Annotated in this window: 49 protein-coding genes and 7 pseudogenes (1 of these 56 cut by a window edge); 21 read left to right on the top strand and 35 right to left on the bottom strand. The window is 62.1% G+C overall.

Annotation, left to right across the window (positions count from 1 at the left end; genetic code table 11):
* Positions 1 to 25 precede the first annotated feature (25 nt).
* The 8 genes and pseudogenes from NKH36_RS23915 to NKH36_RS23880 all read right to left on the bottom strand — a co-directional run bounded on the left by NKH36_RS23915 (position 26) and on the right by NKH36_RS23880 (position 6,505).
* A complete protein-coding gene (locus tag NKH36_RS23915) occupies positions 26 to 754 on the bottom strand; it encodes an amino acid ABC transporter ATP-binding protein (RefSeq protein WP_352964769.1) in 729 nt (242 codons plus the stop codon).
* 29 nt (positions 755 to 783) lie between these two features.
* Entirely contained in the window at positions 784 to 1,458 is a 675-nt protein-coding gene (locus tag NKH36_RS23910; protein ID WP_352964767.1) for an amino acid ABC transporter permease, read from the bottom strand.
* On the bottom strand, positions 1,455 to 2,126 hold the full coding sequence (locus tag NKH36_RS23905; protein ID WP_352964765.1) for an amino acid ABC transporter permease: 672 nt from the start codon (positions 2,124 to 2,126) through the stop codon (positions 1,455 to 1,457). Before NKH36_RS23905 ends, NKH36_RS23910 begins: the two co-directional genes overlap by 4 nt.
* Positions 2,127 to 2,211: 85 nt before the next feature.
* Positions 2,212 to 3,000, bottom strand: a complete 789-nt coding sequence (locus tag NKH36_RS23900) for an ABC transporter substrate-binding protein (protein ID WP_352964763.1) — start codon at positions 2,998 to 3,000, stop codon at positions 2,212 to 2,214.
* A 111-nt stretch (positions 3,001 to 3,111) separates the two neighbouring features.
* Positions 3,112 to 4,275, bottom strand: coding sequence for a saccharopine dehydrogenase family protein (locus NKH36_RS23895; protein WP_352964760.1), 1,164 nt, complete (start codon positions 4,273 to 4,275; stop codon positions 3,112 to 3,114).
* Positions 4,272 to 4,808: an Lrp/AsnC family transcriptional regulator gene (locus tag NKH36_RS23890; RefSeq protein WP_352964758.1), complete on the bottom strand. Its 537-nt coding sequence runs from the start codon at positions 4,806 to 4,808 to the stop codon at positions 4,272 to 4,274. Before NKH36_RS23890 ends, NKH36_RS23895 begins: the two co-directional genes overlap by 4 nt.
* Positions 4,809 to 4,985: 177 nt before the next feature.
* Positions 4,986 to 5,545: pseudogene (locus NKH36_RS23885) on the bottom strand (substrate binding domain-containing protein); the annotation flags it as partial.
* Between the two features lie 234 nt (positions 5,546 to 5,779).
* Positions 5,780 to 6,505 (bottom strand): 3-keto-5-aminohexanoate cleavage protein, encoded by a 726-nt coding sequence (locus NKH36_RS23880; RefSeq protein ID WP_352964755.1) that lies wholly within the window; start codon positions 6,503 to 6,505, stop codon positions 5,780 to 5,782.
* A 307-nt stretch (positions 6,506 to 6,812) separates the two neighbouring features.
* On the opposite strand from NKH36_RS23880, the gene NKH36_RS23875 reads away from it, so the two are divergent.
* Both NKH36_RS23875 and NKH36_RS23870 read left to right on the top strand, forming a co-directional pair.
* On the top strand, positions 6,813 to 7,238 hold the full coding sequence (locus NKH36_RS23875; RefSeq protein ID WP_352964752.1) for an OsmC family protein: 426 nt from the start codon (positions 6,813 to 6,815) through the stop codon (positions 7,236 to 7,238).
* Between the two features lie 43 nt (positions 7,239 to 7,281).
* Positions 7,282 to 7,796, top strand: a pseudogene (locus NKH36_RS23870) (carboxymuconolactone decarboxylase family protein).
* A 44-nt stretch (positions 7,797 to 7,840) separates the two neighbouring features.
* On the opposite strand, the gene NKH36_RS23865 reads toward NKH36_RS23870, so the two are convergent.
* Both NKH36_RS23865 and NKH36_RS23860 read right to left on the bottom strand, forming a co-directional pair.
* Complete coding sequence (locus tag NKH36_RS23865) at positions 7,841 to 9,196, bottom strand: sigma-54-dependent transcriptional regulator (RefSeq protein ID WP_352964750.1); 1,356 nt, start codon at positions 9,194 to 9,196, stop codon at positions 7,841 to 7,843.
* A gap of 13 nt (positions 9,197 to 9,209) precedes the next feature.
* A complete protein-coding gene (locus tag NKH36_RS23860) occupies positions 9,210 to 11,084 on the bottom strand; it encodes a sensor histidine kinase (protein WP_352964748.1) in 1,875 nt (624 codons plus the stop codon).
* A 221-nt stretch (positions 11,085 to 11,305) separates the two neighbouring features.
* On the opposite strand from NKH36_RS23860, the gene NKH36_RS23855 reads away from it, so the two are divergent.
* The 3 genes from NKH36_RS23855 to NKH36_RS23845 all read left to right on the top strand — a co-directional run bounded on the left by NKH36_RS23855 (position 11,306) and on the right by NKH36_RS23845 (position 14,617).
* Positions 11,306 to 12,637 carry a dicarboxylate/amino acid:cation symporter gene (locus tag NKH36_RS23855; RefSeq protein WP_502912102.1) on the top strand — a complete coding sequence of 444 codons (1,332 nt, stop codon included), beginning with the start codon at positions 11,306 to 11,308 and terminating at the stop codon, positions 12,635 to 12,637.
* Positions 12,638 to 13,131: 494 nt separating this feature from the next.
* Positions 13,132 to 14,196: a glycosyltransferase family 2 protein gene (locus NKH36_RS23850; RefSeq protein ID WP_352964744.1), complete on the top strand. Its 1,065-nt coding sequence runs from the start codon at positions 13,132 to 13,134 to the stop codon at positions 14,194 to 14,196.
* A 112-nt stretch (positions 14,197 to 14,308) separates the two neighbouring features.
* Entirely contained in the window at positions 14,309 to 14,617 is a 309-nt protein-coding gene (locus tag NKH36_RS23845) for a HigA family addiction module antitoxin (RefSeq protein ID WP_352964742.1), read from the top strand.
* Between the two features lie 45 nt (positions 14,618 to 14,662).
* On the opposite strand, the gene NKH36_RS23840 is transcribed toward NKH36_RS23845, so the two are convergent.
* The 5 genes from NKH36_RS23840 to NKH36_RS23820 all read right to left on the bottom strand — a co-directional run bounded on the left by NKH36_RS23840 (position 14,663) and on the right by NKH36_RS23820 (position 19,735).
* Positions 14,663 to 15,469 (bottom strand): ABC transporter permease, encoded by an 807-nt coding sequence (locus NKH36_RS23840; RefSeq protein WP_352964740.1) that lies wholly within the window; start codon positions 15,467 to 15,469, stop codon positions 14,663 to 14,665.
* Complete coding sequence (locus tag NKH36_RS23835) at positions 15,469 to 16,302, bottom strand: ABC transporter permease (protein ID WP_352964738.1); 834 nt, start codon at positions 16,300 to 16,302, stop codon at positions 15,469 to 15,471. Before NKH36_RS23835 ends, NKH36_RS23840 begins: the two co-directional genes overlap by 1 nt.
* Positions 16,303 to 16,325: 23 nt before the next feature.
* Positions 16,326 to 17,441 (bottom strand): ABC transporter substrate-binding protein, encoded by a 1,116-nt coding sequence (locus NKH36_RS23830; RefSeq protein ID WP_352964736.1) that lies wholly within the window; start codon positions 17,439 to 17,441, stop codon positions 16,326 to 16,328.
* A gap of 57 nt (positions 17,442 to 17,498) precedes the next feature.
* Positions 17,499 to 18,593: an ABC transporter ATP-binding protein gene (locus NKH36_RS23825; protein ID WP_352964734.1), complete on the bottom strand. Its 1,095-nt coding sequence runs from the start codon at positions 18,591 to 18,593 to the stop codon at positions 17,499 to 17,501.
* A 257-nt stretch (positions 18,594 to 18,850) separates the two neighbouring features.
* Entirely contained in the window at positions 18,851 to 19,735 is an 885-nt protein-coding gene (locus NKH36_RS23820) for a LysR substrate-binding domain-containing protein (protein ID WP_352964732.1), read from the bottom strand.
* A 76-nt stretch (positions 19,736 to 19,811) separates the two neighbouring features.
* Between NKH36_RS23820 and NKH36_RS23815 the strand changes: the two genes are divergently transcribed.
* On the top strand, positions 19,812 to 21,407 hold the full coding sequence (locus NKH36_RS23815; protein ID WP_352964797.1) for a zinc-binding metallopeptidase family protein: 1,596 nt from the start codon (positions 19,812 to 19,814) through the stop codon (positions 21,405 to 21,407).
* Positions 21,408 to 21,429: 22 nt separating this feature from the next.
* Positions 21,430 to 22,362, top strand: a complete 933-nt coding sequence (locus tag NKH36_RS23810) for a dimethylarginine dimethylaminohydrolase family protein (RefSeq protein ID WP_352964730.1) — start codon at positions 21,430 to 21,432, stop codon at positions 22,360 to 22,362.
* A gap of 80 nt (positions 22,363 to 22,442) precedes the next feature.
* Here the strand turns inward: NKH36_RS23810 and NKH36_RS23805 are convergent, their stop codons facing one another.
* A complete protein-coding gene (locus NKH36_RS23805; protein ID WP_352964727.1) occupies positions 22,443 to 23,192 on the bottom strand; it encodes an SDR family NAD(P)-dependent oxidoreductase in 750 nt (249 codons plus the stop codon).
* A gap of 96 nt (positions 23,193 to 23,288) precedes the next feature.
* On the opposite strand from NKH36_RS23805, the gene NKH36_RS23800 reads away from it, so the two are divergent.
* Positions 23,289 to 24,182: a LysR family transcriptional regulator gene (locus NKH36_RS23800; protein WP_352964726.1), complete on the top strand. Its 894-nt coding sequence runs from the start codon at positions 23,289 to 23,291 to the stop codon at positions 24,180 to 24,182.
* Positions 24,183 to 24,338: 156 nt separating this feature from the next.
* Here NKH36_RS23800 and NKH36_RS23795 read toward each other — a convergent pair whose 3' ends face one another.
* On the bottom strand, positions 24,339 to 24,761 hold the full coding sequence (locus NKH36_RS23795; protein WP_352964723.1) for a VOC family protein: 423 nt from the start codon (positions 24,759 to 24,761) through the stop codon (positions 24,339 to 24,341).
* 202 nt (positions 24,762 to 24,963) lie between these two features.
* Here NKH36_RS23795 and NKH36_RS23790 point away from each other — a divergent pair, with 202 nt between their 5' ends.
* Positions 24,964 to 26,163: an MFS transporter gene (locus tag NKH36_RS23790; protein ID WP_352964721.1), complete on the top strand. Its 1,200-nt coding sequence runs from the start codon at positions 24,964 to 24,966 to the stop codon at positions 26,161 to 26,163.
* 187 nt (positions 26,164 to 26,350) lie between these two features.
* Positions 26,351 to 26,897: pseudogene (locus NKH36_RS23785) on the top strand (GNAT family N-acetyltransferase).
* Here NKH36_RS23785 and NKH36_RS23780 read toward each other — a convergent pair.
* From NKH36_RS23780 to NKH36_RS23770, 3 genes are read right to left on the bottom strand one after another with little or no spacing between them, the layout of a single operon-like run.
* Entirely contained in the window at positions 26,894 to 28,738 is a 1,845-nt protein-coding gene (locus NKH36_RS23780) for a CHASE2 domain-containing protein (RefSeq protein WP_352964719.1), read from the bottom strand. The pseudogene NKH36_RS23785 and the gene NKH36_RS23780 overlap by 4 nt on opposite strands.
* Positions 28,738 to 32,388 (bottom strand): tetratricopeptide repeat protein, encoded by a 3,651-nt coding sequence (locus NKH36_RS23775; RefSeq protein ID WP_352964717.1) that lies wholly within the window; start codon positions 32,386 to 32,388, stop codon positions 28,738 to 28,740. The genes NKH36_RS23780 and NKH36_RS23775 overlap by 1 nt, the downstream gene beginning before the upstream one ends.
* Before the next feature lie 47 nt (positions 32,389 to 32,435).
* Positions 32,436 to 32,738, bottom strand: a complete 303-nt coding sequence (locus NKH36_RS23770) for a hypothetical protein (RefSeq protein ID WP_352960765.1) — start codon at positions 32,736 to 32,738, stop codon at positions 32,436 to 32,438.
* A gap of 391 nt (positions 32,739 to 33,129) precedes the next feature.
* Here NKH36_RS23770 and NKH36_RS23765 point away from each other — a divergent pair, with 391 nt between their 5' ends.
* Both NKH36_RS23765 and galE read left to right on the top strand, forming a co-directional pair.
* Positions 33,130 to 34,104, top strand: a complete 975-nt coding sequence (locus NKH36_RS23765) for a UDP-glucuronic acid decarboxylase family protein (protein WP_352960674.1) — start codon at positions 33,130 to 33,132, stop codon at positions 34,102 to 34,104.
* Positions 34,101 to 35,075 carry a UDP-glucose 4-epimerase GalE gene (gene galE, locus NKH36_RS23760; RefSeq protein ID WP_352960675.1) on the top strand — a complete coding sequence of 325 codons (975 nt, stop codon included), beginning with the start codon at positions 34,101 to 34,103 and terminating at the stop codon, positions 35,073 to 35,075. The genes NKH36_RS23765 and galE overlap by 4 nt, the downstream gene beginning before the upstream one ends.
* 238 nt (positions 35,076 to 35,313) lie before the next feature.
* On the opposite strand, the gene NKH36_RS23755 is transcribed toward galE, so the two are convergent.
* The 5 genes from NKH36_RS23755 to NKH36_RS23735 all read right to left on the bottom strand — a co-directional run bounded on the left by NKH36_RS23755 (position 35,314) and on the right by NKH36_RS23735 (position 41,278).
* On the bottom strand, positions 35,314 to 36,549 hold the full coding sequence (locus NKH36_RS23755; protein ID WP_352960677.1) for an ABC transporter ATP-binding protein: 1,236 nt from the start codon (positions 36,547 to 36,549) through the stop codon (positions 35,314 to 35,316).
* Between the two features lie 5 nt (positions 36,550 to 36,554).
* Entirely contained in the window at positions 36,555 to 38,183 is a 1,629-nt protein-coding gene (locus tag NKH36_RS23750; RefSeq protein ID WP_352960678.1) for a glycosyltransferase family 2 protein, read from the bottom strand.
* Positions 38,184 to 38,425: 242 nt separating this feature from the next.
* The gene (locus tag NKH36_RS23745) at positions 38,426 to 39,376 is read right to left on the bottom strand and encodes a glycosyltransferase family 2 protein (RefSeq protein WP_352960679.1); all 951 of its coding nucleotides are present in this window, start codon (positions 39,374 to 39,376) and stop codon (positions 38,426 to 38,428) included.
* Positions 39,377 to 39,464: 88 nt separating this feature from the next.
* Complete coding sequence (locus tag NKH36_RS23740; RefSeq protein WP_352960681.1) at positions 39,465 to 40,310, bottom strand: ABC transporter permease; 846 nt, start codon at positions 40,308 to 40,310, stop codon at positions 39,465 to 39,467.
* Entirely contained in the window at positions 40,310 to 41,278 is a 969-nt protein-coding gene (locus NKH36_RS23735) for a polysaccharide deacetylase family protein (protein WP_352960682.1), read from the bottom strand. Before NKH36_RS23735 ends, NKH36_RS23740 begins: the two co-directional genes overlap by 1 nt.
* 367 nt (positions 41,279 to 41,645) lie before the next feature.
* Here NKH36_RS23735 and NKH36_RS23730 point away from each other — a divergent pair, with 367 nt between their 5' ends.
* The gene (locus tag NKH36_RS23730) at positions 41,646 to 42,782 is read left to right on the top strand and encodes a glycosyltransferase family 2 protein (RefSeq protein WP_352960683.1); all 1,137 of its coding nucleotides are present in this window, start codon (positions 41,646 to 41,648) and stop codon (positions 42,780 to 42,782) included.
* A 49-nt stretch (positions 42,783 to 42,831) separates the two neighbouring features.
* Here NKH36_RS23730 and NKH36_RS23725 read toward each other — a convergent pair whose 3' ends face one another.
* From NKH36_RS23725 to NKH36_RS23715, 3 genes are all read right to left on the bottom strand, one after another.
* Positions 42,832 to 43,827, bottom strand: a complete 996-nt coding sequence (locus NKH36_RS23725; RefSeq protein ID WP_352960684.1) for a glycosyltransferase family 2 protein — start codon at positions 43,825 to 43,827, stop codon at positions 42,832 to 42,834.
* Between the two features lie 345 nt (positions 43,828 to 44,172).
* Positions 44,173 to 44,454, bottom strand: a complete 282-nt coding sequence (locus NKH36_RS23720) for a diguanylate cyclase domain-containing protein (RefSeq protein WP_352960685.1) — start codon at positions 44,452 to 44,454, stop codon at positions 44,173 to 44,175.
* A gap of 360 nt (positions 44,455 to 44,814) precedes the next feature.
* Positions 44,815 to 45,219: a hypothetical protein gene (locus tag NKH36_RS23715; RefSeq protein ID WP_352960686.1), complete on the bottom strand. Its 405-nt coding sequence runs from the start codon at positions 45,217 to 45,219 to the stop codon at positions 44,815 to 44,817.
* 187 nt (positions 45,220 to 45,406) lie between these two features.
* Here NKH36_RS23715 and NKH36_RS23710 point away from each other — a divergent pair, with 187 nt between their 5' ends.
* A complete protein-coding gene (locus NKH36_RS23710; RefSeq protein ID WP_352960687.1) occupies positions 45,407 to 45,700 on the top strand; it encodes a hypothetical protein in 294 nt (97 codons plus the stop codon).
* Positions 45,701 to 46,063: 363 nt separating this feature from the next.
* Positions 46,064 to 46,249: a hypothetical protein gene (locus NKH36_RS23705; RefSeq protein WP_352960688.1), complete on the top strand. Its 186-nt coding sequence runs from the start codon at positions 46,064 to 46,066 to the stop codon at positions 46,247 to 46,249.
* A 59-nt stretch (positions 46,250 to 46,308) separates the two neighbouring features.
* On the opposite strand, the gene NKH36_RS23700 is transcribed toward NKH36_RS23705, so the two are convergent.
* A complete protein-coding gene (locus tag NKH36_RS23700; RefSeq protein WP_352960757.1) occupies positions 46,309 to 47,115 on the bottom strand; it encodes a VOC family protein in 807 nt (268 codons plus the stop codon).
* 310 nt (positions 47,116 to 47,425) lie between these two features.
* Between NKH36_RS23700 and NKH36_RS23695 the strand changes: the two genes are divergently transcribed.
* Together NKH36_RS23695 and NKH36_RS23690 are read left to right on the top strand one after the other, a co-directional pair.
* Positions 47,426 to 48,232, top strand: a complete 807-nt coding sequence (locus NKH36_RS23695; protein ID WP_352960689.1) for a class I SAM-dependent methyltransferase — start codon at positions 47,426 to 47,428, stop codon at positions 48,230 to 48,232.
* A gap of 136 nt (positions 48,233 to 48,368) precedes the next feature.
* Complete coding sequence (locus tag NKH36_RS23690) at positions 48,369 to 48,674, top strand: hypothetical protein (protein WP_023799134.1); 306 nt, start codon at positions 48,369 to 48,371, stop codon at positions 48,672 to 48,674.
* 137 nt (positions 48,675 to 48,811) lie between these two features.
* Here the strand turns inward: NKH36_RS23690 and NKH36_RS23685 are convergent, their stop codons facing one another.
* Both NKH36_RS23685 and NKH36_RS34890 read right to left on the bottom strand, forming a co-directional pair.
* Positions 48,812 to 49,666 (bottom strand): aldo/keto reductase, encoded by an 855-nt coding sequence (locus NKH36_RS23685; protein ID WP_352960690.1) that lies wholly within the window; start codon positions 49,664 to 49,666, stop codon positions 48,812 to 48,814.
* Between the two features lie 158 nt (positions 49,667 to 49,824).
* Positions 49,825 to 50,399 (bottom strand): annotated as a pseudogene (locus tag NKH36_RS34890) (Lnb N-terminal periplasmic domain-containing protein).
* A 589-nt stretch (positions 50,400 to 50,988) separates the two neighbouring features.
* Here NKH36_RS34890 and NKH36_RS23675 point away from each other — a divergent pair.
* Together NKH36_RS23675 and NKH36_RS23670 are read left to right on the top strand one after the other, a co-directional pair.
* Entirely contained in the window at positions 50,989 to 51,162 is a 174-nt protein-coding gene (locus NKH36_RS23675; protein ID WP_352964712.1) for a winged helix-turn-helix transcriptional regulator, read from the top strand.
* Between the two features lie 114 nt (positions 51,163 to 51,276).
* A pseudogene (locus tag NKH36_RS23670) lies at positions 51,277 to 52,420 on the top strand (MFS transporter).
* A gap of 431 nt (positions 52,421 to 52,851) precedes the next feature.
* Here NKH36_RS23670 and NKH36_RS23665 read toward each other — a convergent pair.
* The 4 genes and pseudogenes from NKH36_RS23665 to NKH36_RS23655 form a co-directional block, all read right to left on the bottom strand.
* Positions 52,852 to 53,564: pseudogene (locus tag NKH36_RS23665) on the bottom strand (ABC transporter permease).
* Between the two features lie 96 nt (positions 53,565 to 53,660).
* A pseudogene (locus tag NKH36_RS34885) lies at positions 53,661 to 53,844 on the bottom strand (MFS transporter); the annotation flags it as partial.
* Positions 53,845 to 53,974: 130 nt separating this feature from the next.
* Positions 53,975 to 54,475: a VOC family protein gene (locus tag NKH36_RS23660; RefSeq protein WP_352960692.1), complete on the bottom strand. Its 501-nt coding sequence runs from the start codon at positions 54,473 to 54,475 to the stop codon at positions 53,975 to 53,977.
* Complete coding sequence (locus NKH36_RS23655) at positions 54,456 to 55,025, bottom strand: histidine phosphatase family protein (RefSeq protein ID WP_352960693.1); 570 nt, start codon at positions 55,023 to 55,025, stop codon at positions 54,456 to 54,458. Before NKH36_RS23655 ends, NKH36_RS23660 begins: the two co-directional genes overlap by 20 nt.
* 277 nt (positions 55,026 to 55,302) lie before the next feature.
* Here NKH36_RS23655 and NKH36_RS23650 point away from each other — a divergent pair, with 277 nt between their 5' ends.
* Together NKH36_RS23650 and NKH36_RS23645 are read left to right on the top strand one after the other, a co-directional pair.
* Positions 55,303 to 55,932, top strand: coding sequence for an ankyrin repeat domain-containing protein (locus tag NKH36_RS23650; RefSeq protein WP_352960694.1), 630 nt, complete (start codon positions 55,303 to 55,305; stop codon positions 55,930 to 55,932).
* 145 nt (positions 55,933 to 56,077) lie between these two features.
* Positions 56,078 to 56,221 carry the start of an ArsR/SmtB family transcription factor gene (locus NKH36_RS23645; protein WP_352960758.1) on the top strand. It continues 246 nt past the right edge of the window, so the window shows 144 of its 390 coding nt (coding positions 1-144); the start codon lies at positions 56,078 to 56,080; the stop codon falls past the right edge of the window.

The raw sequence follows: 56,221 nt of genomic DNA, 5'->3' as shown, positions 1-56,221 counted from the left end.
CAGCCAACTGAGTTGAGCCTGAACTCTAGTGCCGCAGGATCTTGCTCAGGAAGGCGCGGCTGCGGTCGGTCTTGGGGTGCGAGAAGAACTCGTCCGGCGTGCCGCTCTCGACGATGGCGCCGGCATCCATGAACACCACGCGCTGCGCGACCTTACGGGCAAAGCCCATCTCGTGGGTCACCACCATCATGGTCATGCCTTCCTCGGCGACCGCGACCATGACGTCGAGGACTTCCGAGATCATCTCGGGATCGAGCGCCGAGGTCGGCTCGTCGAACAGCATGATCTTGGGGCGCATGCCGAGGCAGCGCGCGATCGCCACGCGCTGCTGCTGGCCGCCTGAGAGTTGCGCCGGATAGGCGTTGACCTTGTCGGCAAGGCCGACTTTGGCGAGCAGCTCGCGCCCGGCCTTCTCGGCTTCAGCTCGGGGGATCTTGCGCACATGGATAGGCGCCAGCGTCACGTTCTCGAGCGCCGTCTTGTGGGGATAGAGGTTGAACGACTGGAAGACGAAGCCGATCTCGGTGCGCAGCCGCGTCATGTTGGTGGCGGGGTCGCCGAGGCGCTGGCCGTCGACCACCAGGTCGCCGTCGCGGATCGTCTCCAAGCCGTTGATGCAGCGGATCAAGGTGCTCTTGCCAGAGCCGCTCGGGCCGCAGACGACGACCACCTCGCGTGGTTCGACGCTGAGCGTGATATCCTTGAGCACATTAAGCGGGCCGAACCATTTGTTGACGCCGCGAAACTCGATCATGCCGGTACCATTTTTGCTGCGGTTCGACCTCATAACTGCACCTCGCCATGGGCCGCACACATGCGCTGCTCCAGCCGGCGGGCCAGCATGATCAGCGGGTAGCAAACGATGAAATAGCCGAGGCCGACGAGGAAGAAGACCAAGAGGCCGTTCGGCACACGCTGCACCACCAGCCAGCCGACGCGGGTGAGGTCGGTGAGCCCGATGGCCGAAACAACAGAGGAATCCTTGATCAGCAGCACATATTGCCCGACCAGCGGCGGCAGCACGATGCGCATCGCCTGCGGCAGCACCACCTGGCGCATGCGCTGCCAGCGCGACAGGCCGGACGCCAGCGCCGCCTCGACCTGGCCGGTCGGCACCGAGCGGATGCCGGCGACAACGATCTCGCAGATGAAGCAGGCGGCCAGATTGGTCAGCGCGATGATGCCGGCGGTGAAGGCGTCGAGCTCGATGCCGAGTTCCGGCAGGATGAAGAAGATCAGGAAGATCTGCACCAGGAATGGCGTGCCGCGGATCAGGTCGACCCAGGCGCCGATCACGCCGCTGATCAGCCGGTTGCCGCCGGTCCGCAGGATGCCGAGGCCAAAGCCGATCAGCGTGCCCAGCACCAGGCTGATCAGCGACAGCATCACGGTCATGCCGAGGCCGCGCAGGGCGAGAGGATAGCTGCCGGCGAGGCTTTGCAGCTGCTGCCAGATCATGTCCGTGCCCCCGCTAGGCCGAGCCAGCGCCCGGACAGTGCCGCCAGCCCCTTGAGCCCGTAATAGAGCAGGAGGTAGAAGGCGGCGATGGTGATAAAACCTTCCGCCGGCATGAAACGGTCGGAGGCGAGCAATTGTCCGGCGCGCGTCAGTTCGGCCACCGCGATCAGCGACAGCAGAGCGGAATCCTTGACCAGCACGATCGCCTGGCCGAGCAGCGGCGGGATCGTCACCTTGAACGCCTGCGGCAGGATGACCAGTCGCATGCGCTGGACATAGGTCATCCCCGAAGCGACGCCGGCCTCGACCTGACCGCGCGGGATCGACAGGATGCCGGCGCGGATGATCTCGGCGACATAGGCGCCGCTGTTCAGCGACAGAGCGAGGATGCCGACGACGAGCTCAGGCAGGATGATGCCGAGCCGCGGCAGGCCGAAATAGAGGAAATAGAGCTGCGCCAGCAAGGGGGTGGCGCGCACCGCGTCGATATAGGCTTTGGCCGGGATGCGAAACAGCCGTCCGCGCTGCAGGTTCATGGCGGCGAGCACGATGCCGACGGCGAGCGCGCCGGCAAAGGCGAGGACAGACAGCCACACGGTCGTGACGAGGCCCTGCCCAAACAAGGGCAGATATTCGACGATGGTGCGGAAGCTGAAATTTTCGAGCATTGTTGGGCGGATTTCCCCCGGGCGAAACGCATTCCGAACGGCTTTGCGGCGCGAGGCGCGCGAAGCCGTTCGGGTCTATTGCTGCTTAGTGGTCTTTCTTCCAGTCGTCGGAATTGACCCAGTAGTCGAGGTTCTTCTGCAGGCGGCCGTCGAGGCTGACCTGGTCGAGGAACAGATTCATCCAGGTCAGCAGATCCTGCTCGTCATAGCGCGTGGCGAAGGCCAGCGGCTCCTTCGACAGCATGTCCGGCATGATGGTGAAGCTGCCGGCCGGATAGGCGGTCGACTGGCCCTTGACCGCCGAGACGTCGTTGACGCCGCAATCGGCCTGGCCATTGTTGACGGCGTCGAGCAGCAGCGGGCCGCCGCCCTTGTAGCTCTTGATGTCGGCGTCGGGGAAGGCCTTCTTGGCCTCCTTCTCGCCGGTGGCGCCGAGCAGCACGGCGATCTTGGTGCCTTTCGCCTTGCAATCCTCGGTGGATTTGAACTTGCCGTCGGCCTTGGTGAAGACGGTGCTGCCCGTGTACATGTAAGGCTTGGTGAAGGCGACCTTCATCGCCCGCGCCAGCGTCGGCGTCATGTCGGCGACCAGAAGATCGGCCTTGCCCGACAGCAGCGCCGGGATCAGCCCGTCCCAATCGAAATCCAGGAAGGTGATCTTGACGCCCATTTCCTTGGCCATCAGTTCGGCAAGCTCGACCGAGCTGCCAGTGCGTTCGCCGGCCGCGCCGACCAGCGAGAAGGGCGGTCCTTGTGTCTGCACGGCGACGCGCAATTCGCCGCGCTTGGTGATCTCGTCGAGCGTCCCGGCACTGGCCGCGGCAGTGAGGCCGGCGAGCGCAAGGCCTGCGATGAAAAGCTTGGCAATATTCATTAGGCATTCCTCCTTGTTGTCGTTTGTTATTTTCACTTTGTTGTTCAACCCCTTGGGGTGCTTTTTGAGCGGCAGCGCCGTTGCCGGTGGCGACCACCGTTCGAAAATCCTTCAGTCCCAGTCGATTGTTTCGGATACCCGTATACCGCGCCGGGCCAGCTCATCGAGAAAGCGGCCGTCGGGCACATGCAGCAGCGGGTTGAGCAGGCCGGATTCAGTGATTTCGCCCCGCGCCAGCATCTGCGCCACGATACTGGCGGGATAGCCAACACCCAGGCTCATGCCGAACAGGCCGGAGGCGAGGTCGCGTTCGATGACCAGGTCCGACGTCACCGTCTTGCGGCGGCCGCCTTGGGTGCCGGTAAAGACATTGCGCATCACGCACAGGTCCTTCTCGTCGGCGCCATATTGCAGTTGCGGGCCGAGCAGCCGGCCGAGAAATTCACGTGGGCTGGTGCCAACGCCAGGCACCTTGTCTTCGGAAAGAAAGCCAAGCTCCTTCAGCGGTGCCCAGAACGCCGACCAGCCCGGCCAGCGCAGCGAGTAGCGGCCGGAGCGCTGCAGGCCCTGGGCGGCGGCAAGCATGCCGGCATAATGCGATGCATCGCCGTTCGGGAAGGCTTCCAGCCTGCCCAGCCCCGCGACCTCGATCTCGTGGATAAAGCGATTGTCATGTTGCTGGCCGGCCGGCACAGCGACCCGCTTGCCGTCCTCGACCACCACGCTGTCGCGGTTCTGGCTCATCAGAACCATATCGAAGTTCCAGCTCACCTTGTAGCACAGCGGCTTGGCCATCGCCTTCGGCTCGGGGATGCCGCCGCAATAGGAATCGATTGTCGTGATGGCGTCGAACTGACGGGCGGCGCGTGCGTAGAGCACGAGGTCGATGCCGGGGTCGAGCCCGCATTCGGTCATGATCGAAACGCCGGCCTTTTCCGCTGCCGGGGCGAGATCGGCGATCGTCTTGCCGTAATTGGTGGTGACCAGCGGCGTGCGCGTCGCGATCGCGGCCTGCACCGCCTCACGCATCAGCGGCTGCGGCAACAGATCGATGGCGGCGTCCACACCCGCCAGCACGTTCGCCAACGCAGGGGCGATCGCGCCCTCGGGCACGACGAAACGCACGCGGTCAAGGTCGGTCAGGCCGCCAAGTCGGGCTGCGCCATCGGGCGCGGTATCGACGCAGACGACTTCTTCGACACCAGCGCTGGCGACGAGATCGGCGATCGCCGCCCGGCCTTGCAGGCCGAGGCCGCCGAGAACCGCGATCTTCATGACATTTCCTTTCGGCCAGTTTCGTGCCGCCCAGTTTCGTCGCGCTTGGTCTCATCCGACCAGCAGCCTTCCGGCAGGCTGACCCATTTGTTGCAGGAGGCCATGACGACAAAGGTCTCGCTGCGCACGACTTCGCCGGGCTCGCCCGCGCCGGGGATCAGCTCGCTGGTGACGCGGTAGAGATCGGCGACATCGCCGGCCACCGTCACGTCGACGATGATGTCGAAGCGTCCGGTGACGACGGAGGCCGAGTTCACGAACGGCAGTTCGGCGATGCGCTGCGCCAGTTCCCGAGCCCGGCCTCGCCCCTGCGCATTGATGCCGACGATCGCCGAGATCAATTCTGGGCGCTCGGTCAGGTTGAGCAGCCCGACGATTTTGAGCAGGTTGCGGTCGAGCAGGTTGCGCAACCGCATGCGCACCGTCGGCACCGAGACGGCCATCTTCTCGGCGAGTCGATTGACGCCAAGCTGCGCATCCTGCGACAGCAGCTTGACCAGTCGCCGGTCGGTCTGATCGAGATGTTCCCGCAAACGCTTAGGCTTTCATAAATGAAAAGAAATGATGGGGTTTTCTTTCTGATATGAAAACAGCTTAGGGTGTATCTTTTGAAATCGCAAGAGCGTTCGGCCGCCTGTCAACAAGGCGGAAGGTGTATCCCGGGAGGCGGGAGGGCTTTGCCGGTGTCGTGGCCGGCTGAGGCAAGTCGGCTAACGCGGCTTCTCGATCCCTGGAATGCCGCCGATCCGCTCGGCGAGAAAGTCGACCAGCAGCCGGACCCGAGCAATGCCCGCGCGTTCCGGGACGATCAGCATGCTCAGGGGTACGGGAGGCGAGGCGTAGTCTGGCAGGATCACTTCCAGCCGGCCGGCCACCAGGAGATCGTCGACAAGCCAGTGATGGGCAGGTGCGATGCCGCGCCCGCGACGAGCGCTTCGCGCGCGGCAAGCCCGTGGTCGACCCGAAATCGGCCGCCGAAAGACACCGGGTGGCGCTCACCGCCTAGCCCCTGCAGGGCAAGCGTGTCGCTTCCTGCGAGTCGACATCCGGATGCCTCCATGGCCAGGCAGATCCTGCGGGACAGCCGGTCTGCCCCGCGCCGCCAGATAGGCCGGCGCCGCAACCAGCAGATGCCGGGACTGGCCGAGCGCCGCAGTTTCATCGAGCTGTCGGTGAGCGGACCGAGGCGAAGTACGATGTCGACGCCCTCCCGCACAAGGTCGATGCGCTCGTCGGTGAGGCTGAGATCGATCCCGATGTCGGGATAGATCGAGACAGTCCGGCGGGTTTCCTATCGGCAGCAAAATGGCGGGAACTACCACATCACGAGCATGCAGCTCCGCCCGAACTGGGCGATCCGGGTGCGACAGGTTTCGCGCTTCACGAGGACCGCGCTGGCGCAACCGCCAAGCCGGCGACGCCGCGTTCGACTTTGCGGGACGTGGCCTGATGCGGGGCCCCGAAACGATCATGGTCAGGCAAGCGCCCGAACCCATGGGATGAATCAGCGACCGCCCCGGAAAATCTCGACGGCAGCCGCCGTCAGTACGGGATTGCCTGATGCCGTAGTGCCGTCCGGCAGCTCCTTGCCATCTTCCAACCCGACCCGCGTCGACCAGTTGCGCTCCGCCGCCCTGTGCACGAACGGCCACACCGTGGCGTCGGCGCCGTGCAGCAGGATGGTGCGACGCATCCCGGCGCGGTCGAGCACAGCGGCGATACCGTCGCTGACCTCCAGCGCCACGTCCAGTTCCTGCTCGGAGATCTCGATCAGGATGCGCAGCACCTGGCTGCCACGGTCGAGGCGGACCAGGCGCTCGGCGTCAGCGACGGAGGCAAGCCCGGCCTCGATGCCGATGCCGCGCTGCCGCAGCCTTTGCATAACCTCGGGCGCGGCTTTCTCGCTCAGATTGACCGAGGCGTAGTCAGGCAGCTCGCTCCAGCCGGCGATCGCGGCAAGCGTCCGCTCGTCGTCGTTCTCGATCCAGGCGCCGGTGGAGACGCCGATCAGCGTTCCCGGGCAGGCACGGCGCAGCGCCAGCACGGTCGGGTCAATCGCCTCAGGCGCGAGGCTTTCGCGGCCTTCGAGCCCGCGCGCATGGACATGCAGCTCGGCCGCACCAGCGGCCACGCAGGCGGCGCCGTCTCCCGCCATGGCTTCCGCGTCAAGCGGCAGTCGCGGGTGGAAATCGGCGCCGCGCGCGCCATTGATGCAGGTCTGGACGATCATGGAGGTCGCGCCCGGTTGAAGTGAACCAAATGTAGCGCAGGATGGCAGATACCGAAATTGGGTTCGGTGCGCATTCCTGACAAACGGATGCGGCCTGACTCGATGCAGTCTGGCAGGATGCGCCTCTATCACCTTGTTCAGTCACGATCTTGTTGGCAGGCCAGATATGGGTAGTTGACGCCTAGTAGGGAGCTCAGGCAGCACTGCTGGACCGCTACCTTGACGATCGTCGACGGATGCTGCGGTATCCGGCCCCGAGCACGCCAGGAGCAACGCCATGCCCGGCCGGCCGAAAGGATATTTGAGAATGAGCGAGCTCAAGGTAAGGACCCGAACCACCGGCGCAATTGCCGTGCTGTCGCCGGGCAGCTTCCCCGTCGTCACCACGCCGACCGGCGGCATGGTCGACGTCGTGACCGGTGTCAGCGCGCCGGGCTTCAATCCGCTCGACCTTCTCTATGCCTCCGTGGCCGCCTGCATGGTGCTGAGCGCGCGCATCGCTGCCACGCGCATGGGTGTCGCCGCCAGCCTCGGCGAGGTCCGTGCCGATGTGAGCGGCGAAAAGGCGGCGGGCGACGTTTCCCGCATCGGCCAGTTCACGATCACGCTCGACATATCGGGCGATCTCGACAAGGCCACGAAAAGGCGGATCGTCGAGGACGCCGAAACGATCTGCACGGTCAGCAACACGCTGCGTGAGACGCCCGAGCTTGTCACCACGCTCGCCGGCTGATCGCATCTTCATCGGCCAATTTCATGCATCTCCGAGGGCGCCCATGGCACGCATTTCCGCTATCGACTATGACACTGCCTCACCTGAGATCCGTGCGGCACATGACGAGGAACTGCGCTTGCGCGGCAGGATGACGAACATGAAGCGCATCCTGCTGCATTCACCGGTTGCCCATCGCATCTATGCCGAGTGGTTCACCTTGCGCGACCTGCTGCGCCCTGATCTCGACGATCGCGCCATCTGGCTGTTTTCCCGGCATGCCGGGCTGAGATACCGGTGACCTTCTTTCGCCGCGCGCTGATCGATAAGGGGCTCGATCCCGAGAACATGGGGCCGACAGCCAATGAAGCGCTGCTGATTGCCTTCGGCAAGGCCATCGCGACTGACGCCAATGCCATTCCCGATGAGATCTGGGCCGAACTGAAAGCCCGCTACCATGAGCCGCTGCTCGTCAACCTAGTCGCCTTCGCCGGCATCATGGTGGCGACGGCCGTGTTCACCAGCACGGTAGACGTCGACCTCGATCCGGAACTCGAGGCTTACCGCAAGAAGGCCTGAGGCAACCGAAGCCGTCCGGTCCAAGGCACCGAGGCGCCGGCCCCTTATCTCGAAAACTCGCTGCGCACGATGCCGTGGCGCTGGAGCTTGTCGTAGAAGGTCTTGCGCGGAATCCCCAGTGCTTCGATCGTGCGCCTGACGTCGCCCTCGTTGCGGGCAAGCGTTTCGCGGATGATGTCGGCCTCGTAGCGCTCCAGCCGCTCCGGCAGCATCATGGCGGCATCCGGCTGGGCTGGGGCAGGGGATGACGTCGCAGCGTCTTCCTCCAATCCAAGCACAAACCGCTCGGCGAAATGCGCGAGTTCGCGCACATTGCCCGGCCAGTCATGCTCCCTGAGATGGCAGTGCACCGAGGCCGGCACCGCCGGCACCGGACACATGAAGCGGGCGGCGGCGCGCTCGGCGAAATAGAAGAACAGCAGGGCGACGTCGTCGCGGCGCTCGCGCAGCGGCGGAATGGAGATCGTCACCACGTTGAGCCGGTAGTAGAGGTCCTCGCGGAAGGTGCCGCGCTGGTGCGGATCGCCGAGATCGACCTTGGCGGCCGCAACCACGCGCAAATCGACGGGCCGCAACTCGTTGGTGCCGAGCGGGGTGACCTCGCGCATCTCCAGCACGCGCAGCATCTGCACCTGTGTCGAGACCGGCATGCTTTCAATCTCGTCGAGAAACAGCGTGCCGCCGCTGGCGTGCTCGATCCGGCCGATCCGTTTCTTCTGCGCGCCGGTGAAAGCGCCGGCCTCATGGCCGAACAACTCGCTCTCAATGACCGTCTCCGGCAACGTGCCGCAATTCAGCGCAACGAAATTGCCCCTGGCGCGGCGGCTCCAGCGATGCAGAAGGCTGGCCACCACCTCCTTGCCGGAACCGGTCTCGCCGGTCACCAGCACATCGACGTCGGTATCGGCGATCTGGCGCAGCGTGCGGCGCAGCCTTTCCATTGCCGGCGTCTGGCCAATCAGCGGCAGGCCGTCCTGCGCCTCTCCGGCCGCCTCGCGCAAGGCGCGGTTCTCCATGACCAGGCGGCGCTTTTCCGCCGCGCGGCCCACGCTCTGCACCAGCCGGTCGGCGGCGAAGGGTTTGGTGATGAAGTCGTAGGCCCCGTCCTTGATCGCCTTGACGGCCATGGCGATGTCGCCATGCCCGGTGACGAGGATGACCGGAATGTCCGCATCCAGCCGCAGGACGCTGTCGAAAAGCTGCAGGCCGTCGATCTCAGGCATGCGGATATCCGACACCACCACGCCGGCGAAACCGGCGTCGAGCCTGGCCAGCGCCTCGGCCGCCACCGAAAAAGCCGATACCGAAAAGCCGGCAAGCTCAAGCGTCTGCGCGGTGGCCGTGAGGAGATCGCTGTCGTCATCGATCAGGATGACCGGCGCTGCGTCGTCGTTCGTCATGCTGCCTTGGCCATTATGCTGCTTTCAAGAGATGGATGGTGAAGCGGGTGCCGCTGTCGTTGCTCGACACCTCGATGCGTCCGTCATAATCGGCGACGATATCCTTCGAGATGACGAGGCCAAGGCCGAGGCCTTTTTCCTTGGAGGTGTTGAACGGCGTGAACAGCGATCTGAGAATCCCTGGCGGAATGCCCGAGCCGTTGTCGGACACGCTGACAGTCACGCCGTCCGCCGTGTCCTCGACTGAGACCTGCACATGAGCGTCGTCGCGGCCTTCCAGCGCTTCAAGCGCGTTCTGGAAGAGGTTGATCAGCACCTGTTCGAGCCGGACCCGGTTGCCCATGACCTTGAGGCTCGGCGGCGGCAGGTTGATGGCCAGGGCATCGAGCCGGCCGGCGAAGCGGCTTCTCAAGAGCACCACGGCGCCCTCGATGATGCCACGCAATTCGACTGGCTCGGCGGCGGTGCGGCCCTTGCGGGCAAAGGCCTTCAATTCCTCGGTGATGGTGCCGATGCGTTCGGTAAGTGCTGCGATGGCGCCGAGGTTTTCCTCGACCGGCGAAGTCTGCTTCCTGTCGAGGAAGACGCGGGCGTTGTCGGCATAGGCGCGTATGGTGGCGACCGGCTGGTTGATCTCATGGGCGACGCCGGCGGCGACCTGGCCGAGGATGGCGAGGCGGTTGGCCTGGACCAGATCCTGCTGCACCACCTGCAGCTTGGCCTCGGTACTGCGGTGGCCTGATATCTCGGCCTGCAGTCGGTCGCGGGCGCGGCTCAGATCCTCGGTCCGTTCGACGACGCGGCGTTCGAGCTCGGTGCGCGCCGCCTGTTCGGCGGCGATCCGCATCTGCGCCGACTGCCGACGCCACAACAGATACGCAGCGAGGCCGAGCAACGGAACAATGACGCCGAGCACAAGGAGCCGCATTTCACGGACCGCGGCGGCGATCGGCGCCTCGGCCGGGACGAGATAGTCGAGCCGCCAGGGGGTCGAAGGAACCGGCGTGGAAAGCCTGAGATACTCCGCGTCGCTGCCGCCGGGCGTCACCGCGTGGACGATCGACACGTCCGGGCTGAGCGCCTGCGGGCGTGTGATCGGCAACGGCATCAGCGGTGCGTCGCCGAACTGCTGGCTGTCCTGGATGGCGGCAAGATCAGGCCCGGTCAGCCGCGCCGTCGTCATGAAGCGCCAGGACGGCACGCTGGTGATCAGGACGACGCCATGCTCGTCGCTGACATAGGCCGGGCGGTTCACCTCGTGCCAGTCGGCCTCGAGCTGATCGAACTCAGCCTTGACGATGACGACGCCGAGCGGTGCGGCAGCATCGCCGACGCGTCGCGAGATATAGAGGCCAGGGCGTTTGCTGACATTGCCGAGCGCGAAATATTCGGCGGTTCCCGATTGCATCGCCGCGGAGAAATAATCGCGGAAGCGGTAGTCGTTGCCGACGAAGCTGATCGGGTCGCGCCAGTTGCTGGAGGCGATCGCCAGCCCGTCGGTGTCGATGACATAGAGCACAGAAGCCTTGGTGCCGGAGACCAGCCCGTCGAGCTTGCGGTTCAGCACATCGATTGCAGTGGCACTTTTCTGCGCCAGCGCATCGCGCACCTGCTGGTCTTCCGACAGCAGCAGGGGCAGGGCGCGTGGGCTTTCCAACACAGCGCGCAGCAATGCGACCTTCAGATTGGCGTCAGTGCGACCCTGCGCCGCCAGTGTCCCAAGCTCCGTGGTGCGGCCATAGAGGCCGGCGCCGTAAAGTGCGACCGTGGCGATCGCAAGGGCGATGGCCGCAAACAGCAGCCAGGCACGGCGCGCCCGCCTGCCGAGTTGCTCGGGCGTCGACGGCAAGGCAGCGGCAGGGCGTTGCAGCATCACCCATTTGTGCATGATTTCGCACAAAGCACAATTCGGCTATGCGAATATCCGCACTTTCTATGCGCGAAACGAAACCACGAGTTCGAAAATACTCAGTAAAATCAAAGGGGAATTCTCTTCCACGCAGTCTGGCACGGCAGTTGCAAACACGAATTCAGCGGTCGCGAGGCTGCTGGGTCAATGCAATTGCTCCGGGAGGTCGAGCTTTCGATCGGAGCACGATGGAGGACGTCATGCAGACAGCATTCGCTGCCGCCGAGCCGCGCGGCAAACTTCCCTTCTACCGGCATCTCTATGTGCAGGTGCTGGCGGCGATCGCCGCCGGCGTGCTTCTCGGCCACTTCTATCCCGAAACCGGTGAGGCGATGAAGCCGTTCGGCGACGCCTTCATCAAGCTGGTGAAGATGGTGATCGCGCCGGTGATCTTTCTGACGGTGGCGACCGGCATCGCCGGCGTTTCCGACCTGCAGAAGGTGGGCCGCGTCGCCGGGAAGGCGATGATCTACTTCCTGACATTCTCGACGCTGGCGCTTGTCGTCGGTCTCGTCGTCTCCAATGTTGTCCAGCCCGGCGCCGGCATGCACATCAATCCGGCCACGCTCGACGCCACAAAGGTGGCGACCTACGCCGAAAAGGCGCACGACACCAGCATCGTCGGCTTCTTGATGAACATCATCCCCGACACGATCACCGGCGCTTTTGCGAAGGGTGACATCCTGCAGGTGCTGTTCTTTTCGGTGCTGTTCGGGCTCGCTCTTGCGCTGGTCGGCGACCGCGGCCGCCCGGTCGTCGATTTCCTGCAGGCACTGACCACGCCGATCTTCCGCCTCGTCGCCATCCTGATGAAGGCCGCGCCCATCGGCGCCTTCGGCGCCATGGCCTTCACCATCGGCAAATACGGCATCGGCTCGATCGCCAACCTCGCCATGCTGATCGGCACATTCTACCTGACCGCGCTGCTGTTCGTGCTGGTGGTGCTCGGCGCGGTCGCCCGCTACAACGGCTTCTCGATCCTGGCGCTGATCCGCTACATCAAGGAAGAGCTGCTGCTGGTGCTCGGCACCTCGTCCTCGGAAGCGGCACTGCCGGGCCTGATGGCCAAGATGGAGCGCGCCGGCTGCAACCGCTCGGTGGTCGGCCTGGTCGTCCCGACCGGCTATTCCTTCAACCTCGACGGCACCAACATCTACATGACGCTGGCCGCGCTGTTCATCGCGCAGGCGACCGACACGCCGCTCACTTTCGGCGACCAGATCCTGCTGCTCGCCGTCGCCATGCTGAGCTCCAAGGGTGCCGCCGGCATCACCGGCGCCGGCTTCATCACGCTGGCTGCGACGCTCTCGGTCGTACCCACCGTGCCGGTCGCCGGCATGGCGCTGATCCTCGGCGTCGACCGCTTCATGTCGGAATGCCGGGCGCTGACCAACTTCGTCGGCAACGCGGTGGCGACCGTGGTCGTGGCGCGCTGGGAAGGCGAACTCGACCAGACCAAGTTTGCCGCCGCAATGGCCGGCGACTTGCCGGAGGAAGTCGACCTGTCGCTGCCCGGGCTGCAGCCCGCCTGACCGTTCAGGCTGCTTGGTCATAGCCCGAAGCCGGCTAGCCGCCGGCTTCGGGCTAGCCGCCGCCAACCTCCAACATCTGCGATTATCCACAGGCCACGCCGCTGCGCGCCTGCCTCAGATGTAACAGGCTTGTGAGCCTTGTTCTTGGCGCGGGGCTTGTTCCAGCCGTATTTGAAGGCCAGTATCCGCCATGCCTTCAAGGCGCTCGTCCCCTTTGATCCCGACCTGATCGCGACCGAAGGCGAGACATTTCCGTCGGGCTCGGTTGCGACCGGCCGAAACCGTCGGAGTTTTTGCTGCCGCCAACCACAACCTTGACCAAGGCGGCAGCCCTCGAAGGCAATCGCGGCCTCGGTACGAAGTCGCAAGAGACGTGACCCGTCTCCTGACGGAAGGCGCAGGCTTTCCTCTCAGGAACTCGTCGCGCTTGAAGAGGGGGGCGGCCCGTGAGTGGGTTTTTGCCGAAACCAAAGCAAGATGCGAGGTCAAACGCGATGCAGTCTGTACCGAGGATTCCGGTATCCATCATCATCTCGAACTACAATTACGCGCGTTTCCTCAAACGCAGCATCGACAGCGCCCTCGAGCAGGATTACGCGGACGTCGAAGTCGTCGTCGTCGACGACGCATCGCAGGACAATTCCACGACAGTCATGAAATCATATGGGGACACGATCCTCTCATGCCCGCGAGCGCAAAATGGCGGGCATGCCGCCGCGTTCAACACCGGCTTTGCGGCAAGCTCGGGCAAGATCGTCCTGTTCCTCGATGCCGACGACTATCTCTATCCGACCGCCGTTTCCACGATCGTCGAAACCTGGGATGCGGCAACCGCCCAGGTGCAGTCCAGATTGCATATCGTGGATGAACGGCAACGCATCAAGGATGTCTTTCCGCCACCCGAACTACCTTTCGACAGCGGCGACGTCATGCCGAAACTCCTGCACAAGGGCCGCTACCAGACAACCGTGACCAGCGGGCTGGCCTTTGACCGCACAACCCTGGAATCGATCATGCCTATACCGGAGGCGGAGTTCCGCCAGGGCGCCGATGGCTATCTTGCAACGCTGGCGCCCATGTACGGGCACGTCCAGTCCATCGACGAATGCGTCGGCGCCTACCGAATCCACGGCGCGAACCATTCGGTCTTCGGTGAAAAGCTCGCCGAGCGGGCGCGCTGGAGGGTAACGCACGATTTCCGCCGCATGCAGGCGCTGTCGGATCAAGCCTCCGGCATCGGCCTAACAATTGTGCCGTCGGAGGCTGTCCGCCACGATCCGGTCCACCTGGAAGAGCGGCTGGCGTCGCTGTGCGCGGATAGGCGCCAGCACCCCGTGGCCAATGATTCCCGGCTGGCGCTCGGGGCGGCGGGCGCCGTAGCCAGCCTCGAAATGACGGCGTCCCTGCGCCGGCGCGCCGTCCTTGCCGCCTGGTTCCTGTCGGTCGGGATGTTGCCGCGGAAAATGGCGACGGCGGTCCTGTCGTGGAAGCTTGACGCATCGTCGAGACCGGCATTCCTTAGCCGTCTATCCAAGAAAATCCGCCACGCCATGGGATAGTGGGTGGCCCTGACATAGTTCCGTCGGGTATTGTCCCGGTCTGGCAATTTGGGTGGATTTCGAGCAATATCATTGTGGGATATGCGGGGCCCAAACCGAGAGATAATCAACCATGACCTCTTGCGAGCCGATGCGTCCGATGGAGTGCTGCCCATCCCATCCTGGAGCGCTGCTTGACGACATTATCCCGGCGACCGGAAAGACCAAGGTGGAAATCGCCAACCTGCTGGGAATCTCGCGCCAGCAGCTTTACGACATCCTCCGCGAGAAGAAGCCGGTGTCGCCGGCTGTCGCCGCCCGTCTTGGAAAGATGTTCGGCGACGGCGCCGCGATCTGGCTCAGGATGCAGGCCGCTTATGATGCGTGGCATGCCGAGCGCGAGGTCGACGTCAGCGCCATCCCGAGGCTGCATGCCGCCTGAGGTAACAAGCCTGCCGCTTCTGAAGGGATGTCTTCGACTGCCTGCCTAACGCACCCCCCTCAGCCTGACCACAGCACTGCGCACCACAAGCACCAGCACCGTGATGATGATCAGGATCACCGAGAGCGCGGCGATCGCCGGATCGATATTGTCGCGCAGGCCCATCCACATCAGGCGCGGCAGCGTGATGGCGTTGACCGAGGTGATGAACAGGGTGACGCCGATCTCTTCCCAGGACAGCACGAAGGACAGCAGGGCGGCGGTGACGATGCCGAATTTGATGTTGGGCATGATGATGCGTGTGGCGCGCTCCCACACGGTGGCGCCGAGGCCGCGCGCGGCAAGGTCGATGCGCCGGTCGAGCTGGCTGAGCGACACCAGGATCAGCACCGTGGCGAAGGGCACCGTCATCACCGCATGCGCCATGGCGACACCGAGCCAGGTGTCATAGCCGAAGAACGAGCTGGCGCCGGAAATCGAGGTCAACAGGAAATAGAGCGTGATCGCCGAGACCACCGGCGGCACCACCATCGGCAGCAGCACGAAGCCGACGAGTGCGGCGGTAAAGCGCGGCTGGAACATCCATACCCCAAGGCTGAAGCACAGCGCCAGCGCGGTGGAGAAGGCGCTGCTGACGACGCCGATCCTGATCGAGAGCAGGATCGAGTTGATCCAGCGCGGATCCTCGATCAGCGCCCGGTAGTGGCGCAGCGACAATTCGCCGGACGGCATTGCCAGCATGCGGGTCGGCGTCAGCGATACCGGAATGACGGCAAGCAGCGGCAACAGCAAGAACAGCGCAACCAGGGCGGCGAGGATCAGCGAGACGGGGCCGGGGCGATAGGTCGGCATCAGATCAGCTGCTTCGGTCTGACATAGCGGAACACCAGCGCCATCAGCGCGCCGACGAACAGCACCAGCACGACGCTGATCGCCGCCCCCAGGCCCCAGTCCGGGCTCTGGAAGATGCGGAGATAGATCAGCTCGGCGACCATCACGCTGCGGCCGCCGCCGAGGATCGCCGGCGTCACGAAGAAGCCCAGCGAAAAGACGAAGACGATGAGCGCCGAGCCGATGATGCCCGAGCGCGTCATCGGCACGAACACTGACCAGAAGGTGCGCATGCGACTGGAGCCGAGCCCGCGCGCCGCCAGCAGCACGCGGTCGTCGAGGCTGCGCATCGAAGACGCCAGTGGAAACACGGCGAAGGGGATGAGGAAATGCGTCATGCCGACGATGACGCCGAATTCGTTGCGTACCAGCGTCAGCGGTTCTGAGATGAAGCCGATCGCCTGCAGCCAGGTGTTGAACAGGCCGCGATTGGAAAGCAGCGCCACCCAGCCGAAGGCGCGCGTCAGCACCGAGATCCAGAACGGCACCAGGATGCAGAACTCGGCGATCACGCGCTGCGCCGGCGTGCCGCGCACCCACACCACGGTGATGGCGTAGGCGGCAGCAACCGAAACGATGGTGACGATCGCGGCGATGCGCAGCGTGCGGACGAACACCGACTGCACCAGCGGTTCGCTAAGCAGCGTGCCATATTGCTCGAGCCCCGGCTCGGGCAGCGTGAAGCTCCAATTGACGACGCCGAAGAATGGCCAGGCGTAGGCGGCGCCAAGGAACAGGAGCAGCGGCGCCATCAACAGCGCTGCGCCCCTCCTGTCGGAGAGATATGCTTTCATCTCGGCCAGGTTATCCCGGTCGATCAGGCGGAGATGATCTTCGTGTATTCGTCGAGTGCCGCCCCGTAGTTCTTGGCGTACCACTCCATGTCGAGCGCGATCTGCTTCTTCATGTTTTCGGGGTCGACCGGGTTGATGCGCTTCTTGTCGGCGGGGATCAGCGCGTCGGTGGCCGGATTGGCCGGACCCTGGCCGAGCTTGTCAAACATGATCAGCTGCTTTTCCGGATCCTGGGCGCTGGCGATGAACTTCATCGCCGCTTCCCTGCCGCCGGGATTGCCCTTGAGCACGGCGAGCGCGCCGGGCGAGATCAGGCCCTGGTCCCAGATGAACTTGATCTTGCCGCCGGAATCCTGCTCGATCAGCGAGGCCCGGGTCGACCAGACGATCGCCATCGAGGCTTCGCCGTCGAGCAGCACGCTCTGGCTTTCGGCGCCGCCGCCCCAATAGGCCACGACATTCTCCTTGAAGGCGGCGATCTTGTCATGCGCGCGCTTGAGGTCGAGCGGATATAGCGAGGTAGGCGCGATGCCGTCGGCGAGCAGTGCGGCTTCCCAGCTCGACACGCCCCATTTGTAGAGCGAGCGCTTGCCGGGGAATTTCGTCACGTCGAAGAAATCGGCCATGCCGGTCGGTGCCTGGCTGCCGAATTTTTCGGAATCATAGGCGATGACATAGGAGAAGAAATAGGTCGAGGCCGCGTGCTCCCAGCCAAAGCCCTCGCGCATCTTCTTCTTGTCGACGATCGAATAGTCGATCGGCTCTAGCATGCCTTGTGCGCCGAGCGTGATCGCCGAGAATGGGTCGACGTCGACCAAGTCCCAGGTTGGGGCGCCGCTCTTGAACTGCGCCGCGATTGCGCCTTCGGTCGGGCCGGAGCCGTCCATCTTGACGGTGATGCCGGTCTCCTTGGTGAAGGCCTGGCCATAGGCCGCGTCATAGGCGGTGATGGCGTCGCCACCCCAGTTGACCAGCACCAGTTCCTTGGCTTGTGCGAAGGCACCAGTCGAACGCAGCAGCATCGGCGTGCCGGCCAGCACGAGTGCAGCCAGTTGCGTGAACTGCCGGCGCGAGATCTCGCCGCGCAAGGCCCTTGCGGACAGCGTCTCGATGGAGTGTTTCTTGGTTTCGTTTGTCATGTCAGTTCCCCTTATTGTTGTTGATATTCCCGAAAGTCAGCTTCGGCATGCCGATCGTCATTGTCCTCCGTCCGGAAGGAGGAAACCCTTTTCCGCCGGCCAGGTCAGCCACACGGAATTGCCCCTGCTGAGTGCCGAAGCGGCGACCTCGTTCGGCACCGAGACCGTCACCTTGGCGCCTTGGCGCGTGGTGAGATCGAGCCGCGTCGCGGCACCGAGATAGGTCGAAGCGACCGCAGTCGCTGCGATGCCGTTCTCGCCGGCCGCCGCTTCGGTAGCGATCGACATGTATTCGGGCCGGATCGCCAGGATGGCGTTGCTGCCGACGGCGCTTGCATTGCCGCGCAGCGTGATGGTGCGGTCTTCGCACAGGCCGGTGGCGCCATAATCGGCATTGCGCACGCCCTTCAACGGGAGCATGTTGATCTCGCCGAGGAACTCGGCGACGAAACGGTTGGCCGGTCGGTCGTAAACCTCGTCAGGCGCGCCGACCTGCAGCAATTTGCCGTGGTTGAAGATGGCGACGCGCGACGATAGCGCCAGCGCCTCGCTCTGGTCGTGGGTGACGAAGACGAAGGTGGTGCCGGTCTCCTGGTGCAGCCGCTTCATCTCGGCCTGCATCTGGCCGCGCAGGCCCTTGTCGAGGGCCGAGAACGGCTCGTCGAGGAGGAGCACGCCCGGCTCGAACACCAGCGCGCGCGCCAGCGCGACGCGCTGCTGCTGGCCGCCGGACAATTGCGACGGCAGTTTCTTCTCGTGGCCCGTCAGCCCGACGCGCTCGATCATCTCACTGATGCGTCGCGTGATCTCGGCCGCCGATTTCTTGCGCACCTTGAGCGGGAAGGCGATGTTGGCCTCGACCGACATATGCGGGAACAGGGCGTAGCCTTGGAAAACCATGCCGGCGGCACGCTGTTCGGCCGGCCGCTCGGTGATGTCGACGCCGTCGCTGTAAAGGCGACCGTCGGTCGGCTGCACGAAACCGGCAAGGATCATCAGGAAGGTGGTCTTGCCCGAACCAGAGGGCCCGAGCAGGGTCAGGAACTCACCGCGGCCGATATCGAGCGTCAGATCGTCCAGCGCACGGAACGAGCCGAAGCTCTTGCCGATCCCGATTGCCTTGATCTCTGCGGCACGGCCGGGTTGCTGCATCCTGCCCTTGTCCTCAATGCTGATTGAAATCGTAGGCAGGGCGGCGGCTCACCGCAACCGAATAGTTTTCGCCTGACCGGCAAATTTGATTCATCTATGGCGCCAATCTCCCCCCTTGAGGGGGAGATGGCCGCAAAGCGGCCAGAGGGGGTCGGTCCGACTGGGCTCGGCCTGCTGCTGCAAGATGGAGGCTGGGGCTTCACGCGCGGCGACCCGCTCTGTCGCCTTCGGCGACATCTCCCCCTCGCGGGGGGAGATTAGCTAATCTCCGACAGCTTCGACCTCAGCCACCTCCCGAACGCCTCCAGCACCGGGTGGCTCGCCTTCGCATGCTCGGAAACAAGGAAATAGGAGCGCGGCGATTTGATCGCGATGTCGAACGGGCGTACCAGCCGGCCTTCGCTCAGCGCCCGGCGGCTGGTCAGTTCGTCGCCCATGGCGATGCCCTGGCCGGCGATCGCCGCTGAAAAAACAAGGTTCATGTCGGAAAAGAAAATGCCGCCCTCAGTGTCGGGGTTCTCGACCTTGGACAGCGCCAGCCACCGCGCCCAGTCCTCGGTGTCGCCGAGATGCAGGAGATTGGCGCGCAGCACGTCGGCCGGCTTGGAAAAGCCGCCGATCTTGTTGAGCAGCGTCGGGCTGCACAGCGGCGTGAACGAGATTTCGCACAGAAGCTCGACGGCGCGGTTCGGCCAGTTGCCGACGCCGAATGCGATGAAGGCGTCGGCTTCGGCATTGCTGACATCGTCCAGCCGTCGCGGCGTCAGGATACGCAGCGCAACATCGGGGTACATCTGCCGGAATTCGCCAATGTGAGTACAAAGGAACAGCGAGGCGAAACCCGGGGTGCAGCTGACGCTGAACGAGCCGCCGACGCCAGTGCCGGCATGGCGCGTCACCGCGTCGCCCAGCACCGTCAGCGCCTTGCGCACGTCGCTGGCATAGCGCTGGCCGCGCGGGGTGAGCGCCACGCCCTTGCCGATGCGTTCGAGCAGATCGAAGCCGAGATCGCGTTCGAGCAGGCGAAGCTGATGGCTGACGGCGCTGCGGGTCAGATGCAGTTCGTCGGCGGCTCGCCAGACGCTGCCGTGGCGGGCAAAACTGTCGAGGGCGCGCAGCGCCTGCGTCGATGGAATTCTCAAGAGGTGAACCGAATTTGCATGAGCCGGGAAAACATATCACTTTTTGGCGAGGCGCTTCACTGCTTTCTTCTCGTCCATGGAGGAACCGGTGACGAACTCGGCTCAAGCAACCGCGCTTGCCTGTCTGGAAGACATCCAGCCGTCGCTATCGGCGTGGACGCGGACGATCTTCGATTTCGGCGAGACCGCCTGGCGCGAATACCAGTCGGCCGCCTGGTATGTCGAGCGGCTGAAATACGAAGGTTTTTCCGTCGAGGAAGGCTCCGGCGGGATGCCTACCGCCTTCTGCGCCCACTGGACCAATGGTGCTGGGCCGACCGTCGGCATGTATGCCGAGTATGACGCGGTGCCCGGCAATTGCCAGGACGCGGCCACCGTCAAGCGACCGCGTCCGGGTCTAGGCGCTGAGGCCGGCGGCCACACCGATCCGCATTCTGGCCTTGGCATTGCCAGCCTTGGCGGGCTGCTCGCCACCAAGGCGGCGATGCAGCGACACGGCATATCAGGCACGTTGCGCTTCACCGGCGAGCCGGCGGAGAAGGTGCGGGGATCGAAGCCCATCCATGCGGCGAAGGGCTACTACGACGGGCTGGCAGGCATGATCTCCTTCCATCCGTTCTACATGCTGCCGCTCTGCAACACGGCGCGCTGGGACACGCATTGCGGCGCGGCCTATGCGATGATCTACCGCTTTGTGTGCGACGAACCCGAAAATTGGGTTCGCGCAAGCAATGGCGCGCCGATCCCGCAGGCCCATTCGGCAGTCAGGGCGCCGGGCGCCAACGACGCGCTCATGATGATGTACATGGCCTCCAAGGCGCTGCGCGATTCCATGCTGCCGCATCAGGGCGGCTGGTCGATCAGCGAGGCGATCCTGACGGCAGGACAGGCGACCGCCGACAATCTGCCAGCGGGTCTGGCCGAGATCCAATACATGATCCGCGTGCCGACGCTTGCGATGGCCGAGCAGGTGACCGCCGTGCTCGACCGCAATGCGGAAGCCGCCGCGAAAATAAGCGGCTGCCGATACGAGCGGCACTGGGTGTCGAAGTCGCGACCGGGGCTCGCCAATCACGCAATGTCAGCCATCGCCTATGAGGCGCTGTCGACCGTCGGGCCGCCGCGCTGGGACGAGACTGCCAAGGCAGTCGCCCGCGAAATCCAGGTCAATGCCGGCGGAACGGCGACCGACGAGCCGTTTATCGCCGAATTGGAGCAACTGATCGCGCCTGAGGAGGCGGAAGCGTTGCTGCGCCGCGACCTGCCGCCATCACAGCTCAATTCGACCTCCGACGATTACACCGAGATGTCGTGGCACGCGCCGACGGCGCGGTTCTATGTCGCCCGGCCGGCGCTGCGGTCCGAGAACGGCCAGGCGTATCCGTCCTGGGCGATGAACGCGCTGGGCGGCATTTCCCCCACCATCGATCCGATGGTTACCTGCGCATCGAAGACGATCGCGCTGGCAGCACTTCGCCTGCTGGAAGACAAGGCCGCCCGCGACGCGGCGATGGACGAATTCGTCGCCCGCACCGGCGGCGGCATTGGCGGCAGCAATTGGCTGGCGCCGCTTTGCGACTACGACCCGCCGATCCATTTCCGCTGGCCGGAATATGTCACCACCCCGCGCGGACGGGACTGGTGGATACCAAGCAAACCGCAAGCTGCGTGATCACCCAAGCCAGGAGAATCCCATGACCGTTCATGACCGCATCGTCGCAGAACCGTTTTCGCTGCAGCGCCGCAATCCGGCCGGCGGCACCAAGCCGCTGACCGCCTGGGGCTTTGCCAACGAGACCGACGTCCTGACCGACGTGCTGCTCGGCTCGCCGAATTTCTTGCGCCATCTCTCGACCAGTTCGCTGTCGCGCAAGCATCTGCGCGAGGCGCCGTGCAACGTCCAGATCGCGCAGGCGCAGCACAAGGACCTGGTCGCTGCCTACGAGCATTTCGGCGTCAACATCCACTGGCACGAGCCGAAGCCGGAACTGCCGATGCAGGTCTACTCGCGCGATTCCAGCGTCATGACCCCGTATGGCGCCATCATCACCGCGATGTCCCAGTGGTGGCGGCGCGGCGAGAATTATGCGGCGATCCGCACTTATGAGAAGCTCGGCATTCCGATCTACGACATGGTCACCGCAGGCACTTTCGAAGGCGGGGACTTCAACGTCATCGAGGACGGCGTGGTGTTGATCGGCTGCGGCGGCGCCCGCACGCAGGAGGAGGGCGCCCGCCAGGTTCAGGCCTGGTTCGACAAGGAGGGATGGGAAACCCGCATTGCCTTCATCGACGAATATTATGTCCATATCGACCTGATGGTGGTGCCGATCGCGGAAAAACTGACCGCCGTCTGCCTCGCCTGTACGGAGCCGGGCATCGTCGACTGGCTGAAGGGCAAGGGACACGAGATCATCGACGTGCCGTTCCAGGACACGATGGCGCTCGGCTGCAACTTCATGTCGCTTGGCAAGGACAGGGTGATCGCGCCAACCTCGAGTCAGACGCTGATCGGCCAGCTCAAAGCGCGCGGCTTCGAGGTCGCGGCGGTCGACATGAGCGAGATCTCGAAGACCGGCGGCGGCATCCACTGCATGGCGCAGGCGCTGAAGCGCGAGCCGGCCTGAGGGCGGCGATAGCCCCCTCTTCCGAGTGGGGCGTGGAGCGGCCGGATGAGGGAATCTCAGCGGCCGCCGTCGCTCTATGCCTACCGCCAACCGCCCGAGGCGGTGATACGTTCGCCGGTGAGCCAGGACGCGTCGTCGGAGGCGAGGAATACCGCGATGCGGGCGATATCGTCGGGCTGGCCGAAACGCCCGAGCGGGGTCATGGCGATGATCTGTTTTTCGAACTCGCTGCCGACGATGCCAATCCGCTGCAGGCCTTCGGTGTCGACGCCACCTGGGGCAATGGCGTTGACGCGGATGTTGCGGGCGCCGAGCTCCCGCGACATGGACAGCGTGATAGAATCCACCGCCCCCTTGGTGGCGGCGTAGACCAGCGAATTCGGCTGCGGGTTAAGGCTGGCGACAGAGCTGATGTTGATGACGCTGCCGCCTGCGGCGCCGAAATGGTTCACCGCTTCCCGAATGGTCAAGATGGTGCCCAGCACGTTGGTGTCGAATTCACGGTGAAACTCGGCCTCGGTCACTGCTTCCAGCGGCTCGAATGCAAACACGCCAGCATTGTTGACCAGGATGTCCAGCGTGCCGAACGAGGATTTGGCGGCCTCGAACAGGCCGCGCACGTCGGCCGCTTGCGACACGTCACCCTGCACGGCAACGGCCCGGCCGCCTCTGTCCTTGATCTCGAAAACGACGCGGTCCGCACCTTCCTGCGATGAGACGTAATTGACGACCACGGCGGCACCGGCCGCCGCAAAACCCTTGGCGATGCCGGCGCCGATACCCTTGGAGGCGCCGGTGACTATGGCGACCTTACCGTTCAGGTTTCTCATTAAAATCTCCTTTGTCGATGACAAGCGATATCTAATGACGACCAAACAGCGTATTAGGATCATCTCGATCGGTTCTTTCGTGCCTGGAATTCTTGAATGACCACCATCCTCGAAAAGACCGCCGGTCTCGTTGCCTTCGTGCGTACAGCCGACGCCGGTTCGTTCCACGCCGCCAGCCGGTTGATTGGCTCCAGCCCGTCGGCGGTGTCGAAGAGCGTGGCGCGGCTCGAACGGCGGCTGGGTGTGCGGCTGATCCAGCGCTCGACGCGCCGGCTCGGACTGACCAGCGAAGGCGTCGCCTATTATGAGCGAGTGGCGCCCTTGCTGAGAGCACTGGATGATGCCGAGGACGTCGTCCAGATGGCCGATACGGCGCGCGGCCTGCTGCGCGTCACCGCCTCCGTCGAACTCGGGCGCGGGCTGATCGCCTCATGGGCGCAAGCGTTCCTGGCTCAGCATGGCGAGGTGAAACTGGAGCTTAGCGTCACCGACCGCCACGCCGACCTGATCCGCGAAGGCTACGACGTTGCGGTGCGCATGGGGGCGCTGTCCGACACCGGGCTTGTCGCGCGCAAGATCGCCAATTTGCCGATCGTGCTGGTGGCCTCACCGGCCTACATCGAACGGCGAAGCCGGCCGGAATCGGTCGAGGCGCTGCAGAGCCACGACTTCGTCCGCTACCAGATGGCCGGCCGGCCATACCCCGTTACCTTGGCCGACGGCACGACAATCGTGCCGAACGGGCGGCTCGATACGGATGACGGCGGCACCATCCGAAATGCGGCGCTTGTCGGAGCCGGCATCGCGCATCTGATGCAGTTTGCCGTGCAGGACGATCTCGACACCGGCCGCCTGGTCCGCATCCTCCCTGACGTAGCTATGCCGACCATGCCGGTGCACATCGTCCATGCGTATGGGCGACAGCTACCGGTCCGCGCCCGGCTGTTCGTCGATTTCCTGGCGGGCCAGATGGCGGCGCTGACGCGATAGGGCAGGCCCTTCGCGGCAAAAACAGCGGCAGCTTCGTCGATGGCCATGTCGTAGCCTTTGAGCGTCGCTGCGTTGAAGTTGAATTTTAACCGTTGGCGGCGCGACGTACCCTGTCAGTAGCGCAGCCGACCCCGACTTCGCTGTCGGTCCCTCGAGCTAAAACGTAATCTTCACCGAAGCGACGCTGCGGTTGGCCGGCCCGTGAAAGACGGCCTCGATGTTGTTGCCGTCGGGATCGAGCAGGAAGGCGGCATAGTAGCCGGGATGGTAGTGCTGCCGCTCGCCCGGTGCGCCATTGTCCGTGCCGCCGGCCTCGATCCCGGCCTTGTAGAAGGCGTCGACCATCGCGCAGTCCTTTGCCTGGAAGGCAAGGTGGTGGCGCCCCGTCAGTTTTCCCTGGGCCGCCTGGCTGTCGGCGCTGGAGACGAACAGTTCGTCGGCCCAGAAATAATCCTCGGCGCTGCCGCCGATCGGAATATCGAGCACCTTGAAAACCGCCTCGTAGAAGCGGCGGCTGGCCTTGAGATCCCCGACCACCAGCTGGACGTGGTCGATGAGACGGCCGCGATGAAGTTCCATGCCTGATAGCTCCTGATCGCCAGGTTGGAAATCTAGCTCAGGACGGCGCACGGTCAATGCAATGGAGCAATCGGGTGGCGACTGGATAAAAAATGCAACCGGATTGTAGGATTCGAAATGTCGCCATCGTCCTTCGGACGCAAGCGGTGTGACGAAGCTCGAAAGAAGTCGCGCCGTGTCCAAACGGTCTCGGGAGAAAAATATGAGCCTTTCCTATCGTTGGGTCATCGTCGCGGCTGGCGCCCTGATGACCTGTGTCGCCCTCGGAGCGATGTTCTCGCTGGCGATATTCCTCGAACCGATGGCGCTCGACACAGATTGGTCGCGCGCCGGCATATCGAGTGCGATGACGCTGAACTTCCTGGTGATGGGCCTCGGCGGCTTCGCCTGGGGCGCCATTTACGATCGCTACGGCGCTCGCATTGTGGTGATGACAGGCGCGGTGCTGCTTGGGCTGGCGCTGGTACTGGCCAGCCGCACCGGCTCGCTGCTTGTCTTCCAGGTCACCTATGGCGTGCTCGTCGGCCTTGCGGCAAGCGCCTTCTTCGCACCGATGATCGCGCTGACCACGGCCTGGTTCGACAAGAATCGCAGCCTTGCCGTTTCGCTGGTTTCGGCCGGCATGGGCGTGGCACCGATGACGATCTCGCCCTTCGCGCGCTGGCTCATCACGGCCTATGACTGGCGCACCGCCATGTTCGTCATCGGCGTCGCGGCGTGGGCGCTGCTGGTGCCGGCCGCGCTGCTGGTGCGCCAGCCGCCGAAGCCGGCCGCTAACGACGCCGCCGATCTTGCCGCCAACGATACCGGCATGTCGGTTCCGCAAGCGTTGCGCTCGCCGCAATTCATCGTTCTGGCACTGACCTTCTTTGCCTGCTGCGCGGCGCATTCCGGGCCAATCTTCCACATGGTGAGCTATGCGATGCTGTGCGGCATAGCGCCGATGGCGGCAGTCAGCATCTACAGCATCGAGGGCCTGGCGGGGCTGGGCGGCAGGCTTCTATACGGCATGCTTGCCGACCGGCTGGGGGTCAAGCCGGTGCTGATTACCGGTCTGGCGATACAGTCCGTGGTAATCGCAGCCTATCTTGCCGTCAGTGAGCTTGGTCAATTCTACACGCTCGCCGTCATCTTCGGCGCCACCTATGGCGGCGTGATGCCGCTTTATGCGGTGCTGGCGCGCGAATATTTCGGCCAGCGCATCCTCGGCACGGTGTTTGGTGCTGTAACCATGCTGTCCAGCATCGGGATGGCCTTCGGCCCGCTCGCCGGCGGCATGGTGTTCGATGCGTATGCCAGCTATTCTTGGCTGTTTATCGGCTCGGCCCTTGTCGGGCTCGGGGCAGTGGCGGTGGCGATCGCCTTCCCGCAGCTGCCGCGCGGGGAGTTGCAACCGGCATAGTTTGGCGGAGAGGACGCAGGGTCGAAAGCGGACATCGACTATGTCAGCTTTCGATCCCTATCCGGTTATTCCGGCGGCGAAACAGCGTCTTGATAGCCGACATTCCGCGGACCAGCGATCATGACCCAAACCTCCATCTGTTCGCGTCATCGAAGGTGCTAGCGCTGCGTTCCAGAGGGAGCGCAGCATGCCGAATCATCCTGCTATCGACATCCCGGTCATCGAGACGCCGCGCGCCATATTGCGCGGGCACCGGCTTGACGATTTCGACGATTATGCCGCTATGTGGGCCGATCCGGCCGTGATCCGCTTCATCGGCGGGGAGCCGCGACTTCGCGAATAGCTGGATACGTTTTCTGCGCCATGGCGGCATGTGGGCCATGCTGGGCTTCGGCTTCTGGGCGGTCGAGGAAAAAGCCACCGGCTGCTTCATCGGCGAGGCCGGTTTTCACGATCTGAAACGCGACATGAAGCCGTCCATCGAAGGTGTGCCGGAAGCCGGCTGGGGGCTGATCGCGGCCAGGCATGGCCAGGGATTCGCGACCGAGATCGTCAAGGCGGTGCATGGCTGGGGCGACGCCCGGTTCAATGGAGCGAAGACGGTGTGCATCGTCGATCCGGACAATACCGGCTCCGTAAACGTCGCCCTGAAATGCGGTTATCGCGAGATAACCAGAACGAGCTACAAGGGGTCACTGACAATCCTGTTCGAACGCGAACGGACAACCGCCTAACTTGCGGCTGTCGAAACCGGTGCGCTTACCGCCGCGGGGGCATAGACCATGGTAGACTCGCCGCGCCCCTTTACGGTGATCTCGCGCAACGGGGTCAGCGGAATCCTGTCTGACACCAGTTCGGCGGTCGCCCGGCCGATCACCAGCGGAACGCCGAGATCCTTCGAGGCGCCCTCCAGCCGCGATGCCAGATTGACCGCGTCGCCGAGCGCCGAATAGTCGAAGCGCTGCTCCGATCCGACATTGCCGACGACGCATTGCCCGGTGTTGACGCCGATGCCGATGCGCAGCGCAATCGGCGTTTCGCCGCGCGTTTCGGCCTCCGCCTGCAATTGCGCGTTCAGCCGATCTAGCGCGGCGAGCATTTCGAGGCTGGCCTCCACCGCATGGATGGCGTGGTCTGGATCGTCCAGCGGCGCGTTCCAGAACGCCATCAGGCAGTCGCCGATATATTTGTCGATGGTGCCGCCATGCGCCATCACGACGTCGGAAAGCGGCGTCAGCAGCCGGTTGATCAGCGCTGTCAGCCGCTCGGGATCGCCCTTCATCGCCTCAGCGATGGTGGTGAAGCCGCGAATGTCGCAAAAGAGAATGGTCAGCGTGCGGACCTCGCCGCCAAGGCGAAGCTGCGTCGGGTCGCGCGCCAGGCGTTCCACCAGGGCCGGCGACAGATATTGCGAGAAGGCGCGCGTTATGCCGCGCCTAAGCTTCCGCTCCGCCGCGAAATCGCGCGCCGCCTGCGCGCTTGCGACAAGAGTAAAGGCAAGCGCTGGCGCCAGCGGCGCGACGAAGACACGGCCGTAGCGCAGCGACATATAGCTGCCGGCGAGGAGCGCCAGCACGGCAACCACAGCGCCGGCCAGGGTCTTCCATCCGGTCGACTTCCAGACGGCAAGAACGCCAATGCCCGCGCCAAGCAGGATCGAGAGAATTGCCGCCCATGCCGGGGGGCGCGCGATGAACAGCTGATGCGCCAGATTGTCGAAGACCGTCGCCTGGATCTCGACGCCGGAAACGAGCCTGCCGGTGCGGATGGTGAACGGCGAGGCGTGGACGTCGGCGCCGCCTTGCGACAGCGTCGGCGCGTTCTGCAGGCTGAGCCCGACCATGACGATGCGGCCGCGGAAAAAATTCTCCGGCAGGAAACTGTCGGGATCGAGCGCCTGATAGTAGGAGACGGTCGGATATGTGCGAGACGGGCCGAAGGCCTGCAGCAGCGCGTTTCGCGGTACAGTGGCCGGCCGGCCGGCGGCATTCAGAAGCTCTGCCGCAAAGCCGTCGCCATAGCCCGGCACGCGCCGCAGGATGCCGTCGCCGTCGGGGGCGATTGAGGCGATGCCGGTTGCGGCGCCCGTCGCGGTGAAAATGGCCAGCGGCTCGACCCGGACATGCTGGGCGGCCTGCTCGGTCTCGATGAACGTCTCGTGGCCGGCCAGAACCACGTCCGGGCCAAGACTCTTGACCAACGCTTCGTCCGCGGCCGGCGTCGACGGCTCGGCAAAGATGATGTCGAGCCCGACGGCTTTCGCTCCAACGCGGCGCAGAGCCTCGACGAGCCGCCCGTGAAGATCGCGCGGCCATGGCCATTGCAGGCCGATATCGGCAAGCGAGGGCTCGTCGATGGCGACAATGACCGGCCCGTCATCGGGCGGGGGCGGCGGCGAAATGGTCGAGAGATAATCGAAAGCGCGCGCCTCGACGAGCTTCCATGGCGTGAGCAGGGACAGACCAGCAACCAGCAGCACGGCGAGGACCGCGATCGCAAAAATGCCGTTGCGGCGGGAGGAGGTTCCGGGCGCGGAAGCGCCAAGGCCCTTCCACCACGGCCCGCCGGCAAACATCAGAACCGGGCCTTCAGCGAACCGACGATGCTGCGGCCCCAGCCGGGGGTGAACGGTGCGACCTGAAAATCCTCGTCGAACAGATTGTACGCGGCAATTTCGAGTTCAAATCGTTTGTCGAAAGGTTCCCAGGTCAGGAAGGCATCCGTCGACCAGTAGGATTCGAGCTCAGTCCCCGCCGCATCGCCGGTGCGTGAGCCGACATAGGTTTCGGCCAGCGTGACCTTGATGTTGGACGGGTGAACCCAGGTCAGGCCAAACCGCGCGGACGTTTCGGGGACAAAGGGCAGCGGGCCGCCGAAGCCTGGACTTGTCGGATCTTCGTTCTCTGAATCGGCGTAGGCAAAGGTCGCGAACGCGCCGAAGCCGTTGCCGATCCAGACGTTGGCCGTGGCGCTGATCCGGTCGAGCCGGCCCTCGCTGAGATCGATTGTGGTGGCGGAAGCCGGAACGCCGATCGAAAGTTTCTCGAATTCCTGATGCTGGTAATCGACGGCCGTAAAAAGGCGGCTGTTCCACTCGGCGTCCCAGCGCGCGGCAAACGTGTCCGAAAAGCCGTCGACAGCTAGAGAATTCTGATCGGATTGCAGGCCGAGTATTCCGACCGGCGCCAAGGTCGCCGACGTTATGAACGAGCCTTCGCGCAGGAACCCGGCGCGTAGGTAATGGCCTTCGAAAGGCGTCCAGGCGACACCGAGGCGAGGTTCCAGGCGTTGTTCATCAATCGTGCCACCGTCGAGATAAGTGCCGAATAGGGCTCCCTCCACTTTGAGAGTGGGGTTGAACTCGTAGACGGCGTCGAAATAGACGCGCCCAATGGCGACATCGACTGCCGTAGTGGATTGGGATATGATTGTGTCCGGGATAAAAGGAAACACGAAAGAAAACGTTTCGTCTTTTGAGACTTCCAATAGTCCGCCCTCACCTCCGTATCGGAGAGTCAAGTCACCGGTTCCGTAGATGTGATTGAATGCGGCGAGATAGGATTGCTGGCTGGTCTCACTCTCCAGAATGAATCCTGTTTCCCCGAAGCCGATTTCCTCCAAGCGGGTTCTGTTGCTTCGATCCGTAATGTCGGTCGCAAACAGCGCCGCGCTGGCAACGTTCTGGTAACCAAATGTATGGCTCCAGGCGACCCCGGCGTTGCCGGTTCGGGTGTCGCCGGTGTCGGCATACGTTCCTCCTAGCGGCAGAACGGTAGGGTCCAGCACTGTGCTTAGGTCGAACTCGAAATCGTTGACATCGATATACGCCACCGCGCGGTCATTCGGCGTCGGCTTCATGGCCATGTAGCCTGTGCCGGTGATCGACCGGTCCTCGAGATCGAACTGGCCGGTCGCTGGATCATCGCCGCGACGCGTGTCGGTCTCCAAACCGTTGATCCTGCCGTAGAAGCTCCAGGGAAAGGGAGCTGCTTGATACCCTTGGGTTTCGATTTCGCTGTTCCAACCCAGATCGCCGTCATCGGCGACAAAACCCCCGCCGACGGTGGTTTCGATGAAAGGTCGCCGGAGGATGTTGGCGCTCGTCTGGCGGCCGGCCAGCATTTGCGGGTCGAGCATCAAGCCTTGGAAAAACGATGAGAAGCTGGTTGTATTAGCGCCCGGTTCCGTCGGCACGTCGCCGAAACGCAGATTGTTGACGAAGGGATTTATGCTACCGGCAAGCGCCTGGTCGACATAGCCGGAGCCGGTGAAGGGATCGAAAACCGCGTCGCCGTAGTAGCGGCCCCAGGCGTTGAGATTGAGTAGCCGGAACGCGTCGTTCAACGTCGAGCCGGTGTCGCGATTGGCGCTGAGCGCGGCATAGTCGCCGCCGCGCGCTCTGGTGCGCTTCAGCGCTTCCTGTGCGCTGGCGATCGCCTTGTCGGCTTCGTACTCATCGATTGCAACCGCCGTGCGGAAGGATGAAATCACCGGATCGTTCGGATCAAGGCGATCGGCGTTTTCGATAGCCTGTTCGGCGGGTTCCAGCTCGCCGGCTTCGTAATAGGCGACGGCAAGCAGCAGCAATCCATTGGAATAGGCCGGATTGGCGGTCGTGCCGGCGAGCAGGTCGTCACGCGCTTTGTCCAGTTCGCCGGTCTGCAGATAGTAGCGGCCGCGCGCAACTAGCCCGATGTCGAACGCCGGATCGACTGCGAGCGCCGTGTCGATTTCGGCCTTCGCTTCGGCCGTGCGGTCCTGCTCGAGATAGATGATGGCGAGGTTGGCGTGGGGGACAGGATCTTTCGGGTCGAGTTCGATAGCGCGCTTCAGCGCCGCCTCCGCCTCGCGAGTGGCGCCGCGCGCGCTCTGAACGAGGCCGAGAGCGTTCCAGCTCGCCGAGCCGGGCGCCAGCTCCACCGCGCGCTCGAGGTCGGCAAGCGCGCCTTCAAGATCGCTCTTGATTCCGGCCCGATAACCGGCGCGTGCTTGGAGCGCGATCATATTATCCGGGTCGAGCGACAAAGCGCGATCGATTGCCGCTTCCACCTGTTCGCGGTCGTCGAGCAGGAATGCAATTTGTGCCCTGAGGGCGGGCAGCGTCGGATCACCGGGATAGCGCCGTTCGGCTCTTTCGAGAACGGCAATCGCAGCTTTGAGGTCGACCAGAAATCCGGCCGTCAGAGCCTCGGCGATGGCCGCGGCGACGCCGGCATCCGCATTAACCGGCGGAGCTTCGACATGGCTGGGGTCAGCCAGCGAGCGCGCATAGTAGCCGCCATAGCGCGCCATGACACGCCGGCTGGGATCGAGATGCGGCGCCGCGCGTTCGAACAGATGCGCCGCCTCGGCATAGCGCTGTTCGGCGCCGGCGATCAACGCGTCGATCAGATCGAGCCGGGCTTCCTGCGCGCGCGTCAGCGGCAATTGTCGCGCCTGCCTGGCCGCGTCGCGCGCCGCTTCCCGCCCTTCAAAGTCAAGATTAACCTCGGCCAATGTCACCCAGTCCTCGGCGGATCGGGACGACGGTTCCATCGCCTTTATCCTGGCGCGCGCCTTGCGCATGTCCAGGCTCGACAATGCCGATGCTGGCAGGACGGTGAAAGCGTCGCGCAAGGAGTAGTAGAACAGCATCTGCTCGCGGTCGTCCGAATCGACGATGACGACCTTCGTCGGCGCCGAGCCGATCGTGGCCGCCGCGGCTTCGCCCTCGGCGACGCTGACCGAGCCGAATTCGTTGGTGAGTTCTACCGTGCCTTCCAGCACGATCAGCGAGGTGCGGCCGTTGCCGTCGACGGTCATCGTCCAGTCGGTGCCGCGGATGGCGGCGGCGGCGGCGGGCGTGTCGATGGTCAGCCCTTCGCCGCCGCGCTCTGCTCGCGCCCAGACGGTGCCGCTCTCCAGCTTGAACTCGGTGCCGGACGCCCCGCCGATCTTTTTGACCAGGAGCGTCGTATTGCGGCCAAGCCGCATCTGGGTGCGGTCGGCAAACAGCACTGCTAGGCTGCCGGTGGCGTTGGTGCGCAGATAGTCGCCGGGGACGACGTCCTGCCTGAGATCGACCACCTGCCAAGAGGCGAATTCTAGGAAGCGCACTTCCTCGCCCGATTTGCGGGCAATGACCGACCCGGCCGCCGGCTGGTTGCGCGGCACGACATCGGCCGCCGCCGGCTGGATGCCGACGAGCGCCGTCAACAACAGCGAAAAACTTACCGGCCCGCGCATCGCAGTTCTGAAGCGCCCCCTCTTCGAACGGCTTTATGACGGTTCATTCATCGAACTGTCAAATACTCCGTTGCAGCAGATCGCCGAATACGGCAAACGTTGCTGTCCGGACACACAGCATCGGAAAACAGGCGAAAAAAGAATGGCTGCTTCAACGAAAGAAAAGCTGGCGGTTGTTGGCAGCCAGGAGCTCGGCTCGAGGGGAAAAGATTACCTTGATCATCCCGGCGGATGACGGAAAGGTCGACGAAGCGGTCGATCGCTCTGAGCAGGTGATCCGCCGGCACATGCCGCTCCAGGCTGAAGCCGTAGAACAGCTCCTCCTGCATCACACTTTGCTCGCCCATCATCGACTCAATCTCCTCTTACGACGAAGATTGAATCAGTGCTCCAGGACTGCTGCAACCCGGACTTTTCAACACAATCGACCCCCCAGTCCCGAGGCGTCCCGTGGCAACTATAAGAGCCATGTAAAGTCTCTGAGCAGGACCTTGATTAGCAATCGATCATGCTGCGGCGCAGCGCGTTCATGCCAAAATCCGATTGCCGGTAGGCTGAGGTTCGAACGAAAAACCGTCAAAACGGGCGATTAAACGGTTGTTTCGCGGATTTGCGCCACGCCTCACGCAACTATTTCAAGCGCGTTAACATTTTGTGTTGCGGCGCAGCATTTTTTTCCTATCCTGGGCTCGGGGCATTGGGCGTTCGATAGCGTGAAGAACCGGCGTGAGGATCCCAAAAATGCAGCGGGTAAAGCGAGTGTTGGTGACTGGGGGCGCAGGTTTTCTGGGATCGTTCTTATGCGAGCGGTTGCTTGCTGAAGGCAACGAGGTTGTGTGCGTTGACAATTTCTTCACAGGAAGTCGGAGAAACGTCTCGCATTTGCTCGACCACAGATCCTTTGAGATCATTCGCCATGACGTGACATTTCCGCTCTACATAGAGGTTGATGAAATATACAACCTTGCCTGCCCGGCAAGCCCCGTTCACTACCAGTTCGATCCGGTCCAGACGACAAAGACCAATGTCCATGGGGCGATCAACATGCTGGGGCTCGCCAAGCGGGTTCGCGCAAAGATCCTTCAGGCGTCCACGTCTGAAGTCTACGGCGATCCCGAGGTTCACCCGCAGACCGAGGACTATTGGGGCAGGGTAAACCCGGTCGGCCCCCGTTCCTGTTACGACGAAGGCAAGCGGTGTGCCGAAACGCTGTTTTTCGACTATTGGCGGCAGCACAGGCTGCGGATCAAGGTAGCGCGCATCTTCAACACTTACGGTCCGAGGATGCGTCCGGACGACGGCCGCGTCATTTCCAACTTCATCGTGCAGGCACTGCAGAACCAGCCGATAACTGTGTACGGCACCGGCGAGCAGACACGCTCATTTTGCTATGTCGACGATCTCATCGACGGTCTGGTTCGCCTGATGCACACGGCCGACGATGTTACCGGCCCGATCAATCTCGGCAACCCGGTCGAATTCACGATGCTCGAACTCGCCAATCTGGTGATCGAGCTTACCGGAAGCCGATCCAAGATCAGGTTTTTACCTTTGCCCGTCGATGATCCAAGGCAGCGACAGCCTGATATCGGGTGTGCCTTGCGCGAGCTCAATTGGAAGCCAAGAATCGCATTGCGCGATGGTCTCGCCAAGACCATTGCCTATTTCGATGACTTGGTCTCATCGGGATATGCTCGCCCCGCTGCAGCCGAATGAAAACAGTCTTGGTCACTGGCGGGGCGGGTTATATCGGCTCACACTGTTGCAAGGCATTCGCCGAATCCGGTTGGTCGGTCATTGCGTATGACAACCTCTCGCGCGGCTGGCGCGACGCGGTCAAATGGGGACCGCTTGTCGAGGGCGATGTTTGCGACGGCGCAGCGGTGGCAGCAGCGCTGCGCCAGTATCGGCCGGATGTAGTGGCGCATTTCGCCGCTTACGCCTATGTCGGCGAGTCCGTCGAACGCCCGGAACTCTATTACCGAAACAACAGTTTCGGTACGCTGGTTTTGCTCGAGGAGATGCTGAAGGCCGGCGTCGACAAGCTGATCTTTTCGAGCACCTGCGCATCCTACGGCGTTCCCGTTCGGTCCCCGATCGACGAAATGCACCCGCAATCGCCGATCAATCCCTATGGATGGTCGAAATTCATCATAGAACGCATGGTGGACGATCTCTCCTCTGCCCATGGCCTGAACGCGGTTGTGCTGCGGTATTTCAACGCCGCTGGATGCGATCCCGACGGCGAGATCGGTGAACGGCATGAACCGGAGACACATGTCATTCCGCTCGCCATCGAGGCGGCGCTCCGGCGGGGCGGGACTTTCACCGTCAACGGCACCGACTTCGACACAAGGGACGGAACCGCGGTGCGGGACTATGTCCACGTCACCGATCTCGCCCGTGCTCACGTTCTGGCAGGGGAGAAGCTTCTCCGCGATTCGGGAGTCCACGTTTACAATCTCGGCACCGGAACCGGAACGACGGTGAACGAGTTGGTCGACGCGGTGAGCCGGGCTTCGGGAACGCGCTTTCCTGTGGCCTACGGTCCGCGCAGGGCGGGCGACCCGCCTGCGCTTGTAGCCGCGGCCGGCAAGGCGGCCCGGGAACTCGGCTGGATACCTGAGCAATCCGGAATCGACCGGATCGTCGAAACGGCGCTGGCCTGGTACCGCCGCCGGTTGTGATGATCTTTTTTGCGGAAGAGCCCTACCGCTTGGTCAACAGGCAATCGAGTGCGGCGGCGACTGCGGCAAGCGAGAAATTTTCCTCTATCCGCTTTCGCGATCCCTGACCGAGGCGTTCCCGTAAGCCCGGATTGTCCTTCAGTCTTTGTATGCGCGCGCGATTTCAGCGTTGCGGTCGGCGTTCGACGGATTGAACTACATCGAAGATTCATTCGCCAGGACGTCACTCCACGCGCCTTCAATCCACCTTAAGCAACTGGGCAGAATGCGACAGTCGCACAATCCCGTGCTCTTTCAGATATGGCCAATAGGAGTCATTGACTGTTGCTGCAACAACGTCGAACGTTAGCAAGTTCTCGCTTGCGAGGTCCGGGTCATCCTCTCCCCACGCATAGAGAGCCGCTCCAGCGCTATAAGTGCCTGGCAACAATCCCAACGATCGCACGCTGAACACGACCGTGGCTTCCCCAACTATGTCAAATTGGCCAACACCTTCCGCGAGGCTTTCGAGCACAGAGATCAAGTTGCCTTCCTGATCAAAAATCTGGATATGAACCACGCTACGGTGAAACGAATTCCTCGCGCCCAGCTTCAGCACAAAATCGTAATCGCCGCCAAACTTGAGTTGGCTGCATCGCTCGCGCGTACCCGGATACACAATAGCCACCTGCATCCAGAGGTCATCATCGCCAACGCGCTCGGAACCGTTGCTGCTCGCGGCGGTGTTCGACAGGTACGCATCGATGATCGATGATGCCTCGCCAAAATCCTTCAGAAGGCCGCGGTCCAGATAAATCGCTTTTGTGCAATGCTGCCGAACCATGGCCATGTTGTGGCTCACGAACAGCACGGTCCGACCTTCACCCGCGACGTTCTTCATCGTGCCGATACATTTCCTTTGAAATTCAGCATCGCCGACAGCAAGCACCTCGTCGACGATGAGAATCTCGGGCTCCAGATGAGCAGCGATCGCGAAGGCAAGCCGAACATACATGCCGGATGAATAACGCTTGACCGGCGTTTCGAGAAAGCTGCCGATATCGGCAAATTTGATGATCCGGTCTAGCTTACGCGTGATCTCGGCCTTACTCATGCCGAGGATCGCGCCGTTGAGGTAGATGTTCTCGATCCCGTCGAGATCCGGATGGAATCCGGCCCCTACCTCCAGCAAGCTTCCGATCCGGCCTCGCATCACTGCCTCGCCCTCATCCGGAGCCGTGATCGAGGTCAAAACCTTGAGCAACGTGGTCTTTCCCGAGCCGTTGCGTCCGATAATACCGCACACGGTGCCAGTCGGAACGGAAAAAGTGATGTTCTTGATGGCGAAAAATTCGTTGAGGGAAGCTTGGGCTTCCCGCGAGCGCAAACGCGCGACAAGTTGTTCGACCTCCTCACGCAATGAGCGCACGCCGATCGCGCCGCGCCGGTAGCGCTTGGAAAGTCCTCGGACCTCAACGGCTGGCAATTCTGTCATCGATCTCAAGCCGTAACATTTGCGGTTCGACCGCGGGGCTGATCAGCGGTCAGCCCGTCCTTTACGACGCGCGCCGTGACAACGATAGGATAGGCGGTATCCCGGACGTCGAGCTTCTGGTCAGAAACTTCTTCCTTGGCGAGTCCCTGGAGAAAACAAACTGCCGCAAACACGTTGCCGTGGGTTTCGAGCGCCATATTCGCCGTGCTGAAGGATTTCGCAAGCAACTTCGCCAACGCCGCCTGCGTCAATGACCAGAACCACGTGCTGCCCCACTCGCCGCGATCGACCGGGGTGATGCCAGGAACAGTTAGCAGCAGCACGCCCCCGGGCTTGAGCGCTTCGGCCAGTGCAGCGACCGCGGCCGACATGTCGAAGATCAGATGAAGTGTTTGCGTGAGGATGATGCAGTCAAAGGCGTTTGACGGCAGGACTCCGGGCTGCGACAGGTCGCCTATGATGGTCGCGTTTGGATTATCGGGATCAACATGCAGCACGTCGCTCTTGACGACATGAGCTCCGCCAAATTGCATCGTGTAGCTGTTGTCGCCGATTTCCAGCACACGGCCATGTATGTCGGCCGCATTCAATTGTAGGAAATTCTCGATATAATACCGATCTATTGGCTTGCCGCGATCATATCCAAATGTGCGGCTCATCGGCACCGTGCGCGTGAAATCCCCAAACCGCACCGAACCGACGAGCGGAGCCACCCAATCGGCGCCGGAAGCTCCGAGCAGCCGTTGCACATGCCTGCCGACCTTGCGCTTTGTCCTAAATGCCGCCGTTTGCAGCGTGATCGGCGGCGACATCTGCAAAGCCTGCAACAGCATGCGAATCGCTTTGGCAGGTTCGGTGCGGATCGCGCGCAAGGCCTCAGTGGTCAACTCTTCGGTATAGTAGGTCTTCCAGAACCGCCTGCCATCGCGGACTGCAAGACGCACATCGTCGTCAACCGGACCTGCCAACTGCTTGTCAAGCACCGACAATGCTGCAGCGAGCATCATCGATCGATTCTTCGACATGTTGTCGCCGTGCATGCGGTACTCGGCGACGACATCGTCGTGCGTTACGATCGAACCGCGCCGGGCGATTCGCAAGAATAGCTCATAGTCTTCGCAGGACCGCATTGAAGCGTCGAACCCGCCCATGGCCGCGAGCCTCTCCCGCCGATAAACCACGGTCGCATGCATCGCAATGAAGTTTCCCGTCCGCAGTAACTGAAGATAAGGATTTTCAACAAGCGCGACGTGATGCTTGTCTGACTCGATCGCACCGCTTCCATTGATGAAGCGATGAGCTCCGTAAGCGAGAACCGCATCTGGATGCGCAACCAGCATTCGCACGCCCGTCTCAATGGCATTCGGAAGGAGACGATCATCCGCGTCCAGAAAGATGATGTAATCGGAACTGGAAGCCGCCAGTCCGGTGTTTCGGGCGGTCGCGAGCCCGCAATTGTCCTGCCTGATCAGGCGCACGCCTGGATGACGCTCGACAACCGATGCCGGATCGTCGGTGGATCCGTCGTCGACGACAATAATTTCATCCATCGGCCGGCTTTGACCAAGACAGCTCTGAATGGCTTCCTCAAGAAAGCGGGTGTGGTTGTAAGTTGTTATGACGACTGCGATCATGAAACAGCCAAATTCTCCTTAGCTTCGCAGAGAGGCAACGGGCTGGTGTTCGTTACCAGAAATCAAACGCGACCTTAGGCGTAACAAACAGAATTTTTGGTACAGAATAATGGACACTCGTCAGTTTTTAGCACGTAGCCCCCAGTGAGGCGATGCGACTTATCATTCACGTAAAACGGTATCGTTAATATCAGACAGCTCAGGCTCGGTCGCGATCCAATCCGCGCCACCGGTCCCGCCCACTACTTCCGTGCTCTCGTCAGCAGCCTGAACACCTTCGACAGGATGCGGCGTGGCGTCAGCCGCCGAGCGAACCGGCGTCCGGCTTCGATGGCGAGGTCAAATCTATCGCGAAGTGTCAGAGGTCGACGCTGGGCTGGATAGCGCGCAAATGCGAAGCGGAGCGCCCGCTCCAACTTCGGCGTCATCAATCCCGAGGCCGACGCATGCATCTCAACCCATTCGAGGAAGCCAATGCGAGCAGCATGCGGGCGCAGTCGATCGTAGATGCCGGAAGCAGTTGCCTTGGCCGATGTCGAATCGAGGTGCTGCCTGTATCGGCCGGTGGGCGTGGATGTCACGAACACCGGATAGCGTAACAGCAGCTTTACTAGAAGGGTCTGGTCTTCGTAGAGTTCGAACGCCTCATCGAAGCCGCCCACCGCGACCAATGCTTCGCGGTGAACCATGATCGAGCAGATGCACGGCACATGGGCCCGCTGGCGCACGATGACCTGGTCGAGCAGGTCGGGAGGCATGTGCAGACGGTTCGATTGGCGTGGCATCGAGTCGGTCCAGTTCCTGTGCGGCTCATCGGGGAACCACCACAGGGTCGGTCCGTAAAGGAGCTTGATGCAAGGATGCGCATCAAAGATCGCAAGTTCCGTTTCGAATTTTTCCGGCTCAAATATATCGTCACCATCCAGGAACGTGAAGAACATGCCCGACGCGGCCGCGATTCCGGCATTGCGCGCCGCGGCGGCGCCGCGACGCTGGCCGTCCGATGGAATGAAACGGATTCGCGGATCTGCGGTTGCTGCAGCCACCGCGATTGCAACGCTCCCGTCGAATGATCCGTCGTCAATGAGGAGCATCTCCCAGTCGGAGAAGGTTTGCGCGCGCACGCTTTCGATCGCGGCCGGAAGAAACCGCTCGACATTGAGGAAAGGCGTGATGACGGAGATCAATGGCATCGGCGTCGTGCCCATCGTGCAGAATGCGCGGCGGCCGACGAAAGGCGGCCTTCACTCTCTACGGGGCCGCAAGGGTTGTCATTTCTCTTCACAGCATGTCCATGGCCGTCCGTTCGACGCGTTGAAAGATCACGACGCCGATGAACAGCACGACCGAGGTCGTGACAAGCGCTGCAGCGATTTGTGGCGCACCGACTGCCGAGGTGCCGAAGAAGCACCAGCGCCCTTCGTCAATTATGACAGCGAGCGGATTCAGAAATCCGGTCAGCGTCCGGTACTGCTCGGGAATAGCCGAAAAAGGAAAGATGATCGGCGTCACGAACAGCCAGATCTGAATCAAGAACGGAGTCATATGAGCTGTATCGCGGTACTTCGCGGTTGACGCTCCTAGACAAAGCCCAACAGCCAACGCGAATGCCGCGACCTGGATGATCACCAGCGGAAAGAACGCGAGGCGCCACGATAGCCCGTCCACTTTTCCTGTCAGCTGGTACCAGAGCAAGAAGGCCAATGCGACGCCAAGCTGGATCGCCAGAGCCACACTGTTCGACAGCAGCGACGACACGGGAACGACGAGTCGCGGGAAGTAGATCTTGCTGAAAAGATGACCGTTAGCAATGAAGACCTGGCTCGCGGTGGAGACGACTTGGGAAAAATACGACCACAGCACCAGCGCTGTCAGATAAAAGATCGGCGCGGGATGGCCGCCGGTTGAAATGCCCGCGATACCGCTGATGACGGTGGTCAAGGCTGCGGTAAGCGCCAGGGGCTGCAGGATCAGCCAAGCCGGACCAAGCAAGGTCTGCTTGTAGCGGACTTTGATGTCGCGCATCGCGAACAGGAGCAGCAGATCGCGATAGCGCCACAGGTGCCAGACATCAAGGTCAAACCAGCCGCGTCGAGGGCTGATAATGGTAGTCTGCTGTGCGTTCATCAGAACAGATGATCCTCGATTTTTCGCAAGAATTCATCCCCTGACCAGTTGTCGACATACAATCGAGGTAAACGCAGCACGTCTGCCTCGGGCGTAACGCACCCGGCGCGCGTCGTGCATGCGAACTCAAACTCCGCTTCCCTGACGGCAGATACCGACAGAGCGTCATGGTCTCCGAATGGATATGCAAAAGAGAGAACGCGTTTTCCGGTCATTTGCTCACAGGCCGAACGGCCGTCGACGATCTCGCGAAGCTGGGTCGCAAAGGAATGGGCAGGAAGCGTGGGATGACTGACAGTATGACCGCCGATCGTTATCAGGTCGTCACTGATGTCACCAACCTCCTCGGGAGTCATAATACAGTGCTCTGGCCTGGCGTCGAGACCAACACCCGCCCATTTGGCAATGTCTTCGATGTGTGCGTTCTGCCGCTCATACGGCAGCGTTCGGAGCGCCGACCACACCTCACGGTAGACTTTGTCACGGCCGGCCTGATCCACCATCTTCGGGATAAGCCAGTGATGCCTGCCTCCCTCGATCGTGATGTCGAGTTGGTCAGGCAGTTCAGGCGTCTCAAGACAGATGCGCGTGAGCGCATCCCACCAGAATTCTCTGCCGCTTCCTATTGCTCCCGTCGCAACAAACAGCGTCATCGGGCAGTCGTGACGCTGTAGGATCGGGCGAGCGTTGCTGTAGACGTCGTGATAGCCGTCGTCAAACGTGACAACCGCAAGCGGTTTGCCCGGCTTTCCCCGTGCGATGACATCGAACAGCTCATGCAAATGCACCACCTGCCGGGTCCGCGTCAGCGCTTCGATTTGTTCGTCGAACCTTGCCGGATGGACGGCTAGCCTCCACGGATCGACGGCGATATCCGCAACGCGATGGTACATCAGTATGATGGGAGCACGGGCCAGGCGCCGACGCCGCGCCAGCCGACCAAGCTGCAGGAGAACACGCGGGATCACCATCGGTCTCCCGCCGCGGGAACCGTAAAAACCACGCTCATGTCCGATCGCGGGTGCCAACTCCATCGGCAGAAACGCGATACATGTGAGTGTTCAAAGCATCGCTGATGGCAATAAGACCACGAGGCCATGGGCACGGATGTGAGCGAATGGAAGGAAGCATGAAGGCATCCAAGTTTGGGCAGATTGGAACCAGCATATTAGCACATGTCGCCGCCGTCAGTGTGAAAGACCGGGCGAATTCTCAACGTTGAAGTAGCCGGTAGGGAGAGGCGCGGCTTGATACTATCCCGCTCGCGTATGCTAGTATTTAGGCTGGCGGCGCCCGTCTTTCTTTTATCCTCATCAAAAGCAGGTTTTTTTCGATATGCAACCCGCCGTTTCCGTCATCATTCCTGTTTACAATGCGGAAAAGACCATTCGACACACCCTTCAGTCGGCCGCGTCGCAAACTTTCAAACAGCTGGAGATCATAGTGGTCGATGACGGGTCGACCGACCGGACCGCTGAGATCGTCGAGGCATTTGCAACCCGTGATCCGCGTATTTCTCTTCTGAGACAACAGAACCAAGGGGTTGCTGTCGCCAGAAACCTGGCAATTCATGCGGCGAGGGGTGAATTCATAGCGCCGCTTGATGCGGATGATGTGTGGCACCCGACAAAGCTGGAAAAGCAGCACGGCCTGTTTCAGTCGCGGCCGTCTCTCGGCCTTGTCTACGCGTGGTATCGGGTCATCGATGATGATGATTGGGTGATCGAATGCTCGCCGCCAATTCTCGCTCGCGGGGACGTTCACAACTGGCTGCTGGTTGAGAACTTTATCGGCAATGCAAGTTCACCGCTAATCAGGCGATCAGTTCTTACGGCAACCGGGGGATACGACCCGGCACTCAGAGCCGCAGGCGCCCAAGGAGCCGAAGACTTGCAGATGCAGCTCAACATTGCCGCGATCTGCGATTATGACGTCGTTCCCGAGTATCTGATTGGTTACCGGCGATCACCATCCTCTATGTCGACCAGGTATCTCGTCATGCTGACATCGCACCGGATCGTCCTTGAAACAGTCCGCACGCGACATCCCAGGCTAGCGTCTTTCTTGTTTCGTTGGTCCGATGGCGTGGCCTCAGCGTATTACGGCACCGAAGCCGCCCGCACGTCGCCAGGCGCGGCAATCGCTCCGCTTGTCCACGCAACACGGATCGATCCGGCCGCGCTGTTTCATGTCTTCGCAAAGCCGACCGCACAAGACCTGTGGCGGCGGCTGCGTCGCTTTGTGCCGAGACTGCTTGCCGTTAAACAGCGCATGGTTCCGACCTCACCGCATTCCATCTGTACCTCCGGGCGTTTTTTTGACGCCGATCCGACCTTCATCTGCCAGCCAGTTCCTCCGGAGTGGCTTCGAAGGCGAGTCCAGGTGGCCCTCAAGACGCCGACGCCGCGCCAGCTTCGGGAGTCAGGTCCGAGGAGTATTGATCCGTCCGCCCTCGTCGAAAACTGCGCTTAGGTCCCGCCTTCGAGAAGTGCCGCCGCAAGCGCGCGAAACAGTGAAGCGCTCACCAGCTGGTCTCTTCATAAAGGGGACGGAACTCGGCGTTCTTGTTGCGCATCCGTTTCACTCCAACCTTGAGCCAGCGAGGAACCAACCTAGCCCTGCAGTAAGTGTCAACCATGTTGGGTAGGCGAGAAATCGCCGTGCGCGGATCCAGGACGAAGAGTTTCTTCGATAGATCGCAGGCCGCGTAAAGCTGCCCGCCGATCAAAGCTCTCACCGCAAGCCAATGAATCATGTCGACCAGATGGGCATCGAGATCGCTGCCGAACTGCGGATATTTTTCGCGAAACTCGGCAAGAACAATCTCACACGAACGAAGCATCTGCATGACATCGCTCGACATGTTGACGTTCGTCATCCGGTAACCCACGAGGTGCTGAGGCACGACGCGGAACTCGTAACTTTCCGCTATTCTGAGGCACATTAGAAGATCCTCGCAGCCTTGTGCGTTCCTGGCCCTCAGGGAAGGATCGAATTGCCCCGCCCGCTCGAATGCGGAGCGACGCATCAGCATCGAACTTCCGTTGCCGACAAAATTCATTCTGCACATACGTTGCAGAACGCGGCCATCGGCATCGGGCCGGTTGTATAGTGAGAATACCCGGCCGTTCTCGTCAATTTGCGCAAACCAGCAATATGCCAGGCCCGCAGAAGGGCCGCCTTCCTGCAGGGCGCGCAGCTGCAGTGCGATCTTGGATGGGGCCCAGAGGTCATCCGCGTCGACAAACGCCAGAAACTCCGCATCGGTAGAGGCCGCACCGCTGTTGCGGGCCTGCGCAACACCGGCGTTCGACTGCCTCATCAGGCGTATCCGCCGGTCTTTCTCAGCACAGGAGGCCACAATCGAGGCGGACTGGTCCGTCGACCCGTCATCCACCACGATAATGTCCAGCGCCTGATGGTCCTGCTGGCAGATGCTGGTCAAGGTGGCGCGAATGGTCCGCTCGGCATTGAACATCGGCACCACGACGCCTACCGTGGCATTGTCCTGGATCATTAGAACCTTCGTTTTCTCTGCAAGAGCCAGTAAACAACGGATGGCGCCAGCATTGCAATCAGCACCGCTCTTCAATGATCCGGGCGAATTCGAGGCAAATGAGGTCGGTCATTCAGCCTGGCCTATCGTAGCTGGCGGATTGGGAGCGTGACGGAGCAACGCCAAATCCAAAAAACAGACACATGGATCGGTCGCGTAACGCTGCCTTATTAGCCTTTACTGAATAATCCGGTCAACCGGCGCCGCGCGACGCGGATTGGCGCCGGCCCGCAACGCCGGCCTGGCGCGCGATGCCGGGCCGAGCGACGCACTTTAGCCATGTCAAGGCCAGAACGGGCATCCCGGCTATTTTTTCGGGGCTGTTACCAAGTGAATTTGTCGCTCGCCGGGGGCGCCGCTGCGCGCGACAACGACCCGGTCGCGACCCTCACCCTTGGCCTCGTAAAGCGCGTGATCCGCGGCATTCGTGAGTTCGGCCCAGCCCGCTCCATGCTCAGGGTAAGCGGCGACTCCGAACGACTGTAACAGTGCCCAGCGTCCGCCCGCGATGCGCCAAGTGAAGCTGCCTGATTGCCTGGCGCAGCGCCTCTGCTTCTGCTTAACGACGGCGTAGATTGACTTCGGCATGGCGCCCGTCTTCCTTGACCAATTAATCCCTGCAACAAAAATCAAACATGGCCCCGGTGGCAATAGACCCGCGTTCATCCTAGGCTAGGCAGCGGGAAGCGCTTTTAAGAGAGCGGCTAGTCCATCGCGGTAGGCAGCCTGGCCGTCGGCCTCACGATCCGAGGTGGGTCCGTTCGAACCGCACTTGAGGAACCAAATCAGTCCAGCGGACGGTCGGATTCGCGGAGCCAACCGACGATCTGCCGTGCTTCTCCCTCAGCCTCGTCGAGACGTGCAAAATATCCAGATGGGATATGGTGGGTGGGTCCCCATTCGGGGTCCGGATGACCGAGGTCTGGATCTGGAGGATGATCTTCTGTTCTATCCACTGAAAGAGGCCATTCTCGTTTTCTGTTTCCTGCCATAATACGTGTCCGAATATTGCAGGACGGATAGGCGGCGTTCCCGGAAGCAGTTGGGGCAAGCCAGATGTGGAGGCTCGCCGGACAGCGTCTCGGGCCGAGCTTGGTATGCATATGTTTGGCACCCGAAGTCCTTGAGGGCATACCGGCCTGCAGTCTCCGTCCAACTGTTGAACGCCTCGATCGTTTTCTCCATCTCGTGCAGTCGATCTTTTGCGTCCGTGGCGGCCTGCTGAGCCGAGAGGATTCTTTCTTGGAGTTCAATAACGGCAGCGTTGAGCTTAACGCGGTCGTCAATATTCTTTAGCCCCTTGGCAATCTCGAAAGCTGATGTCAGTGCGGCGTAGCCGGTTGCGATATCCATACCAGTCCTCCCAAACGCCCGTCACGAGACCTTCGCTCAAGAGCTCGCAAAGGGCAAGACAGCGGACGAGGCATACATCGCGGCCAACTATAAGGCGAACCGTGGCAATGCGGCGACGCTTAAAGCAAATCAAAGCGTACTGGACCGCGTATCCGAGCTCCAGGCAAAGGTTGCCAAAAAGGTCGAGGTGACGGTCGAAAGCCTCGCGACCGAGTTGGAAGAGGCTCGCGCGATCGCCATCGCCGAGAAGCAAACCAGCGCGGCCGTATCTGCCACCATGGGCAATGCGAAGCTGTTTGGTCTCGGTGTCGAGAACCGCAAGCTGAGCGGCACCATTCAGGTCGTCACCATCACCCCGGAACATCTGGACGCGCTGACAGACGATGAACTTGCACGTCTCGAAGACATCTTCGGTCCGCTTGCCGGACCCGGCAACAATGATGCGCCTGATCAGGGTGGAGAAGGCGAGGCGGCAGGCTAACGCAGAACGCCAACGCATCGCTCACAATGCGGAGCGGATGAGGGCAAGGTGCCAGACGCTCGCCGGCTTCGTTCGTTAGGCCTGGCATGTGCTGGAGCCGACCACCGAGACCGACCGGCCCTGCGCGCCAATTGCAGATCCCGGCTCCGACCGGAGCATCATTCATGCAAAAACCCGCCCCGGTCTTCGGAGCGGGTCTGTTGCCTGAGGCGGAACTCAACACATGTCCGCACAGCAAGGTCGCCTCGAGATGCTGAAGATCCGGTTAACCGGCCAAATTTGATTCAAATCCGCTTGTGGATATTTGCGCTTGGGTAAGTCGAGATGGCCACCCTTGTCGGACGGCGGGCAAAAGGAGAATCCATGACTAGCGACTTTGCCGCCGCCCACCTGCATCTTGAACGAGCCTGCCACTATTTGCGCGGCGATGACGAGACGAGCAGCACGGCTCGTGCGGCTCTGGATATCCTGATCGATGCAATTGTCGCAGCCCAGTACAAGCGTCCGCCAGCGGACGTTGTGGAATTTCCCAGGACGGCAACGCGATAGTCGGCGCTCTAAGTTAGAAAGCTCAGGTTGCCGGAAGCCGCTTAGCGGTGAGCCACCAATCAGTCGCCTGCGGCCACCATCCGCAGGCGATTTCCTTCCGGATCGGAGACGTCCAGCGCCCGTTCCGTCTGCGTTGCGGGCACGTTGGCATGGCGCAGCCGCTGCGCGACCGCTGCCATACCCTCCTGGGAAGGAAGCATGACTGTGAAATGCTCGAGGCCCGCCGAGCCGGGCGGAGGTTCCTTCAGTTCGGCGCCGGCCCAGATGTTGAATGCGACTATGTGCCGGCGCTCGTCGGTCCCGCAGTCAAACAATCCGAACGATCTGGACTGGATGTGCGGCTTGAAACCAAGCACGCCCAGATAGAACGCCATCAGCGTTTCGGGCGAGCGTGCGCGCATATGGATGTGGCCGATGAAGGCATCCGCCGTCAGCGGGGCCTCGAAACCATCCGCAGTGTCGAACTCGAGCAGCAGCCGGTCGAGGTCCAGCGGCTCGAGGCCGGAATGGGCGGTGCCGTCCCTGGCAAGAAGCGAGACGCCGCCGTCCGCCGTCACCGCGCTGGATGCGAAGCGGTCAGGCGTATCGAAACAGATCTCGATGCCGTTGCCGGAAAGATCGGAGACGTACAGGGATTCGGATACAAGATGATCCTGGGCGCCGTGCCTGACCCCGGACGCCCGAAGCCGGGCGGCAACGCGGGCCAATTCCTTGCGCGTCGTCACGTGGACTGCGACATGAAAAAGATCGCGCGACTTTGGCGGCAGCGCGGTCGTTGCTCCGGCGTGCAGCACAATAAGAGACTTGCCGTCGACGCCGAGATCGGCGATCCCGCCATCATTGGCGAGGACGGCGAGACCGACCACGTCACGCCACAGCGGCAAGGCAGCTGGGATATCGATGACGCGCAGATGAACCGGGCCGAGACGGGTGGTGTTGGCCAGCAGATCTTCGCTCTTCATCGAACACCGCCCGTATTGCAGCCAGAGAAGATTAACCGCGAACGGTATAGCTGTCTTGCGCAAAGTTCGGGTTGACCTCCTGGTGGACGGAGAACCAGTCGAGGCATCCGAGTACGACCTGGGTACACTTCCTGGGCTCTCTGTTCCTTCGCGAGAGGCGAGCGTATTCTCGCCGCGGTGCAATGGTCTGAAATGTCCCGGGGAGGAGATTGCGATGGCTGAGGCAGCACGTCACGACGCTTGGCAGGCCGGAGATAGCTACGACCTTTATATGGGGCGATGGAGCCGTCAGATCGCTCCATTGTTCCTGGATTGGCTCGATCCGGCGGAGGGTCTGGACTGGCTGGAGGTGGGTTGCGGAACTGGTGCGCTTTCTGCAGCCATCCTGGCGCGCTGCAACCCCAGGAGCCTGGTGTCCATAGACCCGTCGGAGGGCTTTCTCGCCAAGGCGCGTGCAAACGTGCCGGATAAACGCGCCGAGTTTCGCGCAGGCGATGCGCAGGCCCTGGCTGTCGGATCGGGCAGCAAGGACATGGTCGTGTCGGCGCTTGTTCTCAACTTCGTCCCCGACAAGCAAAAGGCGCTCGCCGAGATGCGGCGGGTGGCCCGCCGCGGAGCGACGATCGGGTTCTATGTGTGGGACTATCCTGGTGGCGGGGTGGAATTCATGCGGGCCTTCTGGACCGCTGCGACAGCGCTTGACCCCGGTGCTGCCGACCTTACCGAGGACAGGCGCTTTCCGTTTTGCACCCAGGACGGATTGACCGATCTCGCGGAGAAGGCCGGCTTGGTTTCCGTCGACTCCACCCGGATTGAATCGCCGGCAGTGTTCAAGGACTTTGAAGACTACTGGCACCCCTTCACCCTGGGTGCGGGGCCGGCGCCAGGCTACTGCATGAGTCTCGACCCCGCAGATCGCCAGAGATTGATGGAGAGGCTCCGCGACAGTCTGCCGCGCGGCGAGGGCGGGTCCATTCCCCTGAAAACGAGAGCCTGGGCAGTCAAGGCGAAGGTTCGCTGATGACCGCGAGCCCACGTCGCGCCAGACCGGCAGGCCGCCAACAGACTGTCCTGCGCAAAGTTCGGGTTGACCGGCCTTGTACGCGAAGCGACTATTCGTCTGGACAGCCGAGATGCAGGCTGCAGGAGGAAATGCGATGGACGAGCCCGATCGGTGGCGTCACATGTCGAGCGCGCCAAGGGATGGCAGCCGTATCCTTGTCACGGTTCGGCCGTCGGAACAGGGACCGGCGGAAGTCGACCTGGCTTACTGGTCTCGAGCCGACCAATTCGGCAGCGAGGGGTGGCGCGCTTCCGACTCGTCCCCAGGACGCGTGGTTGAATACGCTGAACCCGAGCTGAAATGCTGGATGCCGCTGCCGACAGCCAATCTGAGCAAGGGTTCATTGCCGAGCCCGTGGGACGAAGAAGATGTCCCTCTGTTGGATGGGTCGGGGATATAAGGGATGGGCTAATTTCAATAGGCGGGCGGGACAGCGCCGCCTCTGTCCTGCCCGCTTTGCCAAAACTTGGCATCTCCCCCACAAGGGGGGAGATTGGCAGCTTCGCCGTCGCATCCTCAAGCTTGCCTCCACGCCCCTCAGAACAGGAACGCAGCCGTGGCGGGGTTCGCGCCCGTACGACCGTCTGATGAATCCATGCCTCGAATGAGATCGAGGTCTGCCGCGTCCAGCTCGAAATCGAAGACATCGAAATTGGCGGCGATCCGGTTCTGGTGGATCGACTTTGGAATGACGATCGGCCCTTCCTGAAGGTGCCATCTGATCATCACCTGCGCCACGGACTTGCGATGTTTTCCGGCGATCTTTTCAAGGGTCGGGTCGCTCAACAGCCGGCCACTGCCCAGCGGACTCCAGCTTTCTATGCGGATGTTGTGCGTGCTGTGAAATTCTCTGATGCCGCGCTGTTGAAACCGGGGATGGAGTTCGATCTGGTTGACTGAGGGTGTGACACCAGTCTCGCTGATGATCCGCTCCAGATGGTCCTGGTTGAAATTCGAAACGCCAATCGACTTGATCCGGCCGCCATTCCTAAGTTCGATCAGCGTCTTCCACGCCTCGACATATTTGCCCTGGCTGGGCACTGGCCAGTGGATCAGAAACAGGTCGATCTGTTCGATCCCGAGCTTGTTCATCGTCTCGTCGAAAGCCCTAAGGGCGGCGTCACGCTGATGCGCGCCGTTGCGCAGTTTCGAGGTGATGAATAACTCGCTTCTCGGCACACCAGCCGTGCGGATCGCCTGCCCGACGCCTTTCTCGTTCTTGTAGCCTTCGGCGGTGTCGATCAATCTGTAACCGGCCTCGATTCCCCAACTCACCACTTGGTTCGTGATGGCTGGATCGACTTGCCACACGCCAAGGCCGATCTGGGGAATGGCTGAGCCATCATTCAATGTGATCTGTTCAGGTCGATTGAGGGTAATTTGTGCAGGCATGCTCAGGTCCTTCTGCATCGCTCAGCGCAGTGCTTATCTAGGCTCGGCGTCCGCCAATGCGAGTCGACAGGTGGAGAAAGTAGAAGTGCGCCGTGAGGCCGGGAGGAGATCCGATTCGAACTGGCCAGCAAAATGGTTTCCTGAAACGATTTCAGAGATCAATAAATTGGACCGGGGGATGGCACGCCAATCCGGATCAATCTCGAAAAGTCTGGCGCAAGGCCTGACTTCCGCGCACGGCCGTCGATGTGGGCTAACTCCCTCAAAGCCGACATCGGCAAGCTGACATCGAGCGCACCGCGTGCATACGCATATTCGGGAAGATAGCCGTTAACGATGAGGCGCCAGTCAAGAGGCACCACGTCACCGACCGCTCGCATCATCTTGACGATCGTGGTCGTGCAGTTCGTCGTGATGGAATTATAGAATTCTGGAGTCGTGGAAAGTGCATTTGCGTCCAAGACGTATTCCAGCAAGAGCGCCCGGGCCGCTTCCGGTGACGCTTTTAGCCGATAGATTTGGACATCCTCTCGCCGAACGTTTGACCTGACGCCGACAACGTCTCGCTCGTCAGCCGCGATAATGACCCAGGGGATTGCTTTTGAACAGGTCTGCCATGGGAGAAAACTGCCGCCTCCCTGGCGTCGCACCTCAATCGACCAGGCAAGTCACCTCCTGCAAAGCCGAAGCTTATGATGACATGGGCGATTTTGGTCCCGGACCAATAAGACATGAAGAGGTCGACAGTCTGAACGTTGGAGAGGTCGTAGGTCCGCGTTGTCCAGCGTTCGGTGAAATCAGTAGCGCTACGCCATTCGAAGTCGCGCACATCGGTCAGCCTCAACAGGTTCCCGTCGCGGGTGCCGGTCACCTGACGGGCGACGTCGGGCGCCCAGTCCGCGTGACCGAAAGGCCTGATGGTGCTCCACCAAACCAGAACCACAGCAAACGCAGCTGCAAACAGGACAAACGCCCTGATGCGATACCGGCTGAGAATGCGATGATGGTGGCGAGGCCGAACAAGATGAAAAGGACGCCGGCCAGAGCCCGTCCAAGCTCAGCCACAGGCAGACGATACCACATGGCAAGTCCGGCCCAGGCAGTCAGGATTGCGACGGCTAGCGAAAGGAGGATGGCAAGCGATATCCGAGCGATGCGACGCATTTATTCGCCCCTCTGGCGGTCTGCACTCCGGCGGCCTGTCATTGCCTGGATGCCATTTCTCACGGAACGTTCGAAAGCAACAACTCTACACGTCCATATTGGAACACCAATCGGTCCGATACCACTTTCGCCGCGGATATCCGGAACCTCATGGCTGATTGCCCTTGGAAACCGGAACACAGCACTTTAGCGAACTGAAACGCAAGATCGGTGGCGTCAGCGAACGAATGCGCGCCCAGACATTACAGTGGCTGGCAGGGGCAGGCTCTCCCCTTCCAGTCAACAAAACCGATACTCGCCTCGCTGGAATATCTAACGCGACTCCGTCATGATCTTTCCGCCTTGCCGAGCGGCGGTAACGCCGACGCAAGCCACGAGAGTAGGCTAGGCCAGTGCAGCGGATCCACCCGACGACCTTTCTTTTTGCGGCCCGAGCCCTGCGCGATATGGGCGATGGCTTCGTGGCCGTTCTGTTGCCGGTCTACCTGCTCGCATTGGGCTTCGCGCCTCTGCAGGTCGGCATCATCGCGACCGCATCGCTGCTCGGTTCAGCGCTCTTGACCATCGCCGTCGGAGTCCTTGGTGCCCGACATGATCACCGCCGTCTCCTGCTTGCCGCCACCAGTCTGATGGTCGCGACGGGTGTGGCCTTTGCCCTGGTTCATGACTACGCGCTGCTACTTGGTGATCGCGTTCGTAGGCACCATCAACCCGTCGGCCGGCAGCGTCAGCGTGTTCGTGCCATTAGAGCATGCCGTGCTCACACGCGAAGTCACTGATGCCGCCCGGACCAAGATGTTCGCGCGTTACAGCTTGGTGGGCGCGCTTGCAGGCGCCGTTGGCGCACTCGCTTCGGCGACCCCTGATCTTGTTGCTCCATCCGGCCTCGACCAACTCACCGGCATCAAGACCATGTTCGTGCTCTACGCGTTGCTCGGCCTGCTCGGCGGCCTCTTCTACGCGCGGATCCCGCAGCGCCGTCCCACGTCGGACACAAGTACCGCGTCCGCGCTCGGCCCCTCGCGCAATATCGTTCTCAAGCTTGCGGCCCTTTTTAGCCTTGATGCTTTCGCCGGCGGCTTTGTCGTCCAGTCGCTGCTTGCCCTTTGGCTTTTCGAAAAATTCGACCTGTCGCTTTCGGAAGCGGGATTCTTCTTCTTTTGGTCCGGCGTGCTTTCGGCGTTCTCATTCCCCGTTGCAGCTTGGCTGTCCCGGCACATCGGACTCGTCAACACGATGGTGTTCACACACATTCCGTCCAGCATCGCCCTGATGCTGGCGGCGCTTGCGCCGACGCTACCTCTGACACTCGCCCTGCTGCTGGCCCGCGCTGCGCTTTCGCAGATGGACGTCCCGACGCGTTCATCTTACGTCATGGCCATTGTCACGGAAGCGGAGCGGGCGGCGGCCGCGAGCTTCACATCTGTCCCGCGCAGTCTGGCCGCGGCAGCCAGTCCGGTGCTGGCGGGGGCTCTGCTTGCTGCCTCTTTCCGAGCTTGGCCCCTCCTCATCTGCGGTGCATTGAAGATCATTTATGACCTGCTGCTGCTGATGCAGTTCCGGCACTTGAAGCCCCCAGAGGAGCGGTGATGCAGCCTTGTCCGGTTCGGGCGTTTAGCCAGGAGGGATCGATCGCGGCGGCAAAGCGTTTGAAAGGTGTCGACCGTTTAGAGCTCGGAGCGTCGCATCCCTTCCTCCTGACGCTATTCGCCGCCCCTTATCCGGCATCATCGGTGCACGCCGGTGTCGATGTCGAGCGCGCACAGGAAGCCTTCCACAGCACCTGCCTGGCATACGGTCCCGATTTCGACCGGACAGCAGCAGCGGCGGGGAGGCCTCGATGGACCCCGGTTTCCTACGATGCTTTTTCGAACTATCCCCCATCGCGAATGTAAATGATGATCGCCGGGGGGCGCGAGCAATTCGTCAATTTGAAGTTCCCGGCTTCGCCGTCAGCGGACGGATTGATGGTGGCGAGTTCCATCGCTGACGACTGAGCAAACCAGGGCGACACCGTTACTTCACAGGATTTCATGGAGGGTAACGGCGACAAGGACTGCGCCGGCGACGGCTTCGACCGAGCGGGTCACGACCGCGACGAGTTTCGGACGCGATTTCAGCAGACTCATCAGCTGGCTGCGGAAGAACACCGTGACAAGGGCGACGGCCGAGAGGGTGAACCCGACTCCTGCCATCATCGCTACGGCGAACGCGATGCCTGCTTCCGGTACGCTGCGTATCATGGCGAATGTCATAACGAAAAGCGTCAGCGGGCAGGGGATTAGGCCTGCCATGATGCCAACCGCCACACCCTGCCGGTTTCCATGGGCGTGAACCGCGTGCCGGAGCGCCCGCCACACCATCCAGAGCCCTATCGCGCCGAGCAAGCCTCGGCTCAAATCTTCCAGCAATGGCGCACGGCCGACGGTTCCCAGCGCGACCGACACGAGCGGCAGCGCCAGGAGCGCGATCAGCACCGCCACGGCGACGTGCGTGAAGGAGAGTGCAAGGGACACTGTCAGGCTGCGCCCCAGTCCGGCCGATGATCCGGCGAGGTACGTGGCAAGCACCGACTTGGAATGACCGGGCGTCATCGCATGGACCGCCCCGAACACGATGCCCATCGGCAAGAAGGCCGCGAGTGCCCCCAATTGCCGTCTTGTGCGAACGTCTTTATGTGCCCGGCGAAGGCCAGATAAATGTCGCGTTGAACATCGATGATCGTCTGCAGCATGCCGGGGCTATATCCTGCTCACTCGCTGCCGCTTAAGGCTCGCGCGGCCATTCCGGATGCAGCTTATCGATTACAAAGGCGTGAGCATGGCGATGCCCGAAATGGTAACGCCGTAAACAGGGCGGCGCCCGCGATGCAGGCGAGGATCACAAATGTCGCCGATAGCCCGAAAGTCACGCCCAGCCCGAGAGCTACCGTCGCAAGCCCGGTACTGATCAGTGCGATCACCTGAGCCGCGAAGAGGATGGCGATAGGTGCGGTTTGCAAGAATGCCAAGCACGGTCGGCCTCAGAGGTGTTTCGTTATTTCCGAACGTCGCGGCCTATTATTCATCGATCAAGATCACCGTTCAGGTTCCGCCATGAGACCAGCTCGCAGAGCGTCCGCCGCCTGGCTGCGTCACCGAGCGATCATGGGTTCCATCCGCCGCTGCCGTACTGACGGGTGATGATCTCGAGAAGATGACCGTTCGGGTCCTCGAAATAAACGCCGCGGCCGCCGTCGTGGTGATTGATCTCGCCCAGCTGCGTCCGGCCAGGGTCAGCCCAGTACGGGAGATCCCGTTCGCGAATCCGACCGAAGATCTCGTCGAACTCGGCTTCGCTGACCAAGAAGGCGTAATGCTGCGGCCTAATTTCGCCGCCGGTATCCATGTAGTCGAGGTTGGCACCGTTTTCGGTCGTGGCCATCTGGAAAGGTCCCCAGCGCCTCGGGGCTGGAAGGCCAAGCATTTCCGCCAGGAACTTTGCCGACGCCTCGCTGTTGCGGGCCGGCAGTATTGTGTGGTTGAAATCAATAGCCAAGCCGTCACTCCCTTTGATCTCTCCTCGCACGTCGGTTGTTCCACGACTGAAGCGATGCTGCACGAGATGGGGTCGAAGGCCATGATGCTCAAGCCGGCGTGGCAGCATGCCCGATGACCTGCACGGGGTCAGCGTCATGAATACGGACGATGATCATTTCGCCGCTATCCGGCACCTCGCCAGTCAAGCCGGTGATGTTGACCTGATGCGTGACAAGGACGGCAGGTCCGCCGAAACGCTGCCCGCGGAGCCAGTCCAAAAGAGCGGCGGTGCGCTCCTCTGCGGCCGAACTGTCGCCAAAGAACGAATTGAGCAAATCAAGAGGCACAACTTCGCCGATCCCGAGCAGGCGAGCGGTGTCGAGGCAACGACACCACTGGCTCGAATAGACGGCTGCCGACGAGATCCCATTCGCACGGAACAGGTCGCCGATCGCGCGGGACTGCGCACGACCTTCTTCCGACAGATTCCGCTGGGTGCTGCAATCACCAAGCCTGAAGCCAGGCGGATCGCCGGAGCCTGGGGCCGCGGCATGGCGCAGCAGGGCAATGGCTTCTCCGGATCTCAGGGCTGACCAGAGCGGCTCGGTGGCGCGTGCCTTGCCGAAGGCAGCCGCTCCGAGCGACAGGACAAGAAATCGTCGACCTCCAATTCGCATCTTGCTTCTCACCTTATCCGATAGCAGCCTTGGATTCGATAGCAGCCTTGGCGAGTGTCGGCAGCTACTGCAGGTGGGGAGCCTCGTTTAGCAATGCCGGGTCGCAGTGCTCGTCCACGATCCGCCAAATGTCGAACCAGGTAGTGGTATATCCACCGTTCGGGTGCTTAGGGCTGTCGAATGAGAAAGGCTTTTCGATGGAAGCCGGTCATTCGGTGGATGTCGGCCGAACCGGAACAATGCTATCTTGCCGGGAGCATTCGGGGAGGCGACGGCATTGACCGAGAGCTTGGAAGCCGAAGGGGGTTGGTCGAATCTGCTGCTCGCGGCAGAAAGCGGCGATGCGGAGGCCGTTCGAGTGGAATTGGCGGCCGGCGCCAATATCAACGAGGCGGACGACGGCGGCTGGTCAGCCCTTCATCTCGCAGCCCTCAATGCCCGCACCGCGGCGGTCGAGGCGTTGATCGAACACCCAGCAATCGATGTGAATTCCAGAAACAAATGGAAGAGCACACCTTTGAGCCTTGCTTCGGCCAAGGGCCACTACGCCTCTATTTCAGCTCTCGTGAAACATCCCGAGATAGAGATCGATGCACGAGCCGACTACTACGGCAGAACGGCCCTTATTGAAGCGGCAAAGAACGGGCATCTGGATGTCGTCAAGTTGCTTGTCGAAAATGGCGCCGACGTGAATCTTACTGACAAGACCGGAAGAAACAACGCGCTTATCGAGGCTATCAAGGGACGGCACTACGAGGTCGCGGGATACCTGCTTGATTCCCGGAAAATGAACTTTCTCAACAAGGATATGAGACTGAACGCCCTGATCTGGGCTGGAAGCTGCCATAACCCTCAACTCATCGAAAAGCTGGAAACCTCGATTCATATTTTCTTCGAAGGCAAGTGAGGTTCCGCTTCCACCACAGTGACCATGTCCGTGTTCTTGCGCTGGCCGAATGTCCTCGATCGCCGCAGGCCGCTGTGGAGTTCCCTTCCAAGGTCATTCAACCAATCGGTTGACAATTCGGAAGCGTGTCTCCATATTCAACTACATGGTTGAATTAGAGACACCCCAGATGGACTCGGTCTTTCACGCGCTTGGCGATGCCACCCGCCGCCATATGCTTCGCGACCTCGCCGGCGGCGAGCGAACGGTAAGCCAGTTGGCGGAGCCCTTCGCCATGTCGCTCGCCGCC

The sequence above is a fragment of the Mesorhizobium sp. M1312 genome (assembly GCF_040318115.1).
Taxonomy (GTDB): Bacteria; Pseudomonadota; Alphaproteobacteria; order Rhizobiales; family Rhizobiaceae; genus Mesorhizobium.
Note: the sequence above shows the minus strand (reverse complement) of the source record. Positions and strands in the feature narration are given on the sequence as shown.

Excerpts from the sequence above, each read along its gene's own strand:
- NKH36_RS23915 (WP_352964769.1), bottom strand. The coding sequence starts at position 754 with ATGATCGAGTTTCGCGGCGTCAACAAATGGTTCGGCCCGCTTAATGTG.
- NKH36_RS23910 (WP_352964767.1), bottom strand. The coding sequence starts at position 1,458 with ATGATCTGGCAGCAGCTGCAAAGCCTCGCCGGCAGCTATCCTCTCGCC.
- NKH36_RS23905 (WP_352964765.1), bottom strand. The coding sequence starts at position 2,126 with ATGCTCGAAAATTTCAGCTTCCGCACCATCGTCGAATATCTGCCCTTG.
- NKH36_RS23900 (WP_352964763.1), bottom strand. The coding sequence starts at position 3,000 with ATGAATATTGCCAAGCTTTTCATCGCAGGCCTTGCGCTCGCCGGCCTC.
- NKH36_RS23895 (WP_352964760.1), bottom strand. The coding sequence starts at position 4,275 with ATGAAGATCGCGGTTCTCGGCGGCCTCGGCCTGCAAGGCCGGGCGGCG.
- NKH36_RS23880 (WP_352964755.1), bottom strand. The coding sequence starts at position 6,505 with ATGATCGTCCAGACCTGCATCAATGGCGCGCGCGGCGCCGATTTCCAC.
- NKH36_RS23875 (WP_352964752.1), top strand. The coding sequence starts at position 6,813 with ATGAGCGAGCTCAAGGTAAGGACCCGAACCACCGGCGCAATTGCCGTG.
- NKH36_RS23865 (WP_352964750.1), bottom strand. The coding sequence starts at position 9,196 with ATGACGAACGACGACGCAGCGCCGGTCATCCTGATCGATGACGACAGC.
- NKH36_RS23860 (WP_352964748.1), bottom strand. The coding sequence starts at position 11,084 with ATGCACAAATGGGTGATGCTGCAACGCCCTGCCGCTGCCTTGCCGTCG.
- NKH36_RS23855 (WP_502912102.1), top strand. The coding sequence starts at position 11,306 with ATGCAGACAGCATTCGCTGCCGCCGAGCCGCGCGGCAAACTTCCCTTC.
- NKH36_RS23850 (WP_352964744.1), top strand. The coding sequence starts at position 13,132 with ATGCAGTCTGTACCGAGGATTCCGGTATCCATCATCATCTCGAACTAC.
- NKH36_RS23845 (WP_352964742.1), top strand. The coding sequence starts at position 14,309 with ATGACCTCTTGCGAGCCGATGCGTCCGATGGAGTGCTGCCCATCCCAT.
- NKH36_RS23840 (WP_352964740.1), bottom strand. The coding sequence starts at position 15,469 with ATGCCGACCTATCGCCCCGGCCCCGTCTCGCTGATCCTCGCCGCCCTG.
- NKH36_RS23835 (WP_352964738.1), bottom strand. The coding sequence starts at position 16,302 with ATGAAAGCATATCTCTCCGACAGGAGGGGCGCAGCGCTGTTGATGGCG.
- NKH36_RS23830 (WP_352964736.1), bottom strand. The coding sequence starts at position 17,441 with ATGACAAACGAAACCAAGAAACACTCCATCGAGACGCTGTCCGCAAGG.
- NKH36_RS23825 (WP_352964734.1), bottom strand. The coding sequence starts at position 18,593 with ATGCAGCAACCCGGCCGTGCCGCAGAGATCAAGGCAATCGGGATCGGC.
- NKH36_RS23815 (WP_352964797.1), top strand. The coding sequence starts at position 19,812 with ATGGAGGAACCGGTGACGAACTCGGCTCAAGCAACCGCGCTTGCCTGT.
- NKH36_RS23810 (WP_352964730.1), top strand. The coding sequence starts at position 21,430 with ATGACCGTTCATGACCGCATCGTCGCAGAACCGTTTTCGCTGCAGCGC.
- NKH36_RS23805 (WP_352964727.1), bottom strand. The coding sequence starts at position 23,192 with ATGAGAAACCTGAACGGTAAGGTCGCCATAGTCACCGGCGCCTCCAAG.
- NKH36_RS23800 (WP_352964726.1), top strand. The coding sequence starts at position 23,289 with ATGACCACCATCCTCGAAAAGACCGCCGGTCTCGTTGCCTTCGTGCGT.
- NKH36_RS23795 (WP_352964723.1), bottom strand. The coding sequence starts at position 24,761 with ATGGAACTTCATCGCGGCCGTCTCATCGACCACGTCCAGCTGGTGGTC.
- NKH36_RS23790 (WP_352964721.1), top strand. The coding sequence starts at position 24,964 with ATGAGCCTTTCCTATCGTTGGGTCATCGTCGCGGCTGGCGCCCTGATG.
- NKH36_RS23780 (WP_352964719.1), bottom strand. The coding sequence starts at position 28,738 with ATGTTTGCCGGCGGGCCGTGGTGGAAGGGCCTTGGCGCTTCCGCGCCC.
- NKH36_RS23775 (WP_352964717.1), bottom strand. The coding sequence starts at position 32,388 with ATGCGCGGGCCGGTAAGTTTTTCGCTGTTGTTGACGGCGCTCGTCGGC.
- NKH36_RS23770 (WP_352960765.1), bottom strand. The coding sequence starts at position 32,738 with ATGATGGGCGAGCAAAGTGTGATGCAGGAGGAGCTGTTCTACGGCTTC.
- NKH36_RS23765 (WP_352960674.1), top strand. The coding sequence starts at position 33,130 with ATGCAGCGGGTAAAGCGAGTGTTGGTGACTGGGGGCGCAGGTTTTCTG.
- galE (WP_352960675.1), top strand. The coding sequence starts at position 34,101 with ATGAAAACAGTCTTGGTCACTGGCGGGGCGGGTTATATCGGCTCACAC.
- NKH36_RS23755 (WP_352960677.1), bottom strand. The coding sequence starts at position 36,549 with ATGACAGAATTGCCAGCCGTTGAGGTCCGAGGACTTTCCAAGCGCTAC.
- NKH36_RS23750 (WP_352960678.1), bottom strand. The coding sequence starts at position 38,183 with ATGATCGCAGTCGTCATAACAACTTACAACCACACCCGCTTTCTTGAG.
- NKH36_RS23745 (WP_352960679.1), bottom strand. The coding sequence starts at position 39,376 with ATGCCATTGATCTCCGTCATCACGCCTTTCCTCAATGTCGAGCGGTTT.
- NKH36_RS23740 (WP_352960681.1), bottom strand. The coding sequence starts at position 40,310 with ATGAACGCACAGCAGACTACCATTATCAGCCCTCGACGCGGCTGGTTT.
- NKH36_RS23730 (WP_352960683.1), top strand. The coding sequence starts at position 41,646 with ATGCAACCCGCCGTTTCCGTCATCATTCCTGTTTACAATGCGGAAAAG.
- NKH36_RS23725 (WP_352960684.1), bottom strand. The coding sequence starts at position 43,827 with ATGATCCAGGACAATGCCACGGTAGGCGTCGTGGTGCCGATGTTCAAT.
- NKH36_RS23720 (WP_352960685.1), bottom strand. The coding sequence starts at position 44,454 with ATGCCGAAGTCAATCTACGCCGTCGTTAAGCAGAAGCAGAGGCGCTGC.
- NKH36_RS23715 (WP_352960686.1), bottom strand. The coding sequence starts at position 45,219 with ATGGATATCGCAACCGGCTACGCCGCACTGACATCAGCTTTCGAGATT.
- NKH36_RS23705 (WP_352960688.1), top strand. The coding sequence starts at position 46,064 with ATGACTAGCGACTTTGCCGCCGCCCACCTGCATCTTGAACGAGCCTGC.
- NKH36_RS23695 (WP_352960689.1), top strand. The coding sequence starts at position 47,426 with ATGGCTGAGGCAGCACGTCACGACGCTTGGCAGGCCGGAGATAGCTAC.
- NKH36_RS23690 (WP_023799134.1), top strand. The coding sequence starts at position 48,369 with ATGGACGAGCCCGATCGGTGGCGTCACATGTCGAGCGCGCCAAGGGAT.
- NKH36_RS23685 (WP_352960690.1), bottom strand. The coding sequence starts at position 49,666 with ATGCCTGCACAAATTACCCTCAATCGACCTGAACAGATCACATTGAAT.
- NKH36_RS23660 (WP_352960692.1), bottom strand. The coding sequence starts at position 54,475 with ATGCTGCCACGCCGGCTTGAGCATCATGGCCTTCGACCCCATCTCGTG.
- NKH36_RS23655 (WP_352960693.1), bottom strand. The coding sequence starts at position 55,025 with ATGCGAATTGGAGGTCGACGATTTCTTGTCCTGTCGCTCGGAGCGGCT.